Below are 56495 nucleotides of genomic sequence, written 5' to 3' on the forward strand. Positions count from 1 at the left end.
CCGCCGTCCGGGCCCTTGACCATGGTCGGATAGGGACCCTCGGCCTTCTCGTTGCTGTTCGAGAGCAGGGTGTTGGAGTGCCCGCCCACGATCACGTCGACGCCCGCCACTTCGGCCGCGACCTTCTTGTCGACCCCGTAGCCGGAATGGCTGAGCACCACGATCTTGTTCACGCCCTCGGCGGTCAGCTTTTCGACCTGCTTCTTGACGGCCGCGACCGGATCCGAAAAGGCGATGTTCTTGCCGGGCGAGGACAGCTCGTCGGTGTCCTGCGGGGTCAGGCCAATCAGACCGATTTTCTCCCCGCCCTTCTCGATGACGGTCGAGGGCATCAGCTTGCCGGCCAGCGACGGCTCGTTCGAGACGTCGGCGTTCGACATCAGCACCGGGAATTTCACGGCGTCCATGAAGCCGGCGAGCACCTCGGGGCCGTCGTCGAATTCGTGGTTGCCGACCGTCATGGCGTCATAGCCCATGGCGGTCATCATCTCGGCCGCGGCCTTGCCCTTGTAGTAGGTGTAGAAGAGCGTGCCCTGGAACTGGTCGCCGCCGTCGACCAGCAGGTTGACCGGGGCTTCGGCGCGCGCCGCCTCCACCGCGGTGATCAGCCGGGCCGAACCGCCGAAGCACTTGCCCTCGGCATTGTCGGCGGGCGAGCAGCCGCTGTCATATTTGGAAATCGGCTCGAGCCGGGAATGCACGTCGTTGGTGTGCAGGATCGAGATCGAGAAATCGGCGAGCGCGGCGGCCGGTGCCAGGAGCGCAAGCGCGGCGGCGCCGGCGAGGAAGGTGCGAGGGGTCATGGGACGCTCCATGTCGGTTATGTGACGGCCAGCCTGCGCGGGTTCGGCCCCGGAACGCAAGCGCGACGCGGCGCCCGCGCGGGCGGACAGCATGGCCGTGGCGCGCGACGATTTCGCGACAGGGTTTCGCCACGGCGTTTGGGCGGTTTTTCGGCAGGGCGGAGCGGCGCGCAGCCCCGGGGACGGGAGCCGCGCGACGACCGGATCGCGCGCCGCGGCGGGGCGCCCGCGCGGCGAGGGACCCGGGGGCGCAGGGCCCGGCCGGGGGCGGGCGCAGCCGCGCTCCGCCCTGAAACGCGGAAGGCCGCGCCCCGGGGAGGGCGCGGCCTTCGAATCACGTCGATCCGGCCCGAAGGCGCGGGATCAGTTCTTGGCGTAGAACTCGACCACGAGGTTGGGTTCCATCTGCACCGGATACGGCACGTCGCTCAGGCCGGGCGCGCGCACGAACACGCAGGTCATCTTGGAGTGGTCGACGTCGAGATAGTCGGGCACGTCGCGCTCGGACGAATCGACCGCGACCATGACCAGTTCCATCTGGCGCGACTTCTCCTTGACGACGATCAGATCGCCTTCCTTGACGGAATAGGAGGGGATGTTGACGCGCTTGCCGTTCACCGTGACGTGGCCGTGGTTCACGAACTGGCGGGCGGCGAAGATGGTCGGCACGAACTTCGCGCGGTAGACCACCGCGTCCAGCCGACGCTCCAGCAGACCGATGAGGGTCTCGCCGGTGTCGCCCTTGCGGCGCTCGGCCTCGTCGAAGATGCGGCGGAACTGCTTCTCGGTGATGTCGCCGTAGTAGCCCTTGAGCTTCTGCTTGGCGCGCAGCTGCGTGCCGAAGTCCGACAGCTTGCCCTTGCGGCGCTGGCCGTGCTGGCCGGGGCCGTATTCGCGGCGGTTCACCGGGGACTTCGGACGGCCCCAGATGTTCTCGCCCATGCGGCGGTCGAGCTTGTATTTCGCGGAGGTGCGCTTGGTCATCGCCCCGTCTCCTTCATAAGATCTCGCACGAAGGCGCCCTCCTTTCCCCGCCGGGGTCCCGCGCCGCGAGGGCTCGGGTCCGTTGGGGCGACAGGGGCGCTTCCCGAAGGACGCGCGCCCATGGGCGCCGGATTCCCGCGACGCCACCGCCGCCGGACCCGCGCCTTCTACGCGACGGGGGGCGGCTGTCAAGCGCGGGGAGGGCGCCGCGCGGCCGGGGAGGGCGCGGGCCTTGGCAGGGCGCGGGCTGACCTGGATCAAGGCGGCGCACGGCGCGCCGGCGCACGAAGCCCCTGCAACCGGTGCAGGAGCTGCGACGACCATGGCCATCCACAACATCCTTCTCTCCTATAACGGTCTTCCCGGCTGCGACGAGGCGCTGGCGCTGGCCGCGCTGCTGGCGCGCGGCATGGACGCCCATCTGACCGGGCTGCTGAGCTACGGGCCCAGCCGCTCGGTCGCCGCCCTGGGGCCCTGGGTGACCGCCACCCTGCTCGACGCGGCGCTGGCGGCGGAGACCGCGCAGCGCGCCGAGGTCGCCCGCCGCTTCGCAGAGGCGAGCCGGCAGCTCGCCGCCGACCGCCCCGCCAAGGTGCATTTCCTGGAGCTGGGCGGCGATGCCGACGGGTCGCTGATGCGGGCGGCGCGGGTCTACGACCTGGTGGTGATGGCGGCGGGCGAGACCTCGACCGCCGAGACCGCGCATTTCGCGGTCAACCCGGACGTGGTCGCCCTGCGCTCGGGCAAGCCGGTGCTGATCGCGCCCAGGGGCGGGGCGGTGACGCAGCTGCCCCGCAAGGCGCTGATCGCCTGGGACGGCGGACGCGCCGCAGCGCGGGCGCTGTCGGAGGCGATGCCGCTGCTGAAGGCCCAGGGCCAGGCGCTGGTCTGCGCCATCGGCGACGCGCCGCGCGCGGTCCGCCATGAGGGGCAGGACGTGGTCGCCCATCTGGCCCGACACGGGATCCAGACCGAATGGCGGCGGATGGCGAGGGACGCGCGTTCGATCGGGCGGACGCTGCTCGACGTGGCCGAGGCCAATGACGCGGGGCTGCTGGTGATGGGCGCCTACGAGCATTCGAAGTTCTCGGAGGATCTGGTCGGCGGCGTCACCCGCACGGTGCTCGACGAAAGCCGGATCCCGGTGCTGATGGCGCACTGACCGCGCGGCGCCGCCGGGCGGAGAGGACGGGAGCCCGGCCATGGCCGGCGCCGAGACCGCCGCCCGCATCCATGCGGAGGCCGCGCGCCTGGTCTCCGCAGCCTCCCGGCGCCCTCGGGGAGACGGTCCGGCAGGCGCCCCCGCCCCAGCGCGCGGCGGGGGCGGTACGGGGCGGCTGGCGCGACCTTCGCGCCGCGCTCCCGTCCGTCAGGCAGCGCCGACCGCGCCCGCCTCAGCCCGGCGAATCCAGCGTGTATTTCTCGCGCAGCTTCTCCAGCCCCTCGGCGATGCCGTATTCATTCTGAAGGCGCGCGAGCTCCGCGTCCCGCCTGCGGAACTCCTCGATCAGTTCCTCGGCCATATCGCCGTCGCCGAGCTTGCTCAGGCCGCGCCGCGCCAGCTCCACCGCCGATTCGAAGGTCTCGCGCACCACCTCGTGCGCCCCGGCCTCGCGCAGCTCCCATTCCGAGAACCGGTCGTAGGTGTCGGCCATGATCGCCGCATCGGGAAAGGCCACGCGGATCTTCTCGACCGCCGCCTTGGCCCCGTCGCGGTCGTCGATGCACAGGAAGATGATGTCGGCCTTCCCCGCGCCGGCGGTGCGCAGCACGTCCACCCGGCGGGCGTCGCCGTAATAGACCTTGCTGCCGAAGGTCGAACCCATCTTGATCAGGCGCGGCGAGTTGTCGATCAGCGTCACGTCATGGCCGCGCATCCGCATGATCCGCGCCACCACCTGCCCCACGCGCCCGAAGCCCGCCACCAGGATGCGGGCGGCGGGGGCCTTGGACACGTCCTCGATCCCCTCGCCGCTCACCTCCTCCGCCGGGCGCATCCGCTCGGCGAGCTTCACCGCGAACGGGGTCAGCACCATCGAGGCGGTGACCACGGCCGACAGCAGCGACGCCTCCTGCCGACTGAGCAGCGACGAGCCGGCGGCGGCGGTGAACATCACGAAGGCGAACTCGCCCCCCTGCCCCAGCGTCGCCGCGATGCGGAGCGCGTCGAAATCGGGCGAGCCCATCAGCCGCGACAGCCCGTAAAGCGCCGCCCCCTTCAGCAGGAACACCGCGGCCGCCCCGCCGATCACCAGCCACCACCATTGCGCGACCAGCGGCCAGTCGACGGTCATGCCGAAGCCCATGAAGAAGAGGCCGAGCAGCAGGCCGCGGAACGGCTCGATATCCGTCTCCAGCTGGTGGCGGTATTCGGTGTCGGCCATCAGCACCCCGGCGATGAAGGCGCCCATGGCCATCGAGAGGCCGACCGCGTGCATCAGCAGCGACGCGGCGATCACCGCCAGCAGGGCGGCGGCGGTGAACACCTCGTCCGCCCGGGTCCGGGCGATCAGGGCCAGCAGCGGCGGCATGCCGTAGCGCATGACCAGCACCAGGGCCGCGATCGCGCCCAGCGCCAGCGCGACCGAGCGCCATTCCAGCGTCTCGCCGCCGGCGAAGGGCGCGAGGATGGCGACCAGCGCCAGCAGCGGCACCAGGGCGAGGTCCTGGAACAGCAGGATCGAGAACGCCCGGTCGCCATAGGGCCGGGTCAGGTCGCCTTTCTCGCGCAGCAGCTGCACCGCGAAGGCGGTGGAGCTGAGCGCCAGCGCCGAGCCGACCACCAGGCCCGCCCGCCAGTCGAGCCCCGCGAGGCGCAGCAACGGAAAGAACGCCGCCGTGGTCAGCGCCACCTGGGCGAGACCGAGGCCGAAGATCTCCGCCCGCAGGCGCCACAGCCGGGCGGGCCGCAGCTCCAGCCCGATGACGAACAGCAGCAGCACCACGCCGAATTCCGCGAAGCCGACCACGGTCTCGGCGTCGCCCACCAGCGCCAGGCCGAAGGGACCGATGGCCGCGCCTGCCGCAAGATAGCCGATGACCGAGCCGAGCCCCATCCGCTTGAACAGCGGCACCGCCACCACCGCGGCGCCGAGGAACACGGCCGCCGTTTCCAGAAATCCCGTCCCGAACCCCGCCGCCATGCGCCGCCGCTTCCTTGATGAACCGATCTCGATGATATGAAATGACAGCTTACGATGAGGTTTCGTTGCGCGACACAGGGCAAAGCGCGCCGGACGCGAAGCGCGGCCCCGCCGTTCCGCCCAGGAGACAGGCATGACCTTCCCCCCCGCGCCATCCCCCGCCCTCGCATCGTCCGCCTCGGCGGGCGGCGCCCGGATCCGGAGCGATCGGGTCGCCGTGGCGCTGGCCTTCGCGCTTTGCGCCGCGACGCTGACCTTCTGGGGCCTGCGCGGCTGGTCGCTCGATCTCGCGCCGCTCTATGTCGCGGGACGGCTCGCGGCCGAGGGGCGGGTCGATCTGGCCTATGTGTTCCAGCCCGGCCAGGGCCCGGAGCTGTCGCATCCCGACTGGCTGCGCTTGACGGCGGAGATAGGCTACGATCACGCGATCTTCGCCTTCGTGTTCCCCCCGATCTGGGCGCATCTGCTGGCCTGGCCGGCGACGGCGCTGAGCTGGCCGGCGTTTTCGGCCGGCGTCGCGGGGATCTCGGGCCTGGCCATGGCCGGCGTCGCCGTGGTCGGCGCGCGGCTGTGGGCGCCTGCCGCCGCGCGGACCCGCGTCACCCTGACCAGCCTCGTGCTGATGACGCTGGCCTGGCCGGCGGTCAGCTCCACCTGGTTCAACCAGCTGCAGCCGCTGGTGACGCTGGGCGCCCTGCTGGCGCTGGAGGCGGCGGAGCGCGACCGCCCGGCGCGCGCCGGGGTCCTGCTGGCGCTGGCCGCGGCGCTGAAGCTGACGCCGGCCCTCTTCGGGCTCTACTGGCTGCTGACCGGCCGCTGGCGCGCGGCGGGCTGGGCGCTCGCGGCGGGGGCGGCGTTCTTCGCGCTCAACCTCGCGGTGGCGGGGGAGGCGGAGACGCGGGCCTTCTTCGACCAGCTGGCGCGGATCGGCGCCGGCGTTTCCACCGGCGGCATGAACCAGAGCCTGCTGGTCTTCGCCGCGCGGGTCTTGGGCGCGGATCTGCCGGCCTTCGAGTTCGCCGCCCCCCTGCCCCTCGGCGCCCGGGCGCTGGCCTGGGGGCTGGCGCTGGCCACGCTGGCGCTGGCCGCGGTCCGGCTGCTGCCCTGCGACGCCGAGACCCGGCGCGCCCGGCTGATGCCCGTGGTGCTGGCCGTGACCCTGCCGGCCGCGCCGCTCGCCTGGGCGCATTACTTCACCTTCTGGTCCCCTGGGCCGTGGCCCTGCGCGAGCGGCTGCGCTTCGGCGCGCTGGCGGCGAGCGCCTCGATGGCGCTGATGCTCTTCGCCTCGCTGGTCTTCTGGAAGGCGCGGATGTTCAGCGACGACATCGCGCTGCTGACCCTGCCGGCGGTGGCGATCCTGATCGCGGCCTCGATCCTGCTGCCGGAACGGCCCGGCGTGGCAACGGGGACGGCGACGGGAGCGGGCTCGGGCCCCCGCGCCGAAGAGGACTGACCCGTGGCCCTTCCGACCTGCCCGGCGACCCTTCGCGTCCGGCTCGCCTCGCCCGCCCTGCGCTGGCGCATCGCCGCCGGGGCCGCCGCGCTCTTCGCCCTCGGGGCGCTGACCTGGCTGGGGCTGCGGGGGCGCGGGCTCGACCTTGCGCCGCTCTACATCGCCGGGCGGCTGGCCTGGGCGGGAGAGCAGGCGCATCTCTATGTCTTCCAGCCGCTGATCTCGCCCGAGGTCCGGGACCCGGCCTGGTCCGCGGCGGCCGGGTCGGGCGGCTACCTGGACTGGCGGCTCGCCTTCGTGTTTCCCCCGATCTGGGCCGAGATCTTCGCCTGGCCCGCAGCCCATGCCGATTGGCGCCTGTTCAAGGCGGCCTTCGCGCTGGCCAATGCCGGGGCGCTGGTCGCGGGCGCCGCGCTCGCCGCCCGGCTCTGGGCGCCGCGGGGCCAGGCGGCGCGGGTCGCGGCGCTGAGCCTCGTCGTCCTGCCCTTCGCCTGGCCCGCCGTGGCCTCCGCCTTCTTCAACCAGGTGCAGCCCTGGGCGACGCTGGCCCTGCTCGCCGCCCTGCACGAGGCCGAGCGCGATCGCCCCGCCCGCGCCGGCCTCCTGCTGGCGCTGGCCGCGTCGCTGAAGCTGTCGCCGGCGGCGATGGGGGTGTTCTGGCTGATGACCGGGCGCTGGAAGGCCGCCGGCTGGGCGCTGGCGGCGGGGGCGGGGCTGTTCGCGCTAAACCTCTGGGCGGTGGGGACGGAGGAGACGCGGGCCTTCCTCGATCAGCTCGCCCGCATCGGCGGCCTGCTGCAGGCGGGCGGGATGAACCAGAGCCTGCTGATCCCGGCCGCGGCGCTGTTCGGCACGCACCTGCCCGACGCCATCGGCGCGGCGCCGATCCCGCCGGGCGCGCCGCCGCTCGCCTGGGGGGGCGTGCTGGCCGCGCTGACGCTCGCGACGATTCGCCTCGCGCCCCGCGGCGAGGCGGCCCGGCGCGCCCGGCTGATGCCTGCGACCCTGGTGCTGGTCACCGCCGCGTCCCCGCTGGCCTGGACGCATTATTTCCCGTTCCTCGTGCCCATGGCCGTCGCGCTGGGCCTGCGCCTGCGCGGGGGATGGGCGGTCGCGGGCGTCTCCATCGCCGCCCTGATCGCCGCCACCGTCCTGTTCCGCCGCTTCCCGGACCTGCACGACGCGGCGCCGCTGATCACGCTCGGCGTCGCCATGGGCCTCGCCGCCTGCGCCGTTCTCCTGCCCGAACGGCGCCCCCGGACCGAGCCCGCCTTGCGTCCCCCGCGCGCTGGGCTATAACCCGCGCGGTCCCACCCGACCCTTCCGTAGACGCCGAACGCCGCCCGCACCCGCGGGGCGAGGAGGAGCGCACATGCCCAGACGCAACGACATCTCCTCGATCCTGATCATCGGCGCCGGGCCCATCGTCATCGGTCAGGCCTGCGAATTCGACTATTCCGGCGCTCAGGCCTGCAAGGCCCTGCGCGAGGAAGGCTACCGCGTCATCCTGGTCAACTCCAACCCGGCCACGATCATGACCGACCCGGAGATGGCCGACGCGACCTATATCGAGCCGATCACGGTCGAGGCGATCACCAAGATCATCGAGGCCGAGCGTCCCGACGCGCTGCTGCCCACCATGGGCGGCCAGACCGCGCTGAACGCAGCCCTCGCGCTCGACGACGCGGGCGTGCTGGCGAAATACAATGTCGAGCTGATCGGGGCCAAGCGCGCCGCCATCGAGATGGCCGAGGACCGCAAGCTGTTCCGCGAGGCCATGGACCGCATCGGCCTCGAGAACCCGATCGCCACCATCGCCTCGACGATGCAGGAATGCATGGACGCGCTGCCCAATATCGGCCTGCCCGCCATCATCCGCCCCGCCTTCACCATGGGCGGCACCGGGGGCGGCGTCGCCTACAACCGCGAGGATTACGAGCGGATCTGCAAGTCGGGGCTCGACGCGTCCCCTGTCTCCCAGATCCTGATCGACGAGTCCCTGCTGGGATGGAAGGAGTTCGAGATGGAGGTGGTTCGCGACACCGCGGACAACTGCATCATCATCTGCTCCATCGAGAACATCGACCCGATGGGCGTGCATACCGGCGATTCGATCACCGTCGCCCCGGCGCTGACCCTGACCGACAAGGAATACCAGCGGATGCGCAACGCGTCCCTGGCGGTGCTGCGCGAGATCGGGGTGGAGACCGGCGGATCCAACGTCCAGTTCGCCATGCATCCCGAGACCGGGCGCATGGTGGTGATCGAGATGAACCCGCGGGTGTCGCGGTCGTCCGCGCTCGCCTCCAAGGCCACCGGCTTTCCGATCGCCAAGATCGCGGCGAAGCTGGCGGTGGGCTACACGCTGGATGAACTCGACAACGACATCACCAAGGTGACCCCGGCGAGCTTCGAGCCCTCCATCGACTACGTCGTGACGAAAATCCCCCGCTTCGCCTTCGAGAAATTCCCCGGGGCCAAGGACGACCTGACCACCGCGATGAAGTCGGTGGGCGAGGTCATGGCCATCGGGCGGTCCTTTGCGGAATCGATGCAGAAGGCGCTGGCCTCGATGGAGACCGGGCTGACCGGCTTCGACGAGATCGAGATCCCCGGCGCCGACGAGGCCGGGACCGACCGCAAGCGCGCGGTGATCGCCGCCCTGTCGCGGGCGACGCCGGACCGGATCCGCTTCGTCGCCCAGGCGATGCGAGAGGGGCTGACCAACGCCGAGATCCAGCGCGCCACCGCCTTCGACCCCTGGTTCCTCGACCGCATCGCCGAGATCGTGGACGCCGAGGCCAGGCTGATCGCCGACGGCCTGCCCGCCGACGCCCGGACCATGCGCGCCGCCAAGATGATGGGCTTTTCGGACGCGCGGCTGGCGAAGCTGTGCAACACCACCGAGGACAAGCTGCGCAAGCTCCGCCATGACCTCGGCGTGCGGCCGGTGTTCAAGCGCATCGACACCTGCGCGGCCGAGTTCGAGGCCCAGACCCCCTACATGTATTCGACCTACGAAGCCGACGCGATGGGCTGGGTCGAATGCGAAGCCCGGCCCTCGGACCGCAAGAAGATCGTGATCCTCGGCGGCGGTCCGAACCGGATCGGCCAGGGCATCGAGTTCGATTACTGCTGCTGCCACGCCTGCTACGCGCTGACCGAGGCCGGCTACGAGACCATCATGGTCAACTGCAACCCGGAGACGGTGTCGACCGACTACGACACCTCGGATCGCCTCTACTTCGAGCCGCTGACCGAGGAGACCGTGCTGGAGATCCTGCGCAAGGAGCAGGAGAACGGCACGCTGCATGGCGTGATCGTGCAGTTCGGCGGACAGACGCCCCTGAAGCTCGCCCGGGCGCTGGAAGCCGCCGACATCCCGATTCTCGGCACCACGCCCGACGCCATCGACCTCGCCGAAGACCGCGAGCGGTTCCAGGGCGTGCTCAACAAGCTCGGCCTCAAGCAGCCGCATAACGGCATCGCCACCACCGGCGAGCAGGCGCTGCGCATCGCCAACGAGGTCGGCTATCCGGTGGTCATCCGCCCCAGCTATGTGCTGGGCGGCCGGGCGATGGAGATCGTGCGCGACGACGAGGGCCTCAACCGCTACATCCGCGACGCGGTGGTGGTGTCGGGCAAGTCGCCGGTGCTGATCGACAGCTATCTCACCGGCGCGGTCGAGGTCGACGTCGACGCGCTCTGCGACGGCGAAAAGGTCCATGTCGCGGGTGTGATGGAGCATATCGAGGAGGCGGGCGTGCATTCGGGCGACTCGGCCTGCTCGCTCCCCCCCTACTCGCTCAGCCCCGAAATGGTCGACGAGCTGAAGCTGCAGACCGAAAAGCTGGCGCTCGGCCTCGACGTGGTCGGCCTGATGAACGTTCAGTTCGCGATCAAGGACGGCGACATCTACGTGCTGGAGGTCAATCCCCGCGCCTCGCGCACCGTGCCCTTCGTGGCCAAGGCCGTGGGCTCGCCCATCGCCGCCATCGCCGCCCGGGTCATGGCGGGCGAGAAGCTCGGCGCCTTCGCGCTGAAATCCCCCGACATCCCGCGCTTCGCGGTGAAGGAGGCGGTGCTGCCCTTCGCCCGCTTCCCCGGGGTGGACACGCTGCTCGGGCCGGAGATGCGGTCCACCGGCGAGGTCATGGGTCTCGACGTTTCCTTCGACCGGGCCTTCCTCAAGGCCCAGATCGGCGCCGGCGTGAACCTGCCGGATTCGGGCCGGGTGTTCCTGTCGGTGAAGGACGCCGACAAGGACGCGATCCTGGTCGCGGCGCGCATGGTCGCCGAGCTCGGCTTCTCGATCCTCGCCACCGAAGGCACCGCGGCGCATCTGCGCGCCAATGGGGTCGAGGTCGAGACGGTGAAGAAGGTCTACGAAGGCCGGCCCAACATCGTCGACCGGATGAAGGACGGCGAGGTCGGGCTGGTGTTCAACACCACCGAAGGCGCGCAGTCGGTGTCGGATTCCAAGGAGCTGCGCTCGGTCGCGCTCTATTCCGGGATCCCCTATTACACGACCGCCGCCGGAGCCAAGGCCGCGGCCCGCGCCATCCGGGCGCGACGGTCGGGCGCGCTCGACGTGGCCCCCCTGCAGCGCTACCTTCCCTGAGCGATCCGGCCCTGAGCGATCCGGCAACGGGGGCCGTAGCGCCCCCGTCGCCCCGCGCCGCCCCCGTCAGGCCTGGTTCCGTCTGACCTCCCCGGCGCCCCCGTCTCAGCGAATCCGGAGCGCCGTTGCGTGACCTCTACCGCCGTTGATCCGTCCCCGTCGCAGGCCCCCGCCCTGCACATGGTCAAGCTGTGCGTGGGCGCCGCGGCGGTGGAGGAGCTGGAGGCCTGGCAGCGCGCCCGCGCCGCCGAACGCCTCGCCACCGGCCGTGATCCGCGCCCGCGCCATGTCACCCGGATGTGGCCGAAGCGGGAGGCGGAGCTGGTCGACGGCGGCTCGCTCTACTGGGTGTTCAAGGGCCAGGTGCTCGCCCGCCAGCGCATCGAGGCGCTGGAGCGGGTGGAGGGGGAGGACGGCGTTTCCCGCTGCGCCATCGTGCTGAACCCCAGGATCGTGCGGACCGAGGCCGCGCCCCGCCGCCCGTTCCAGGGCTGGCGCTACCTCGCCCCCGACATGGCGCCGGCGGATCTGGGCATCGGCGGCTCGCCCGCCGACGAGCTGCCGGCGGAGCTTCGCCGGGCGCTCGCCGATCTCGGCGTGCGCTGAGGACAGGGGGCGAGCGAGATGCTGGAAGTCAGCCCGATCATGGACGCGGCCCTGTCGCCGCTGCGCGAGGCGCATGTGACGGACCTGCTGACCCGCATGGCCCGCGCCATCACCTCCGGCGCCGACGTGACGCCCGAGCCCTGGCGCCGCGGCCCGGACGGCAAGGCGGCGCGGGCGGGGGAGCTGGATCTGCCGTCGCGCCACGATTTCGAATCCGAGACCGCGGGGCGCATCGCCCATCCGGTGGTCATCACCCGCCTGCCGGCGATGGTGGCGGAGCGGTTTTCGCCGATCATCGCCTCGTCTGGCCCCGCCGGCGACGGGGCCGACTGGCCGGGCGGCGAGGGGCCGGCCCCGCTGGTCATCGGCCCGTTCCGCTGGGACTGCGCCGATCTGGTGCTGGCCCCGGCCGAGCGCGGGCTGAACCTCGCGCCCCTGCGCCGCTGGTTCCTGGAATACGCGCAGCCGGGGATGGGGGCGGAGACGCCGCATCTGCTCGGCGTGCTGCACGCGATGTCGGACCCGCGGCCCTGGCCCGCGTCGAGCGGGCCGGTCGGGCCCACCGGCTCGGTGGCGCTGCGCATCGATTTCGGATCGGCGCCGGTGGCGGCGGTGGCGGCGCTGGCCGACACGGTGTCGGAACTCGGCGCCTCCCTCGCGCAGCTGCGCGACGGGGCCGACTGAACGGGGGCGGGGCTGGCGGCTCAGGCCGCCGCGTCGCCGCCCACCGCCACGTTGTCGACCAGCCGCGCCTCGCCCAGCCGGATCGCGACGAACACCCTCGCCGGGCGCGCGCGATCCCAGGTCTCGATCTCTTCCAGCGTCGCCGCGTCGCGAAGGTCGAGATACTCGACCTCCGCCCCGGCATCGGCCAGATGGTCCGCGGCGGCGTCCAGCGCCGGGTCCGGATCGCCGCCCGCCTCGATGGCGGCGGCGGCGCGGGTGATCTCCCGCCACAGGCGCAGGGCGCAGGCGCGGTCGGCGCCTTCAAGCCCTTCCGCATCGCCGCCCATCGCGACGCCGTCCATGTCCCGCTCCGTCGGCGCGGCGCGCACGGCGGTGGGCTGGGCGAGGTCGGACGAGACCTGGCGCATGATCGCCAGCCGCTGCCATTCCTGTTCGGAATAGAAGGCGAAATCCGCCTGGGCCTGGCTGAACAGCCGCACAGCGGCCAGCGCGTAGGCCGACAGCACGCCCGGCTGATCCTCCCCGCACATCACCTCGCCCATCGCCCCGATATCCAGCCGGGTCAGCGCGTCGGCCGGGCGCAGCGCCGCCTGCGAGGGCAGATAGAGCGCATCGGCCCCGGCCTCGTCGGCGCGGTCGCACAGCAGGTCGATCGCATCGGCCTCGGTGATCGCGGTCAGTTCGCCGTCCCAGCACGCGGCCGTGACCAGCACCCGGTCCGCCCCGGCGCGGGCGGCGCGGATCACCGCGGCATGGCCTTCATGCAGGCTCGCACCCACCGGCACCAGCGCCACCGTCTCGCCGAACGCGCGCCAGGAGCGGATGCGGGACCGAAGCTGGGAGGTGGAGCGCAACAACGGCAAATTGTGCATCTTGTTGTTATCCTGACCAAAACGGAACACGAAAGCCCCGGAGCGCCGGGGCGCCGGATCTCCGCGGAACGGCGCGGGCCGATGCCCGGCGCGCGTCCGGCGCCCGGCCGCGCGGCTTTGGACGGCGGGTGATGAGCGCGGACGCTATTGCCTGCCCGGAGGCGATGCAAGCGGCCCCAATCCCAGCGTCGCGCCCAGCGCGTCGAGCCGCGCGGCCCGCGCCGGTCCGAGGCCCGCGCGCCTCGACAGGCACAGATGGGCCTGGGAGCGCAGGATCACCCCGTCGTCCAGCGGCCGCAGGCGGTTGTCGGTCAGCGTCGCGCCCGAACTTGTGATGTCGGCGATGGCCTCGGCCGCGCCCTGGCGCACCGCGCCCTCGGTCGCGCCCTGGCTGTCGACCAGCAGGCAATCCGCCACCCCGTTGGCGCGCAGGAAGCGGCGCACCAGCAGATGGTACTTGGTGGCGATGCGCAGCGGCCGGCCGAGCTCGGCCCGCAGCCGCCCGGCGACCGCGTCGAGATCGGCGATGGACTCCACATCCGCCCAGGCGTCGGGGATCGCGATCACCAGATCGGCGAAGCCGAACCCCATGGGCGCGAGCAGGCGCACCGCGGCGTCGGCGTCGGGGATCTTCTCGCGCACCATGTCCTCGCCGGTGACGCCGAGATGGATGCGGCCCGCCGCCAGTTCGCGCGGGATCTCTCCGGCGGACAGAAGCGCGAGGTCCACCCCCTCCACCCCCGTCACCCGGCCGGCATATTCCCGCTCCGCCCCGGTGCCTTCCACGGTGACGCCCCGCTCGGCGAACCATTCGTGGCAGGCGTCGCGCAGCCGGCCCTTGGACGGCAGGCCGAGGATGATGCGGTCAGGCGCAAGTCCGGGCATGGTCAAACCCCTCCGCCGGCGGCAAGCAGCGCTTCGGGACGCACGATGCCGCCCACGGCGGGCAGCGCGCCGACGAAGCCTAGGCGCGAGGTCAGCGCATCGTAGCGCCCGCCCCCGCCCAGCGGCGGCAGGCCCGGGCGGTCGGGCGCGGTGAATTCGAAGGTGAAGCCGTCGTAATACTCCAGCCCGCGCCCGAAGGAGGCGTCGAAGGGCAGCGCGCCCGCGTCCGGTCCCAGCGCGTCCAGCCGGCGCGCCATGCGGTCGAGGGCCGGGCGAAGGGCCGCGTTCTCGTCCAGCGCGCGCAGGGCGGTCAGCGCCTCGGCCGAGGGGCCGCTCACCGCCAGCACCGCCTCCAGCCAGTCGATCTGGCTGCGCGGCAGGGTCAGGCGGGAGTCCTGGGCGAGCTCGCGGGCCCGGGCGACCACATCCTCGAACGGCCGCGCGCCATGCAGGGGGCCGAGCGCGCGGAGATGGGCGCGCAGCGCCTCGTCGCCCTGGCTCGCCGCGGCGATCAGCGCGGCGCGGGCGGGGGACGGCTCGGGCCGCTCGCCATAGGATTCCAGCACGGCGCGGAACTTGGCGGGGCGCCACAGGTGCCGGCGAAGGGCGGATTTCCAGCGCTCGGGCGCGGCGAGCCCCGCCACCGCGGCGAAGGCGATGGCGAGGTCGCCGGTGCGCACGGTCGCGGTGTCAGCCAGATCGCCCAGCGCCTCGCGGATCAGGGCGAAGACCTCGGCGTCGGCGGCGACGGGGTCGGCCTCGCCTAGGATCTCGACGCCGGCCTGGAGGTATTCCGTGGGGCGGGTCGAGCCCGGTTCCTGCCGGCGGTAGACCGGGCCGCAATAGCGGTAGCGGGCGGGTGCGGCGCCGCCCTGCATGTGCAGGCGCAGGACCGGGACGGTGAAGTCGGCGCGCAGCATCAGCTCGCCTTCCACCGGGTCGGTGGTGACGAAGGCGCGGGCGCGGATGTCTTCGCCATAGAGCCCCAGCAGCGGGCCGGAGGGTTGCAGGACCGCGGGTTCCACCGCCTCCGCCCCCGCATCGGCGAAACCGGCGTCGATGCGCGCGAGCTCCGCCCCCAGCCGGGCGAGCCCGTCGCCCATGCGGCCGCCCGTCATGTAGGCGCGGTCGGCGGACATGGCCTTACGCTCCTTCTCTCGCGGCCCGCGCGATCATGGCGCGGACCTCGGGCACGAGATCGGCGCGCGGGACCTCCATCTGGGCGGGCTGGGCCTTCCAGTCCTCGTTGGTCTCGATATCCGCCGCCAGACGGGCGCCGAGCGCCAGGTCCTTGAGCTGCACGACGCCGCGGCCCTGTTCGTCCCCGCCCTCGATCACCGCAACCGGGGCCGCGCGCTTGTCGGCGTATTTCAGTTGCTTGGCCATGGCGCCGCCGCCGAGAAACACCTCGGCGCGGATGCCCGCAGCGCGCAGTTCGGCGGCCATGGCCTGATAATCGCCCATCCGGTCGCGATCCATGGCGGTGATCACCACCGGGCCCGCGGCCTCGGCCGCCATGCGCCCCTTGGCATGGAGCGCCGCCATCAGCCGGTCGACCCCGATGGAGACGCCGGTGGCCGGCACCGCCTGCCCGGTGAAGCGTTTGACGAGGTCGTCGTAGCGCCCGCCGCCGGCGACCGAACCGAACTGCCGGGGGCGGCCCTTCTCGTCGAGGATCTCAAACGTCAGCTCGGCCTCGTAGACCGCGCCGGTGTAGTAGCCGAGGCCCCGGACCACGGAGGGGTCGATCACGATGCGGTCGGGGCCGAGGCCCTGACGGTCGAGCAATTCGGCGATCTGCTCCAGCTCGGAGACGCCCTCGGCGCCTTGCGCGGAGCCGCCGACCAGTTCGCGCAGGCGGGCGCAGGTCTCGGCCCCCGTCGCGCGGCGGGCGGCGACGAAGCCCATCACGATCTCGGCCTGTTCGGCCCCGAGCCCGGCGCCCTTGGTCACGTCGCCAGAGTCGTCCTTGCGGCCCTCGCCCAGCAGGGCGCGCACGCCGTGCTCGCCGAGCCGGTCGAGCTTGTCGATGGCGCGCAGAACGATCCCGCGGGCTTCGGCATGCGCCTCGGGGTCGGCGGGGTCGAGCACGCCGGCCGCCTCCATCACCCCGTTCAGAACCTTCCGATTGTTGAGCCGGATCAGGTAATCGCCCGGCGCGATCCCGGCGTTTTCGAGCGCGGCGGCGAGCATCCCGCAGATCTCGGCATCCGCCGCCGGGCTCGCCGAACCCACCGTATCCGCGTCGCACTGGTAGAACTGGCGGAAGCGCCCCGGCCCCGGCTTTTCGTTGCGCCAGACCGGACCGACCGCATAGCGGCGATAGGGATTGGGCAGGTCGTTGCGGTGCTGGGCGTAGACGCGGGCGAGCGGCGCGGTGAGATCGTAGCGCAGCGCCAGCCAGCTCTCATCCTCGTCCTGCCAGGCGAACACGCCCTCGTTCGGACGGTCGACATCGGGCAGGAACTTGCCCAGCGCCTCGACGGTCTCGACCGCGGAGCTCTCCAGCGGGTCGAAGCCGTAGGCGTGGTAGACCTGCGTGATCTTCGCGAGCATCGCCGCGCGCTCGGTCACCTCGGCGCCGAAATAGTCGCGGAAGCCTCGCGGCGTCTCGGCCCGCGGACGGCGCGGTTTCTTGTCCTTGGCCATGGGCCTCGCGCCCCTCGCTGTCGGTGGACCTGAAACGCCCGCGTCCGGGCGCGTCCGCGTCCTAGCCGAAGGGGCGAAGGGGGGCAAGGCGGGGCGGCGGCGCGGGCGTCTCCGCGATATCGTCACGAGGCCGCCCGGAAATGGTCACGGACGGCTCCCAACTCTTGGTCACAGCCGATGAGCGGCGGCGCCCCCGGCGCCCCGCCCGTCACCCAGGCGGCGTCCGATCCCTGGCCGGGGAGGCAGGGCCCGCGCATGACCGGCGCCGCGCGCAAAAGCGCGCGACCGGCTGGAAGACAGGAGAACGACGATGAATTGGGACCAGATCCAAGGCAAGTGGAAGCAGTTCACCGGCTCGGCGCAGTCCGAGTGGGGCAAGCTGACCGACGACGACGTGGCCGTGGTCGACGGCAACCGCGACAAGCTCGAAGGAAAGTTGCAGGAGCGCTATGGCCTCGCCAAGGAAGAGGCGGAGCGCCAGGTGGACGACTGGCTTTCGCGCCACTGAGCCGCCCCCTCCGGCCTTGCCGGACACGCTTTGAAGGGCCCGCGTCGGGAACGGCGCGGGCCCTTTTTCATGGTCGGCGGACGATCAATCCTCGAAATGCCCCGCGGCGGCGAAACCGCCGCCCTGATAGCGGTTCACCGGATCGTCCGGCGCAGGCGGCGCCATCGCGGCGTCGAGCTTGGCGCGGAACCGCTCGGCATTGTCCTGCGGGACCCAGCCGAGATAGCCGGCCCCGGAATTGTCCCACCATGCTTCCGCATTGGCCGAGGCCCCGTAGATCACCGGGCAGCCGAGGCGGGGGGCGCGGAACACCGCCTCCGCCAGACGCACGAAATCATCGGGGGAAAGCCAGGTGGCGAGCATCCGGTGGTCCCGCGGCTCGGGGAAACATGACCCGATGCGGACCCGCGCGCTCTCGATCCCGAATTTCTCGAAATAGAGCAGGGCCACCGCCTCCCCGAACACTTTCGAGACGCCGTAGAGGCTGTCGGGGCGGAAGGCGCTTTCGGCGTCCAACATTTTTTCGCGCGGATGAAACCCGATGGCGTGGTTGGAGGACGCGAAGAAGATCCGCTTGCAGCCGGTCTGCCGCGCCGCCTCGTAGATATTGTAGAGGCCGGTCAGATTGCCGTTGCGGATGGCGTCGAAGGTGTTCTCGGTCGACACGCCGCCCAGGTGAAGAATGCCGTCGCAGCCGTCCACCACGGCCCGCACCGCGTCGAAATCGCCGAGATCGCAGCGCATGACCTCCTCGGCCTCGCCGGCTTGCGCCATCTCGGCCAGGTCGGACAGGCGGATGGTCTCGGCCAGATGGCCCAGCCGGGCGCGGGCGACTCGGCCCAGCCCCCCGGCCGCGCCGGTGATCAGCAGGCGCTTCAGTTTCATGCGGTCACTCCAGCAGCAGGTCGGGCAGGGTCAGCGAAATCGCCGGCACATAGGTCACCAGCATCAATGCCACGAACATCGCAAGGTAGAACGGCCAGATGGTCCGCACCGCCTGGTCGATGCGGATGCCCCCGATCACGCAGCCCACGAACAGGCACGCCCCCACCGGCGGGGTGCAGAGGCCGAGGCCGAGGTTCATCATCATCAGAATGCCGAACTGGATCGGGTCCATGCCGATGGAGGTCGCCACCGGCAGGAAGATCGGCGTGCAGATCAGGATCAGCGCCGCCATGTCCATGATCATGCCCAGCGCCAGCAGGATCAGGTTGAGCATCAGGAGGATCACGATCGGATCGGACGAGATCCCCAGCAGCAGGTCGGTCAGCCCCTCCGGCACCCGGTAAAGCGCCAGCAGCCAGGCGAAGGCCGAGGCGCAGCCGACCAGGATCATCACCAGGGCCGTGGTCCTGACCGAGGACCGCACCGCGGCGGTGAAATTCGCCCAGGTGAGCTCCCGGTAGACCAGCCCGGTGATGACCAGCGCGTAGATCGCGCCGAAGGCCCCGGACTCCGTCACCGTCAGCACGCCCGACAGCACGCCGCCCACGATGATCACCGCCGTCATCAGGCCGGGGATCGAGTCGATCAGGCTGAGGCCGAGCGCCCGCCAGCCGGGAAACGGCTCGGCCCCGTAGCCGCGACGCACCGCGACCACATAGGCGGCGACCATCAGGCAGAGGCACATCAGGATGCCCGGCGCGACCCCCGCGATGAACAGCCGGGAGACGGAGATCCCGCCCCCCGCCGCCACCGCGTAGAGGATCATGTTGTGGCTGGGCGGGATCACGATGCCGGCGATCGAGGAAGTGACGGTGACGTTGACCGCGTAATCGGCGTCGTAGCCCTTCTGCTTCATCACCGGCATCAGGATCGAGCCCAGCGCCGAGGTGTCCGCCACCGCCGACCCCGAAATCCCGCCGAACAGCATCGAGGACGCGACGTTCACCACCCCCAGCCCGCCGCGCACCGAACCAACGGCCGCCGCGGCCAATCCCACCAGCCGCCGCGCGATGCCCCCATGCAGCATCAGCTCCCCGGAAAAGATGAAGAACGGGATCGCCAGCAGCGAGAAGGTCGAGACCCCCGACAGGATCCGCTGGAAGGCCACGAACAGCGGCAGCCCCTCATAGGCGAAGCAGGCGACCGCGGCGAGGCCGAGCGCGAAGGCGACCGGCGCCCCCGCGATGAGCCCGAGCGCGAAGAGGCCGAACAGCAGGGTCAGTCCCATGTGCGGCCCCGAAGGGGGGCCCGCTGGGCGAGGCGCGCCAGCGCGAAGAGGGTGGCGAGCACGCCGAAGCCGACCAGGGGGGCGGCGCGCCAGGCCTCAGGCAGGCCGAGCATCGGGATCTCGCGGCTCAGGTTGGTCATCACCAGCTTCCAGCCCTGCCAGGTCATGATCCCCGCGAACAGGATCACGATCAGGTCCGACAGCACCCGCAGCACGGCGCGGGGGACGGGGGGCAGCGCCTCGCGCACGAAGTCGATGCTCAGGTGGCTGTCCTCGCGCACGCCGACCGCGGCGCCGATGAAGGTGATCCAAGCGATCAGCAGAATGGCCAGCTGCTCCACCCAGGTCGGCGTGTCGTTGAGCACGTAGCGCCCGAACACCAGCCAGCCCATCAGCCCGACCAGCGCCACCATCTGCACGCCGGCGAGGATCATGCAGGCGCGCGCGATCAGGCCGAGCCCGCGGTCGAGCCGCGGGAAGCGCGGCGCGGCCTGGTCGGGAAAGGGACCGTTCAGGTTGGCGGCTGCGCTTCCCGCGTCGTGCGCGGGATCCGGAAACCCCGCGCCCGCCCTGCCCCGGCGATCGCCCCCGGGACCCGTCCGGCTCACGCCCGGCCCCCGAGGGTCGGGCGAGGCGCTGCGGGGCGCCCGCCCCAAAACCTCATTTCACCGCCTTGATGTCGTCGATCCAGGACTTGAGGTCGGGATTGGCCTCGATGAACTTGGCGTAGACCGGGTCCATGGCCTGCTGGAAGGCGGCCTTGTCCTCGACCTCGTTGATCTCGACGCCCGAGGCGCGGACTTTTTCGAGGCTCGCCTTCTCCCGCTCCGCCCACAGCTCGCGCTGCAGCCTGGCGCTGTCCATCGCCGCCTGCTTCACCGCGACCTTGTCCGCGTCCGACAGCGCGTCCCAGGCGGCGGTGGAGACGCAGAGGCATTCGGGGATGATCAGATGCTCGGTGATCGAGTAGAAGCGCGCGACCTCGTAATGGTTGGTCGACTCGAAGGAGGGATAGTTGTTCTCCGCCCCGTCGATCACCCCGGTCTTCAGCGACTGGTAGACCTCGCCGAAGGCCATCGGGGTGGCGTTGCCGCCCAGCGCGCCGATCATGTCGACATAGAGCTGGTTGTTCATCACCCGGACCTTGAGGCCCTTCACATCCGCCGGCGTCTTCACCGCGCGCTTGGTGTTGTAGAGGCTGCGCGACCCGGAATCGTACCAGGCGAGCGCCACCAGGCCCTTTTCCGACAGCGCGTCCGAAAACCGCTGCCCGATCTCGCCGTCCATGACGTGGTGCATCTGCTCCACCGACGAGAACACGAAGGGCAGCGACAGGACGTTGGTCGCCGGCACGATGGGGCCCATCGGACCCATGTTGAAATTGCCGAAGTCGAGCGCGCCGTTGCGGGCCTGCTCGATCGCGTCGGGCTGATCGCCGAGCACGCCGTTATGGTAGACCGTTGGAGCGACCCGACCGTCGGTCTTCTCCGCCGCCTCCTTGGCGAAGGCGTCGAGCGCGATGCCGTTGGGATAGGTGGGCGGGTGGATGTTCCAGCCGCGCCAGTCCTTGGCGGCGAGCGGCGTCGCGGCCATGGAGGCCAGCGCCGCGACGGCCGCGGCCCCCAGTCCGAACGCGCGGCGTCCGAACGAATGGCTGCGTTTCCTGTTTCGGGTCATGTCGATCCTCCCCGGGCCGCGGCGGCGCGCTCTCCCTCGGCCGCCTGCTGCATTTGATCCGTAGCGTCACCCTGCATATCATATGATGACCTGTCAACGGAGATATGACACGTACGCGCTTGCAAATCCGGCGACGATTGCCGACCTTGCGGCGGCAGGGCCCGGCGGCGGTCGATGGCGCGGGGCGCGCCGTTCCGCCCGGCCCGGCGACAGGAGACGCCCATGCTCGCGCGCCCCGTTCCCACTCGCCTCGCCGCCCCCGCCGACGCGGTGCGGGCCGGGTCCGCGCGCCGCGCCCCGGCCCGCAAAAGCCTGACCTCCCGCGTGATCGAGGACCTGCGCGCCGAGATCCTGGGCGGCGGGCTCGCCCCCGGCGACAAGCTGCCGACCGAGTCCGCGCTGATCGACCGGTTCGGCGTATCGCGCACCGTGATCCGCGAGGCGGTGGCGGAGCTGCGCGCCGACCGGCTGGTGGAATCCCGCCATGGCGTCGGCGTGTTCGTCCTCGCCCGACCCGAGCCCGCCGCCCAGACCATCCCCCTGCCCACATTCTCGAAAATTTCCGATATGATCGAGGAGCTTGAGTTGCGCGCCGCGGTGGAGATCGAGGCCGCCGGCCTCGCCGCCCAGCGCGCCTCTCCGGCGCAGGAGGCGGAGATAGAGGACCTGCATCGCCGCTTCGCCGCCCTCTCCCGCCAAGGCGCGCCCAGCGCCGAGGCCGACTTCGCCTTCCACATGGCCATCGCCCAGGCCACCAACAATCCGCGCTTCGAATCCTTCCTCGCCCAGCTCGGCCGCCGCACCATCCCGCGGGAGAAGCTGCGCGACGCTTCGGGCGAAGCGCCGCCCCAAGCCGACTTCGCCCGGCTGGAGGCGGAGCATCGCGAGGTGGCCGAGGCCATCGCCCGCCACGACGCCGCCGCCGCCCGCGCCGCGATGCGCGCCCATCTGGTCGGCTCGGCTGAACGCTACCGGGCGCTCGCCCGCCTGGTCGCGGCGGCGGAGCGGCGGGAGGAATGACGCTCGCCCGCCGCGGCCGACGCCGGAACGCTTGACGACCTTCATCATGTCATCATATGACTTCTTCGTTCCCGCATCGACACCCGGAGCGTCGGCATGACCCCCGAAGACCTCAAGACCCGGATCGGCTCAGGCCTCCTGTCTTTCCCGGTGACCCATTTCGACGCCGACCTGCGCCTCGACCTCGACGCCTATGCGGCCCACGTGGAATGGCTGTCGGGCTTCCCGGCCGCCGCCCTCTTCGCCGCGGGCGGCACCGGCGAGTTCTTCTCGTTGACCTGCGCGGAGATCGGCCGGGTGGTGCGCGCCGCGAAATCCGCCTCAGGGCCCACCCCGATCGTCTCCGGCTGCGGCTACGGCACCGAGATGGCGAAGGAAATCGCGCGGGAGGCCGAAGCCGCCGGCGCCGACGGGTTGCTGCTGCTGCCCCATTACCTGATGAAGGTCCCGCAGGAGGGCCTCTTCCAGCACATCAAGGCGGTGTGCGGGTCCACCGGGCTCGGCGTCATCGTCTACAATCGCGACAACGCCGTGTGCACCACCGAGACCCTGCAGCGCCTCGCCGACGCCTGCCCCAACCTGATCGGCTTCAAGGACGGCACCGGCCAGATCGGCCTGGTGCGCGAGATCACCGCGACGCTGGGCGACCGGCTCTGCTACGTGGGCGGCATGCCCACGCACGAGCTGTTCGCCGAGGCCTATGACGGCGCCGGCGTCTCCACCTATTCCTCGGCGGTCTTCAACTTCGTTCCCGCCATGGCGATCGGTTTTTACGAGGCGCTGCGGGCCGGCGACAAGGCCACGATGGCGCGGCTGCTGGAGGATTTCTTCTTCCCCTTCGCCAGGCTGCGCGACCGCCAGCCGGGCTACGCCGTGTCGCTGATCAAGGCCGGCGTCGCCGCCATCGGCCACGGCTCCGGCATCGCCCGCCCGCCTCTGACCACGCCGACGGACGGGGAGACGGCGATGCTCAAGGCGCTGATCGAAAAGGTCTCCTGAGCCATGCGCATCGCGGAGATCCGGCCCCATGTCCTGCGCCACGACCTCGACCAGCATTTCCAGAGCGCGTTTTCCACCTTCACCACCCGCTGGGCCTGTCTGGTCGAGGTGATCTGCGATGACGGCACGGTGGGCTGGGGCGAGTGCCTCGGGCCCCCGGCCCCCAACGCGGCCCTGGTGCGTGCCATGGCGCCGCTGGCGGTGGGGCGGGATCCCGCGGAGATCGAGCCGATCTGGACCGATATCTATTCCCAGTTCCGCGACCAGGGGCAGCGCGGCGCCACGATGACCGCGCAGTCGGGAATCGACATCGCGCTGTGGGACATCGCGGGCAAGCGGCTCGGCGTCCCGGTCCACCGCTTGCTCGGCGGCGCCTATCGCAACGCGGTCCCCGCCTACGCAACGGGCGGATTTCGGCCAGTGGGTCGCGACCGGGACGCGGCGCTGGCCGAAGAGCTGGCCGGATACCGCGACGCCGGCTTCGCCGCCTGCAAGATCAAGATCGGCTACGGGGTCGACATGGACGAGGTCTCGATCCGCCTCGCCCGCGACGTGTTGGGGCCCGGCGTCGCCCTGATGATCGACGCCAACCACGGCTACGACGCCATCGAGGCGATCGAACTCGGCCGCCGCTGCGCCGACCTGCGATTGGGGTGGTTCGAGGAGCCGGTGGTTCCGGAACTGCTCGACGCCTATGCCGAGATCCGGGCCCGCCAACCGATCCCGGTCGCGGGGGGCGAGACCTGGCACGGCCGCGCCGGCTTCGCCGAGGCGATTGCGAAACGCGCCGTCGACATCCTGCAGCCGGACGTCTGCGGCTGCGGCGGCATCACCGAAATGCGGAAAATCGCCTGGATGGCGGAGACGGCGGGCATCCGCGTCGTCCCCCATGTCTGGGGCACCGGCGTGGCGCTGGCCGCCTCCCTGCACATGCTGGCGACCCTGCCCCCAACCCCGCCGCGGCACGCCGAACGCGCGCCGCTGCTGGAATTCGACCAGACGTGGAATCCCTATCGGGCGGAGATCCTGACCGACCCGGTGAGCCATGCCGACGGCATCGTCGCCATCCCGCAAGGCCCGGGCCTGGGAATCGAGATCAACCGGGCGGCGCTCGCCCGCTACACGATGGAGGGCTGAGCGGATGGAACGCATCCTGACCGGCCACCCGCCGAAGCTGCGCCTGCCCCCCGGCGCGACCGACACCCAGATGCATTGCTACGTCCCCGGATTTCCGGGCGCGCCCGGCGCGCTGCCGGTTCCGGCGGGGGATGCCAGCCCCGGCGCCTATCGGCAGGTGATGGGCTGGCTGGGGCTCGAGCGGGTGGTCGTGGTGCAGGGCAACGCCCATGCCGCGGACAATTCGAACCTGCTCGCCGCGCTGGCCGATTTCGGCGATATCGCCCGCGGGGTCTGCGTGGTCCGCCCCGGAACGCCGGCGGCGGAGCTCGCCCGCCTGCATGACGGCGGGGTGCGCGGCGCGCGGATCATGCACCTGCCCGGCGGCGCGGTGGGGCTCGACGCGCTGGCGGCGGTGGACGCCATCGCCTGCGACATGGGCTGGTCCCTGAACGTCCAGTTCGACGGCGGCGAGATTGTTGAACGGCTCACGGCGCTCGAGGGCATCCGGTCGCGCTGGGTGCTCGACCATCACGGCAAATTCTTCGCGGGCGCGGCGCCCGGAGACGCGAAGATCGCGGCGGTCAAACGCCTGATCGATCGCGGGAATTCATGGTTCAAGATGGCCGGCGGCTACGAGTCCTCGCGCGCCGGCCCCCCCGGTTTCGCCGACATCGCCGCCGTGGCGCGCGAGATCATCGCCCATGCGCCCGAGCGGGTGATCTGGGGCACCAACTGGCCGCATAACCTGGTGAAGACGGCTTCGGACTATCCCTCCGACGCCGACCTCCTGGACACCGTGCTGGGCTGGGCGCCGGATGCGGCGGCCCGCCGGTTGATCCTCGTGGACAATCCCGCCGCGCTCCACGGCTTCTGAGGGCTCCCCGGCTCCGGGGGCGGCCTCCTCCGCCCCGGACTGAACTGCCGCGCCGTCCCGACCCGGACGGCGCGGTTTTTTTCGTCCCGGGGGCGCCGCCTTCAGTCCTGCGCGACAAGCGCCGGGGCGACCACCGACGCCAGCGACCGCGCCGCCCCTTCGGCCAGATGGTTGGAGTCGGAATAGAGCGGCAGCCCCGCCTCATCCAGCACCCGGCACCTTCCGTCCGAACAGAAGGCGTCGGCCAGCGGCAGGAAGCGCACTCCGTCCTGCGTGAGCAGCGGCGCGAAGGCGGCGAGCGCGTTGGCCTGGCGGGCGTCGTATTCGGCGCGCGACGCGCCCAGCGACAGCGCGCGGCCGAGCTTGAGGGCCAGCGCCCGCGCCTCCGGCACGTTCACCTCCGCCTCCGGCGCCTGGCCGACCACCACCACCTCCAGCCCGCGGGCGCGCAGCTCCGTCACGGTGCGCTCCGCGGCCCGGGCGAAGGCGGCGCGGTTCTCGTCCACGCCCAGCGTCGTGCTCTGGGAATCGCGCATGAAGACCATCGGCCCCGGCTCGTCCAGGAAGCGGGTGCCGTCGGCGTAGATCGCCCAGCGTCCGACCAGGATCACCTCGCGGATGCCGGGATGGGCGTCGAAATAGTCCAGCGCCAGCGTCGAGCCCCTGCCGCAATCGTCGAAAGGCGCGCGCGACTGCGACAGGTCGAGCAGCGGCGGGCAGCCGCGCAGCTTCAGCAGCACGCCGGCGCGGCCGGCGGCCTTGCCGGCGGCGTCGAAGGCGGGGGACAGCGCCTCGGCATGGGAATCGCCCCAGACCGCGAAATCGGGCGCGCCCGCGGCCCCCAGCGGGCAGACGTCGCCGCGCCCCTTGGCGGTGGCGACCAGGGGCCCGCAATTCTCGAACCTGGCGCGCCCCTCCACCTGCTCCAGCGCCGCCAGCGCCTCGGGCGAGAACCGCGACGGCGCGCCGCCGGTCGCCAGCATCGCCGCCGCCACCGCGACCCCGCCGGCCATCAGCGCGCCGCCGAAGCGCAGGGCGCCGGCGCGAGTCGCGATCAGGCCGGGCTTGCGGAACGGCCGCTCCACGAAACGCCAGGAGGCCCAGGCCAGCAGCGCCGACAGCGCCACGGCGGCGAGGATCTCGGCCCCGGTCGGCGGGCGCACGGTCCAGTAGCGCAGGAACACCAGCACCGGCCAGTGCCAGAGGTAGAGCGAGTAGGAGATCAGCCCCACCGCCACCATCGGGCGCAGGGAGAGCAAGGCGGTCACCGGCCCGCCGCCGGTCATGCCGGCGAGGATCAGCGCCGCGGCGCCGAGCACCGGCGCGGCGGCGGCGACGCCCGGGAAGTCGACCGTGTCGTCGATGGCGAACACCGCCCAGCCGATCAGCGCGAGCCCCACCACGCCCAGCACGGAGGACGCCCCGCGCGGCAGCTTCGGCGTGGGGGTGAGCGCCAGCAGCGCGCCGACGCCGAGCTCCCATGCCCGGAACGGGGCCAGGTAGAACGCCCCGCTGGGCCGCAGCTGGGTGGCGACGACGGAGGCCGCGAAGGAGGCGAGGATCGCGAGGATCATCAGCGGCACGACCATCCGCCTCCGGCGCACGATCAGCCAGGCCAGCAGCGGCGGGAAGAAGATGTAGAACTGCTCCTCCACCGCCAGCGACCAGGTGTGGAGCAGGGGGCGCGTCTCGGCCGCTCCGGCGAAATAGCCGGTGTCGAGCATCTGCTGGACGTTCGACAGGAAGAAGATGGCGGAAGCGAGGCTTTGGCCGAACAGCTTCAGCTCCGCCGGCGGCAGCAGCATCCAGGCCGCGGCGGCGGTGGCGGCGAGCATGACGAAGAGCGCCGGGAAGATGCGGCGGATGCGGCGCTCGTAGAAGGTGAGCAGCGAATAGGTGCCGGCCTGGGCCTCGCGCGCGATGATCGAGGTGATCAGGAAGCCGGAGATCACGAAGAACACGTCGACGCCGACGAAGCCGCCGGGCAGCCAGCCGATCCCGGCATGGAACGCGACCACCGTGCCGACCGCAATGGTCCGAAGGCCGTCCACATCGGGACGATAACCGGATAGGGCGCTCATGGCGGTCTCGCTTTGGTGGGTGGCGAATGCGCCGGGTCGCGCATGATCGCAATCAAACTGCGGCGGCGCCAGTTCTGCTGTGTCGCAGCGAAAGCGCCGACGAACCGCGCCAAGGGCGCGCCGAGCGTGACGGCTCGAGAAGGGGGGGGAGTGGTACGCCCTACGGGACTCGAACCCGTGTTACCGCCGTGAAAGGGCGGCGTCCTAACCACTAGACGAAGGGCGCAGCGCCGGCGTGTCTAATGGCAGTGGCGGGCGATGGCAACCCTTCCGACGCGGTCCGGAGAGGGTTTTCGCAGACCGGGATGGACGGAAGGGCTGCGGCGGGATCAGCGGGCCTCGGCGGCGTCCTCGATCCGCAGGCGGACCTTGCGGCGCCCGCCCCAGTCGTCGATCTCGAGCCGCCCCGCCACATGCAAAGGCGCGCCGGCGGACGCGGTGAGCAGCGGCCAGAGCGGGCTGTCGGCGACGCGGAAGGCCGCGGCCTCGACCTTGCCGCCGGCGCCGGTCAGGGTCAGGCGCAGGTGGATGTCGCCCATCGGCTTCACATGCCCCACCCGCACGCCGGCCAGCGCGAATCGGGGCGCGGGGGCGGACTGGCCCCAGGGGCCGGCGGCGTCGAGCTGCTCGCACAGATCCACCGTCGCCCCCCCGGGCGCCACCGCGCCGTCGATGCGCAGATCCTCCGGGCCGCCCTCGCCGGCGCCCTGGCGGCCGAGGCGCTCGGCGAGGCGGGCCATCGCGGCCTCCACCCCGTCGCGGGCCACCGTGAGGCCCGCGGCCATCTTGTGCCCGCCGCCCTTGAGGATCAGCCCCTCGCGCGCCAGCGCCGCCACGTCCGCGCCGAGGTCGACGCCCACCACCGAGCGGGCGGAGCCCGAGCCGGTCTCGCCGTTCAGGGCGATCACCACGGCGGGGCGGCCGAAGCGCTCCTTCAGGCGGGCGGCGACGATGCCGACCACGCCGGGATGCCAGCCCTCGCCCGCGGCCCAGACCAGCGGGCCGTCGACGCCGCGCGATTCGGCCTGGGCGGCGGCGGCGGCGAGGACGTCGGCCTCCACCTGGCGGCGCTCGCCATTGAGCGTATCGAGGCGGGCGGCCAGCGCCGCGGCCTCCTCGGGGTCGTCGCAGGCGAGCAGGCGGACGCCGAGATCGGCCGTCCCCACCCGCCCGCCGGCGTTGATCCGCGGGCCGAAGACGAAGCCGAGATGGTAGGCGGACGGGGCCGAGGTCAGTTTCGCCACATCGCCCAGCGCGACCAGCCCGGGGCGGCCCCGGCGGGCCATGACCGCGAGCCCCTGGCGGACCAGCGCCCGGTTGAGCCCGGTCAGCGGGGCCACGTCGGCGATGGTGGCCAAGGCCACGAGGTCGAGCAGGCCCATCAGGTCGGGGCCTGTCCGGCCCCGCTCGCGCAGCAGGCGGTTGGCGGCGACCAGCAGCAGAAAGGCGACCCCGGCGGCGCAGAGCGCGCCCTGGGCGCCGGATTCGTCCTGGCGGTTGGGGTTCACCACGGCCATCGCGTCGGGGAGCGTGTCGCCGCCCATGTGGTGGTCGATCACCATGACGTCGGCGCCCTCGGCCCGCGCGGCGGCGATGGGAGCATGGGCGAGGGTGCCGCAGTCGAGACAGATCACCAGGTCGTTGGCGGCGCCGAGGCGGGTCATCGCGGGGATGTTGGGGCCGTAGCCCTCGGCGATGCGGTCGGGGATGTGGACGTCGGGCGTCGCGCCCAGCGCGCGCAGCCAGCGCAGCACGATGGCGGTGGAGGCGGCGCCGTCCACGTCGTAATCGCCGAAAAGCGCCACCCGCTGCCCCTTCTCCACCGCCTCGACCAGACGCGCGGCGGCGGCGTCCATGTCGCGCAAGGTGGAGGGGTCCGGCATCAGGTCGCGCAGAGTGGGGGCCAGATAGGCGGCGGCCTCGTCCATGCCGACCCCGCGGGCGGCGAGCACGCGGCCCACCACCTCCGGCGCGCCGAGGCGCTGGGCGATGGCGAGGCCGAGGCGCTCGATCTCCGGCGCGGGGCCGACCCAGCGGCGACCCAGCACGGAATGCTCGACATTGAGGAAGGCGGGCGAGGTGGCAGGCATGGCGCCGGGCATAGCGGGCGGCGGGGCCGAAGGGAATCCCCTCCGCGCGCCCCGCAGGAGCGGAGGAAGCCGCGCGACGGCCGCTCCGCGGGCGATGCCGCGGCGCCCGCGCGGCGGGGGACCGGCAGGGAATGCGGCCGCGGAGCCCGGCTCGCCCGGCTCGCCCTCCTCCCTGACCGGACGCCTCGCCCGACACGCGCACCGGCGCCACCCTCCCCGTCCCCACCGGGCGCCCCGGCTCCAGCGCCGCGCGGGCGCCCCGCCGCGACCCGGCGCCCCGGCCGTCGCGCGGCTCCCTCGCCCGCCCCACTGGCGCCCGGCGGCGTTTTGCGCGAGATTCCCGCAACGACAGCCGCCCCGAGCGGCGAGGACGAGGAGACCTCCGACGTGACCACCCAGGCAGCCCCCGCATCAGGGGCCGCGTCTTCGGGCGTGATGAAACCCGTGCTCTCGGCCCAGGACGCGCTCGCCGACGTGCCCGACGGCGCCACCATCCTCATCGGCGGCTTCGGCGGGGCCGGCAACCCGGTCGAGCTGATCCACGCCCTCATCGACCAGGGCGCGCGCGAGCTCACCGTGGTCAACAACAACGCCGGCAACGGCGACGTGGGTCTCGCCGCCCTGATCCGCGAGCGGCGGGTGGCGAAGATCATCTGCTCCTTCCCTCGCGCCGCCTCCGCCCATGCCTTCACCGACGAATACCAGGCCGGGCGCATCGAGCTGGAGACCGTCCCCCAGGGCACGCTGGCCGAGCGCATCCGCGCCGGCGGCGCCGGCGTCCCCGCCTTCTACACCCGCACGTCGGTCGGCACGCCGCTGGCCGAGGGCAAGGAGATCCGGTCGTTCAATGGCCGCGACTACGTGATGGAGCACGCCATTCTCGGCGACTACGCGCTCGTCAAATGCCTGCGCGCCGACACGATGGGCAACCTCACCTATTCCAAATCCGCCCGGAACTTCGCGCCGATCATGTGCATGGCCGCCGCCTGCGCGGTGGTTCAGGCGATCGAGCTGGTGCAGCCCGGCGAAATCGACCCCGAAATCGTCGTCACCCCCGGCATCTTCACCGGCCGCATCGTCCACACCCCCGACGCGGTGCAGGAACAGGTGCTGTTCGAACAGGGAGCGCGCTACCCATGACCGCGACCGACGCCACCCCCGCGCCCGCCGCCAAGCCGAAGAAGATCGGCCTGACCCGCGCCCAGATGGCCTGGCGCGCGGCGCAGGACATCCCCGACGGCGCCTATGTGAACCTCGGCATCGGCATGCCCGAGCTCGCCGCCTTCTACGTCCCCGAAGGCCGCCACGTGACCTATCACACGGAAAACGGCGTGCTGGGCTTCGGCGAAGGCCCGCCCCCGGGCGAGGAGGACTGGGATCTGGTCAACGCCGGCAAGAAGGCCATCGGCCTGCTGCCCGGCGCCTCGATCTTCCACCATGCCGACAGCTTCGCGATGATCCGCGGCGGGCATATCGACCTCGCCATCCTCGGCGCCTTCCAGATCGCCCCCAACGGCGACCTCGCCAACTGGCGCGCGGGGAACGAGGGCATTCCGGCCGTCGGCGGGGCCATGGACCTCGTTTCCGGCGCGAAGGAGGTCTGGTGCATCACCGACCACACCACGCGGGACGGCGAGGCCAAGCTGATGGACGCCTGCACCTATCCCCTCACCGGGATCGGCTGCGTGACCCGGGTCTACACCGACCTTGCGGTGATCCATGTGACCGGCGGGCGCTTCCTGCTGAAGGCGATCGCCGAGGGGATCTCGGTCGAGGAACTGCAGGCGAAGACCGCGTCGCCGCTGGTGGTCGAGGGCGAGGTCGAGGTGATGGCGCCGCCCGCGCTTTGACGGGGACGCTTTGACGGGGGCGCCCTGCACCTGCGTTCGCGGGGGCGCGCGGCGGATCGCGCCGGCGCCCCTGCGGCATCTTGCCGAATCCGCCGCAATCCGTATGATGCTCCTGAAGCGAGCCTCTCGGTTGGGAAGGCGCGCTTTTTGCGCTTAGGTTACAAAGGACGAGAAAACCATAGCCCGCAGACCGCATCAGGCGCCGCCCACCCGCGACACCGGCCCCCGAGTGAACGACAAGATCCGCGTTCCGGAAATCCGCCTCATCGACCATGAGGGGGAGAACCGTGGCGTGCTCGACCCGCGCGACGCCATTCGCATGGCTGAGGAAGTGGGTCTGGACCTCGTCGAGATTTCGCCGAACGCCGTGCCGCCGGTGTGCAAGATCATGGACTTCGGCAAGTTCAAATATGAACAGCAGAAGAAGGCCAACGAGGCGAAGAAGAAACAGCGCGTCATCGAGATCAAGGAGGTCAAGTTCCGTCCGAACATCGACATCCATGATTACGAAGTGAAGATGCGCAACGTGACTCGCTTCCTTGAGGATGGCGACAAGGTCAAGGTGACCCTCCGCTTCCGTGGCCGCGAAATGGCGCATCAGGAACTCGGCCGCGAAGTGCTCGAGCGCATCGCCGGCGACACCACCGATCTGGGCAAGGTCGAATCCATGCCCAAGATGGAAGGCCGGCAGATGATCATGGTCATCGGACCGAAGCTCTGACCCCAGGCGGTCCTCATGGCGCATGACCCCGCCGAAAGCCGCCCGCGCTACGCCGAACCGGTCCCCGGACCGGATGGCGGCGCGGGCGACGCCCGGCTGACCGCGCCCGCGGCCAGCCGGAATTCCGCCGACATCGCCCGGACCCTCGCCCGCCTGCTGGGCGACGAGCGCGGCGCGATGATGGAGATCGGGTCCGGAACTGGACAGCATGCGCTCGCCTGCGCGCGCGCCCTGCCCCGGCTCACCTGGATCCCCACCGACCCCGACCCGCTGCACGTCGCCTCGATCGAGGCCTGGCGCGCGGCGGAGGGGCCGGCGAATCTCGCCCCCCCGATCCAGCTCGACGCCAGCGGCGACTGGTCCGCCGCTGCGCTGCTGACCCATGGGCCGCTGCGCGCGGTGTTCTGCGCCAACGTCATCCATATCGCGCCCTGGTCGGTGGCCGAAGGATTGATCTCGGGCGCCGCCAGGGCGCTCGGCCCCGGCGGACGGCTGGTGCTTTACGGGCCCTTCTACGAGGGTGGCGAGGCCGTGCAATCCAACCGCGACTTCGACGCGATGCTGCGCGGCCGCGACCCCGAATGGGGCGTGCGCAACCGCGAGGACGTCGAGGCGCTGGCCGCCGCCCACGGCTTCGGCAAGCCCGAGCGGATCGAGATGCCGGCCAACAATCTGGTGCTGGCCTTCCCGCGCTGATCGCCCCGAAACCTCCCGTCGAAATCCCGCGTCGAACATCTTGGCGCCGCGCCCCGGCCGGCGTAGCCTTCTCCCCATGACCGAACGCTCCTGGCACGACATGGGCGGCCTCCCGGCCGGCCCGGTGAACCCCGAAGAACACGACTATGCGCTGTGGGAACGGCGCGTGGACGCGCTGATGACGCTCGCCACCTCCAAGGGCCATTTCACCGTCGACGGCCTGCGCCGCGTGCTGGAGGACATGGGGCCCGAATTCTTCGAGACCCATTCCTACTACGAGCGCTGGATCGAATCGGTGAACCGCAACCTCATCGAATCCGGCCTCTATTCCACGGCCGAGCTCGCCGCCAAGCTGGAGGAGGTCCGCGCCCGCGGCGAAACCTATGGGGAGTGCTCGCTCTCCGCGCCTGAGGACGGGGCCCATGCCTGAGCGGATGCGCGTCCGCGCCTGGGGCACCAAGGGCCTTCACGCCCGTGCGCCCTGGTATCTGCGCGGCAAGACCGGGATCGTGGAACGCCGGCTCGGCGCCTACAAGAACCCCGAGCAGCTCGCCTACGGCCTGCCGGCGGAGAAAGTGCCGCTTTACCGGATCCGCTTCACCATGGCCGAGATCTGGGGCGAGGACGCCGAGCGCCCGGACGACACCATCGACGCCGAGATCTACGAGCATTGGCTCGAACCCGTTCCGGAAGGCGACGACCATGCCGCATGACCACCATGATCACGACCACGACGGGCACGGGCATGACCACGCCCCCGGCTCGCTCAGCCCCTCCGGCCACCCCTACCGCGCCGACCAGGACGCGCCCCTGACCCGCGCCCAGGCGCTGGAGATCGCGGTGCGCGAGCTGATGATCGAAAAAGGCCTGACCACGCCCGACGAGATCGCCAACGCCATCGCCCGGATGCAGGCCCGTTCCCCCGCCAAGGGCGCCGCGGTGATCGCCCGCGCCTGGACCGACCCCGACTTCAAGGCGCGCCTGCTGGCCGACGGCTCCGCCGCCTCGCGCGAGATGGGGGCGGATATCGAGGCCATGCATCTGGTCGCGGTGGAGAACGACGCGCAGACCCACAACGTCGTGGTCTGCACGCTCTGCTCCTGCTACCCGCGCATGCTGCTCGGGCCGCCGCCGGACTGGTACAAGCAGCGCGCCTATCGCTCCCGCGTGGTGATCGAGCCGCGCCGGGTGCTCGGCGAATTCGGGCTGGAGCTGCCCGAGGACGTCACCGTGCGCGTGCATGATTCCACCGCCGACATGCGCTACCTCGTGCTCCCCGCCCGTCCCGCCGGGACCGAGGGCTGGTCCGAAGACGCGCTCGCCACCCTCGTCACCCGCGACTGCATGATCGGCGTCGCCGTGCCCCAGCTGCCCGACAAGGCCCCGGCCGCCGCCGCCGAATGACGGTTTCGGCCGCGCCGGCGGACGGCTTCCGCAGCCGCGAGCTGCTGGGCATCGGGCTTTATCTGGCGTCGATCTTCTGCTTCTGCGCGATGGACGTGGTGGGCAAGCTGCTGCTGGAACGCCATGAGACGATGATGGTGGTCTGGGCCCGCTACGCCTCGCAGGGGTTCTGGGCGGTGGTGATCATGGCGCCCTGGCTGCGCACGCGGCTGCGCACTTCGCAGCCGGGCATGCAGGTGCTGCGCGCGCTGATGCCCTTCGGGGCCACGCTGAGCTTCTTCTACGCCATCCAGCATATGCAGCTGGCCGAGGCCGTGGCGGTGTTCGAGATCTGCCCGCTGCTGATCACCGTGCTGGCCTATTTCGTGCTGGGCGAAAAGGTCGGCCCGCGCCGCTGGACCGGGGTGGGGATCGGGCTGATCGGGGCGCTGATCATCGTCCGGCCGGGGACGGAGGTGTTCACCCCGGTGTCGCTGGCCCCGGTGGCCGCCGCCTTCTGCTTCGCCGCCTATGCGATCCTGACCCGCAAGATGGGGTCGCAGGAAAGCCACTGGACCTCGTTCCTCTACACCGCGCTGATCGGGGCGGCGCTGGCGAGCTGCGTCGTGCCGTTCTTCTGGACCACCCCCGACCTCGCCGACGCGGCGGTGATGAGCGTCTTCGGCGTGCTGGGCGGCGCGGGGCATCTGCTGATGACGCTGGCGCTGCGCCATACCCCGGCCTCGGTCGCGGCGCCGTTCAACTATACCGGGCTGATCTGGGCCGCGATGTGGGGTTTCGTGGTGTTCGGCGAGTTCCCCGACGCCTGGACCTGGGCCGGCGCCGCGGTGATCGTCGGCGCAGGCCTCTACGTCTGGTGGCGCGAACGCCAGCACGCGCGCGGGGCGACGTGATGGCCGGGCCGGCGCGCAGGCGCGGCTGGCTGCGCCGGGCGCAGGACAGGGTCGAGGTCGGCATCCTGAGGGTGCTGATGGCGGCGACGGCGCTGTTGGGGACGCGGGCCGCCCGGTTCGTCGCCGGCGCGGGCGGGTTCCTGCTGCCGCGGCTGGGATTCATGCGCAAGCGGATCGAGCGCAATCTGGATCTGGTGCGCCCCGACATGGACCGCGCCGCGCGGCGGCGGCTGGCGGCCGGGGTGGGGGCGCATTTCGCGCGCGCCATTCTGGAATACGCGACGCTGGACCGGATCGCGGCCGACCCGTCGCGGGTGCGGGTGGAGAACGCGGAGTCGCTTCTGGCCGCCCGGGCGGCGGGGCGGGGCGCGATCATCGTCTCCGCACATTTCGGGCAGTGGGAGGCGGTGCGCCTCGCCGCCCGCGCGGTCACGGGGCGCGACTGCGCCATGGTCTACCGCGCCTACAACAACCCGGTGTTCGACGCCTGGATCCGTCAGCTGCTGGCCCATGGCGGCGAACCGGTGCTCGCCAAGGGGCTGCATGGCACGCGCGACCTGCTGCGCCATGTGAAGGACGGCGGCATGGTGATGATCCTGGTCGACCAGCGCCAGACCGGCTCGCCCCTGCTGCCCTTCCTGGGGCGGGAGGCGGAGACGGCGGTGGTCGCGGCAGAGCTCGCCCAGCGCTTCGGCGCGGCGCTGATCCCGGCGCGGGCGCGGCGGGCGGCGGACGGGACGAGCTTCGACGTGCGGTTCGAGCCGGAAGTGGCGTCGAGCGACCCCGAGATGATGATGACCGAGGTCAACGCCCGCATCGGCGAGTGGGTCGAGGCCGACCCCGCGCAGTGGCTGTGGCTGCATGGCCGCTGGAAGCTGCGGGCGCGCGGCGACCAGGTGCGCGCCGCCCGGGCCGGGGTCGCTGCCCGGCGCGAAGCCCGCGACGCGACTCCGGGCGGGCCCCCGGACGCGTGACCGGGGCGAGGCGGGCCGCGGGGCCTCAGTATTCCAGCCGCGCCGCCGCGATCACCGGCCCGATGCCGTTCTCCTGCAGGATCACCGCCACCCCGGCGCCGGAGGCCTCGTCGCCCGGCGCGTCGGAGGGGACGGGCGCGGTGAACACCTCTTCGCCGCGCCCGTCCCACTTGCCGAGCTTCATCCAGCTGCGCGCCACATTGGCGTAGGCGATCTCGCGGCCGGCGTTCTCGCCACGGTCGATCACCAGCGGCGCCGGGCTGTGAAACGGCACGAACCACAGCACCCCGGCCGGAGCGGAGCCGATCAGCGGCGTGACCCGCACCTCGAGCGCATCCTCCCGCCGGGTCAGGGTGATGGCGGCGGCGCGGGGCTTGGCGGCCATGGCGCGGATCGCGGCGATGGCCTGCTCGCGATGGCTGCCGACCAGCTTCGCCTCGCCCTGCACCACCATCTGCGGGGTGTAGATCGAGCGGGCGCCGGCCGCCTCGCCATAGGCCACCTGGCGGCGGGTGAAGGCCGGCATGGCGTAGACGTCCTGCCAGCCGAGATAATCCCAGTAATCCACATGCAGCGACAGCGCGAGGATGTCGGGCCGGGCGGCGAGCTCAGCCAGCAGATCGTCGGCCGGCGGGCAGGAGGAGCAGCCCTGCGAGGTGAACAGCTCGACCACCGTCAGCGGCGCCGGCGGCTCGGCCGAGACCGGGCCGGCGGCGAGGGCCCCGAGCGCCAGCGCCAGCGCGGCGGCTGCCCGCGACGGCAGGCGGCGCAGGCGCGGCTTCGGGCTGGGCGCGAGGCCTGTGACGCGGTCGAGCGGGCTGGAAAACATTCTGCGCCTCCGTTGGATCGCCGAACCCTAGCCGCGGGGCCGACGCCCTGCGAGTCAAGCCTGCGAGAGAGCGCGCTAGCCGGGCGCCAGCGACGGCGACGTTGCCCGCAGGCCGCGCCCGGATGTCATGTGTTCGGCGGCGCGGCAAGGGCGGGAGCCGCGCGACGGCCCGCGCGCCGGTTGCGCCGAGGCGCCCGCGCGGCGGGGCGCGCGCGGTTCCGGTGTCCCGGGGGCGGGTTGGCGAGGCGGGACCATGTCCCCGCGCCGGGTCGTCGCCCGCGCACGGGGACCGGCGATGGGATCAGTGCAGCAGGACTTCGTGGTTGCGGTAGCTCACGACACGGGGACCGATGATCTGCGCGTGGCAGAGACGGACGGAGTGGAGCGGCCCCTCCAGCTCACGGGTCCAGAAATCCAGGAAATCCCGGAGCTTGGGGAATTCCGGAGCCAGATCGTAGTCCTGCCATAGATAGGTCTGCAGGACCGAGCGGGCGTCGGGCAGGCGATAGGTGATTTCGGCGGTGGCGAGCGACCAGCCTTCGAGCTGGCGGCGGAATGCGGAATCGACCTTGGTCATGGGCGGGCTCCTAAATGGCGTCTCCTTCATCAGGGTTGCGCGCGATCGGCGGCGTGCGTCTCGGCACGGTCCCGTCGCCGGCGGTGGCGTCAGTCTGGCGCGAATGCGTGGAAATTCCATTGATATCGGCGTCGGATACGCAAGAACTCCACCAGTTGCGCGGTTTTTGTCGCGGGCGGAGGCGCAGTCGCCTCGATTCCAGGCAGGACGCGAGGGGGCGCGCGCGGGCGACGGCGTCGCGTGGGACGAGCGCCGGGTCGACCTCGGCCAGGCCTTGCGACGACGCGCGCCCGGCGGAGGCGGAAAGGGCCGGGCCGACGCCCCTGCCCGAAACCGCCTCCCGAAACGGGAAAGGGCCGCCCCGGGGGGCGGCCCTTCCATCATCCGTCGTCGCGGTCCGTCAGAGAAGTCCGGCCAGATCGCGCAGCACGTAGTGCAGCACGCCGCCATGCTCGACATATTCGATCTCGATCTCGGTATCGATCCGGCACTTCAACTCGATCGTCTCGACCGAACCGTCGGCACGGGTGATCTCGGCCTTCACCATCGACAGCGGCTTCAGGTCGCCCGACAGCCCCGAGATGCTCACCGTCTCCTCGCCGGTCAGGCCCAGCGACTTGCGGGTCTGGCCGCCGGTGAACTCGAACGGGATCACGCCCATGCCGACGAGGTTGGAGCGGTGGATGCGCTCGAAGTTCTCGGCGATCACCGCCTTGACCCCCAGGAGCGCCGTGCCCTTGGCCGCCCAGTCGCGCGACGACCCCGCGCCATACTGCTCGCCGCCGAAGATCACCAGCGGCGTGCCGGCCGCCTGATAGGCCATGGCGGCGTCGAAGATCGAGGTCTCCGCCCCGTCCGGCCCCTTGGTGTAGCCGCCCTCGACCCCGTCCAGCATCTCGTTCTTGATGCGGATGTTGGCGAAGGTGCCGCGCATCATCACCTCGTGGTTGCCGCGGCGCGAGCCGTAGGAGTTGAACTCCCGCACCGGCACCTGACGCTCCACCAGGTATTTGCCCGCCGGCGTGGTGTCCTTGAACGACCCGGCCGGAGAGATGTGGTCGGTGGTCACCATGTCGCCCAGAACCGCAAGAACCTTGGCGTCGGTGATGTCGGAGATGGTCCCCGGCGTCTTCGACATGCCCTGGAAATAGGGCGGGTTCTGCACGTAGGTCGACTGCGGCGGCCAGTCATAGGTCTTGGAGTCGGTGGTCTCCACCGCCTGCCATTTCTCGTCGCCCTTGAAGACGTCGGCGTATTTCGAGAGGAACGCCTCGCGGGTCACGGTCTTTTCGACCAGCGCCGCGATCTCGGCGGTCGAGGGCCAGATGTCCCGAAGGTAGACGTCCTGCCCGTCCTTGCCCTGGCCCAGCGGCGCGTTGACCAGATCGGCGTTCATGTCGCCGACCAGCGCGTAGGCCACCACCAGCGGCGGCGAGGCGAGGTAGTTGGCGCGCACGTCCGGCGAAATCCGGCCTTCGAAGTTGCGGTTGCCCGACAGCACCGAGGTGGCGATCAGGTCCGCTTCGTTGATGGTCTTCGAGATCTCGGGCGCCAGCGGGCCCGAATTGCCGATGCAGGTGGTGCAGCCGTAGCCCACGAGGTTGAAGCCGATGGCGTCCAGATCCTCCTGCAGGCCCGCGGCCTCCAGATATTCCGACACCACCTGCGACCCGGGGGCCAGCGAGGTCTTCACCCAGGGCTTGCGGTTCAGGCCGAGCTCACGCGCCTTGCGGGCCACCAGACCCGCCCCAATCATCACATAGGGGTTCGAGGTGTTGGTGCAGGACGTGATCGAGGCGATGACGATGGACCCGTCATGCAGCTGGTAATGCGAGCCGTCCTCGGCCTTCACCCAGCCGCGCTTGTGGTGGCCTTCGTCGCCGGGGATCTGCGCCGGCTCGGGCTGCCCGCCCTCGCCTTCCCAGCGGATTTCGGAGGAGGTGGAGGCGTCGGCGCCGGAGCGGATGCCCTTCACGTATTCGCCGAAGGCCACGCCCGCGCCGTCGAGCGCCACATAGTCCTGCGGCCGCTTGGGGCCGGAGATCGCCGGAACGATCTCGCCCATGTCGAGATGCAGGGTGTCGGTGTAGATCGGGTCGTAGTCCGGGCCGCGCCAGAAGCCGTTGGTCTTGGCGTAGGCTTCGACCAGCGCGATCCGGGCCTCGTCGCGGCCGGAGGTGCGCAGGTAGCGCAGGGTCTCGTCGTCGACCGGGAAGAAGCCGCAGGTGGCGCCGTATTCGGGGGCCATGTTGGCGATGGTCGCGCGGTCGGCCAGCGGCAGGCGGTCGAGGCCGTCGCCGTAGAACTCCACGAACTTGTTGACCACGCCCTTCTCGCGCAGCATCTGCACGACCTTCAGCACCAGGTCGGTGGCGGTGGTGCCTTCCATCATCGCGCCGGTCAGCTTGAAGCCGACGACCTCGGGGATCAGCATCGACACCGGCTGGCCGAGCATCGCGGCCTCGGCCTCGATCCCGCCCACGCCCCAGCCGAGCACGGCGAGGCCGTTGACCATGGTGGTGTGGGAATCGGTGCCGACCAGCGTGTCGGGATAGGCGACCTGCATCCCCTTCTGGTCCTTGTCGGTCCAGACGGTCTGCGCGAGGTATTCGAGATTGACCTGGTGGCAGATGCCGGTGCCCGGCGGCACCACGCGGAAGTTGTTGAACGCCTTCTGACCCCATTTCAGGAAGGTGTAGCGCTCGATGTTCCGCTCATATTCCCGGTCGACGTTCATCTGGAACGCGCGCGGGTTGCCGAATTCGTCGATCATCACCGAATGGTCGATGACCAGATCCACCGGGTTCAGCGGGTTGATCAGGTCCGGGTCGCCGCCCAGCGCCACGATGCCGTCGCGCATCGCGGCGAGGTCGACCACGGCCGGAACGCCGGTGAAGTCCTGCATCAGCACGCGGGCCGGGCGATAGGCGATTTCGCGCGGGTTCTTGCCGCCCTGGATCGCCCATTCGGCGAAGGCCTTGATGTCATCGGTCGATACGGTCTTGCCGTCCTCGAACCGAAGCATGTTCTCGAGCACCACCTTCAGCGCGGCGGGGAGCCTGGAGAAATCGCCGAGCCCCGCTTCGGTGGCCGCGGGGATCGAGTAGTAGGCGACGGTCTGACCGTCGATGGTCAGCTCGCGGCGGGCGCCCGCGGTGTCCTGTCCGACAATGATCGGCACGCTCGTTCTCCTTATCGACGGGGCCCGCGGATGCGGCGTCGGAAGGCGGAGCGGCAGGGCCCTGCGCCTCGACGGCTTCACGCGGGCCGGTCCTGGCAACCGGCTTGGTAGGCTCCTGATACGGGCTTTCGCGGCGGATTGCAATCTGTGTATGCGACTGTATGCCGTCGAATGCAATGTAATCGTCCCATCCCGGCACGGGGCTTTCCCGGCCGCCACGCCACGGGGCGTCATGCCGCAGGGGTGGGCGGTCGCGCGCGCCCGGCGCCGCGCCGGCTTCCCCCGCGGCCGAGAACCCCCTAAAGCTCGGGCCATGGAGCTCGTCGCACAGGACCTCGCCTGCCGCCGCGCCGGCCGGACCATCTTCCGCGGGCTCGGCTTCGCGGTTCGCGCCGGCGCGGCCGCGGCCCTGCGCGGGCCCAACGGCTCGGGCAAGAGCTCGCTGCTCCGCGTGCTGGCCGGGTTGTCGCCGCCCGCCGGCGGCTCGGTGCGGCTCGGCGATCTGGATCTTGCGCGCGACGGCGAGGCGTGGCGCGAAAGCGTGGCGCTCGCCGGCCATCTCGACGCGGTGAAGCCGGCGCTGAGCGTTCGCGAAAACCTCACCACCTGGGCGGATTTTCATGGCGCGCCGCGCGCCCGCGCCGATGCGGCGCTGGAACGTTTCGGGCTTTCGGGGCGGGCCGACGACCCCGCGCATTGGTGCTCCGCCGGGCAGAAACGGCGGCTGGGGCTGGCGCGGCTGCTGATCGTCGACCGCCCGGTCTGGCTGCTGGACGAACCCACCGTGTCGCTCGACGCGGCCTCCGTCGCGGTCTTCGCGCAGGTGGTGGCGGAGCATTGCGCGGCGGGCGGCCTCGCGCTCGCCGCCACCCATGTCGATCTGGGGTTCGGAGACGGGGCGGAAGTGGTGATGCCCGCCCCCGGCACCGTTTCGGACGCCCCGGCCGCCGCGCCGGCCGCCGACCCGTTCCTCGGCGAACACTGGCGATGAGGGCGGCGCTCGCCCTCCTGCGCCGGGATCTCGGCCTGACCTTCCGGGCGGGGGGCGGCGGGCTGCTCGGCATCGCCTTCTTCCTGCTCGCCGCCCTGCTGATCCCGCTGGGCGTGGGGCCGGAGGGCGGGGCGCTGGCCCGCATCGCCGCCGGCGTGGTCTGGGTCTGCGCCCTGCTCGCCTGCCTCCTGACGCTCGACCGGCTCTTCCAGGCCGATCTCGAAGATGGCGCGCTCGACCAGATCGCGCTCGGGCCCCTGCCGCTGGAGGCCGCGGTGCTGGCCAAGGCCGCCGCGCATTGGCTGACCACCGGCCTGCCGCTGACGGTGGCGGCGCCGGTGATCGGGGTGATGCTGTCCCTGCCCGCGCAGGCGCAGTCCACGCTGGTCGCGAGCCTGCTGATCGGCGCCCCGGCGCTGAGCCTGATCGGCGCGGTCGGTGCAGCGCTGACCGCGGGCCTGCGCCGCGGCGGGCTGCTGCTGTCGGTGCTGGTGCTGCCGCTCTACGTGCCCACGCTGATCTTCGGCGCCCAGGCCGTGGACCGCGCGGCGACGGGGCTCGCGCCCGGAACGGCGCTGATCTTCCTCGGCGCGGTCACGCTGCTCTCGGCCGGCATCGCCCCCTTCGCCGCCGCCGCGGCGCTGCGGGTCAACCTGCGGTAGGCGTCCTTCCGGTCCTGTCGCCGCGTTAAACCCGCGGAAAGCGCCTCCGGGCCATACCTTCCCGCGCAGCGAGGGAGGATCGAATGGCCGAAGCCTGGACCAAGGGCGAATACCGGATCACCAACGGAATATACGAGACCGCGCTGGCGCATCGCCGCGAAGGCCGGCGCATGCCCCGGCAGGACATCGTCGCCCGGTGCAAGCGCGACACCGGACGCAGGGCGGACGGGCCGATGCTGACCCATCTCGGCATGCTGACCGCGGCCCGCAAGGCGCTCGGCCTCGCCACCCTGCCGGACTTCGCGCCGCTGGCTTATTATCCGCGGAAACTGGTCAGCTATCTGAAGGCGCGCGAGGCGCCCCCCCCACCCGGCGAACAGGCGGGCGCGGACCTCGCTCAGCCCCGCGCGACCTGGCGGGCGGGCGAGGCGGCGTAAGTCTCGTCCAGCGCGTAGCCGGCGGAGCGCACGGTGCGGATCGGGTCGCGATCCCCGCGCCGGTTGATCGCCTTGCGCAGCCGGCCGACATGCACGTCCACGGTCCGGATCTCCACATAGACGTCGCGGCCCCAGACCAGGTCCAGGAGCTGCTCGCGCGAGAACACGCGCCCCGGGCGCTGCATCAGCACGTCGAGCAGCTTGAACTCGGTCGGCCCCAGATGCAGGTCCCGGTCGCCGCGCCGCACCCGATGCGCCTGGCGGTCGAGGCTGATGTCCCCGAACGTCGCCACGTCGCCGGCCAGCGTCGGCCGGGTCCGGCGCAGCACGGCGCGGATCCGGGCCAGCAGCTCGGTCATCGAGAACGGCTTGGTCAGGTAATCGTCGGCCCCGGTCTCCAGGCCCCGGATGCGGTCGTCCTCCTCCCCCCGCGCGGTGAGCATGATCACCGGCGTGTCCTTCACCTCCGAGCGCGCCCGGATCTGCCGGCAGATCTCGATCCCCGAGACATGCGGCAGCATCCAGTCGAGCAGGATCAGGTCGGGCTTCTCGTCCTCGATGGAATAAAGCGCCTCGTCGCCGTCGGTGACGAGGCTGACCTTGTAGCCTTCGCGGGTCAGATTGTACTCGAGCAGCGCGCAGAGCGACTCCTCGTCTTCGATCACCATAACGCGTGCGGTCATGACGGCTTTCTCTCAGGCGCCGCGCTCCGGCCCCGCCGCGAGGATGCGCGACGGGCCGGGGCGGGGTCAGTGCTCTTGATCGGGGGCGGCGTCGCCGCTCTGGTCGGGTTTCGCCTCGACCTGCGGATGCGTCCCGCCGCCGTCGCCATAGCCGCGGGGGCCGCGGGGGCGTTCCTCGGTCAGCGGCTCGCCCACCGCCACGTAATAGGTCATCTCGGCCAGATGGGTGGCATGGTCGCCGATCCGCTCGAGGTTCTTGGCGATGAACAGCCCGTGCGAGCCGAGCGTGATGGTCCGGGGATCCTCCATCATGTAGGTGATCAGCTCGCGGAACACGGCGTTGTAGAGCGCGTCGATCTCCACGTCCCGGCGCCAAACGGCGATGGCCGCCTCCACATCCTGCGAGGCGAAGGCGTCGAGCGATTCCGACAGCTGGCGCTGCGCCTCGCGGCCCATGCGGGCGATGGAGGCTGTGATCGGCAGCGGCTTGTCGCGGCTGAGATCCATGCCCCGCCGCGCGATCGACTTGGAAAGGTCGCCCACCCGCTCCAGCGTCGACGAGATCTTCATCGACGCCACCAGCAGCCGCAGGTCGGCCGCGACCGGGGCGCGCAGCGCGATGACCCGGATCACCAGTTCTTCCGCTTCCTGCTCCAGCCGGTCGAGCCGGCGATCGCGGCCGATGACCTGCTCGCAGAGCGCCACGTCGCGCCGCTCGACGCCCTCGATGGCGTCGGCCAGCATCTGTTCGGCCAGCCCGCCCATTTCGGCGAGCTTGGCGCGCACGCCCATCAGCTCTTCGTCGAAAGCCGAAACGATGTGCGGCCCGTTATCCATGTTACCCATATTGTGGGGTCTCCTCGAAGGGACGCGGATCAGCCGAAGCGACCGGTGATGTAGTCCTGGGTGCGCTGGTCGGTCGGGTTGGTGAAGATCTTGGGCGTGTCGTCGTATTCGACCATGATTCCCATGTGGAAGAACGCCGTCTTCTGGCTGACCCGCGCCGCCTGCTGCATGGAGTGGGTGACGATCACCACCGAGTAGCTCGCCCGCAGTTCATCTATCAGTTCTTCGACCTGCGCCGTGGCGATGGGGTCGAGGGCCGAGCACGGCTCGTCCATCAGCAGCACCTCGGGCGCCGTGGCGATGGCGCGCGCGATGCACAGGCGCTGCTGCTGACCGCCGGAAAGGCCGGTGCCGGGCGCGTCGAGCCGGTCCTTGACCTCGTTCCAGATCGCCGCCTTGCGCAGCGCCTGCTCGACCACGTCGTCGAGGTCCTTCTTGTTGCCGACCAGCCCGTGGATGCGCGGCCCGTAGGCGACGTTGTCGTAGATCGACTTGGGGAACGGGTTCGGCTTCTGGAACACCATGCCGACCCGGGCGCGCAGCTGCACCGGATCCACGTCGCGCGCGTAGATGTCGGAGCCGTCGAGCAGCAGCTGCCCGGTCACCTTGCAGATCGAGATGGTGTCGTTCATCCGGTTCAGGCAGCGCAGGAAGGTCGACTTCCCGCAGCCCGACGGGCCGATGAAGGCGGTGACGGTCTTGTCGAGGATGTTGACCGACACGTCCTTGATCGCGTGCGCCTTGTCATAGTGCACGTTGACGTTCTGGGTGGTGATCTTCACGTCGGCCTTGTCGAGGCCCGCTTCGCCGATGCGCATGTTGGTCATCTCGACACTCCCGTTGCTGAATTCGTCCCTGGCCATGTTGTCCATACCGCTCACCACCGCCGCTCGAACCGTTTGCGCAGGAAGACCGCGACCGCGTTCATGATCACCAGGAAGATGAGCAGCACGCAGATGGCGGCCGAGGTCCGCGCCTCGAAGGCGCGCTCGGGGAAGTCGGACCAGCGATACACCTGCACCGGCAGGACGGTCGCCGAGTCGAGCACCCCGGTCGGCACGTCGACGATGAAGGCCACCATGCCGATCATGATCAGCGGCGCCGTCTCGCCCAGGGCCTGGGCCATGCCGATGATGGTCCCGGTGAGGATGCCCGGCATCGCCAGCGGGAACACGTGATGGGTGGCGGTCTGCAGCCGCGAGGCCCCCAGCCCGAGCGCCGCCTCGCGGATCGAGGGCGGCACCGCCCGGATCGCCGCGCGCGACGCGATGATGATGGTCGGCAAGGTCATCAGCGCCAGCACCGCGCCGCCCGCGAGAGGGGCCGAACGCGGGATGAAGCCGCCGATCTCGACGCCCATCACCTCGATCCCCGCCACGAAGATCGCAAGCCCCAGCAGACCGAACACGATGGAGGGCACCGCGGCGAGGTTGTTGATGTTGACCTCGATGAAGTCGGTGAACCGGGTCTTGGGCGCGAATTCCTCGAGATAGATCGCGGCCATCACTCCGATCGGGAAGGCGATGCAGAAGGTGACCAGCATCGTCCAGAACGACCCCACGGCCGCCCCCCAGATCCCCGCCAGCTCCGCGTCGCGGCTGTCGCCCGTCGTGAAGAACCGCCAGTTGAAGCTGGTCGAGATATCGCCCCGGTCGCGCAGCGTCTCGATCACCGCCACCTGGCGGTCGGAGACCTTGCGCACCTGCTCTGGCTGATCGAGCACCCACATCTCCCACGCGCCGGGCTGGGCGGCGTCGGCGGAATTCAGCGGGATCAGGGCTTCGCCGGTGATCGCGTCGGAGGACACGCGGGTCGCCTTCACCACGCCGCCGTTGATCTTGATCATCAGCGAGGGCATCGACGTGTCCAGCGCCTCCGCCCCGCCCGGGCGGGCGGCGCGGGTCTCCAGCGCGTCGGCGCGGGCGTTGAGCGCGTCGCGCTCGGCGGCGTAGGCCTGCGCCTCCGCCAGGATCCGCTCGCGCACCGTCTCGTCCGTGGCTTCCACCGCCTCCTCGGCGCGGACCGACCGGCCGACTTCCTGGCGCGCCGACTGGCGGCGCAGGGCACGTGCCTGATCGAGCAGCGCCTCTTTCACGAAGCCGAGCTGGGCGGTGAAGTCATTGGCCGTGGACAGCAGCTGGATTTCGCCTTCGGTCCCGGTCGGCGAAAGCTCCCCGACATGGACGACCTTGCGCAGATCGCCGGATGCCCCCTTGAGATAGAGGTCGACGTCGTCGGAAGCGAGCAGCTGAACCTGCGCCGTCTCGCCCACCATCGACGGGTCGGCCAGCACCGCGTCGGCCAGCTCGTAGGCGGCGCCGCCGGACACGATCCCGTAGAGGTCGCGCCGCTCGTTCCGCCCGGCCATGGCGGGGAACGCCTCCTTCAGCGCATCCTTCACCACGCCGTCGAAATTGGCCTTGCGGTGATCCTCGGGCGTGGCGCCGAGCGTCTCGACGGTCAACGGCACCTCGATGGAAACATAGGTCTCGGTCAGCGCGAGCCCGGCCTTCAGCACCACCGAGCCCAGCAGGGCGACGAGGGCGGCGGCGGCGAAGGTCAGCGCGCCGATGCCGTAGGCTTTGAGCCGGAGCTCGGCCCGCCGGCGCACCCGCAGCTTGGACGCCGCCGCGGGACTGCCGTGATGGGCGCTCAGATCGGTCATGGACACCATGGTCAGCGGTCCCTCAGTCGTACATTTCGCGGTAGCGACGCACGATGCGCAGCGCCACGATGTTCAGCGCCAGCGTCACCACGAACAGGGTGAAGCCGAGGGTGAAGGCGGGGCCGGCGGCGGTGTCGGCCTCGGTGTCGCCGGTGATCAGGGCCACGATCTGCACGGTGACCGTGGTCACCGCCTCCAGCGGGTTGAGGGTCAGGTTCGCGCCCTGCCCCGCCGCCATCACCACGATCATGGTCTCGCCCACCGCGCGGGAGACGCCGAGCAGCACGGCCGAGACGATGCCGGGCAGCGCCGCGGGCAGCACCACCTGGCGCATGGTCTCGGCCTTGGTGGCGCCCATCGCATAGGAGCCGTCGCGCAGGTTCTGCGGCACCGCGTTGATCACGTCGTCCGACAGCGACGAGATGAAGGGGATGATCATGATCCCCATCACCACGCCCGCCGCCAAAGCCGATTCGGAGGCGACGTCGAGCCCCATCGCCTCGCCGGTGCGGCGGATGAAGGGGGCGACGGTGATCGCGGCGAAGAAGCCGTAGACCACGGTGGGGATGCCGGCGAGCAGCTCCAGCATCGGCTTCGCCCAGGCCCGGACATGGGGATTGGCGAAGTCCGACAGGTAGATCGCGGCGAAGAGGCCGACCGGCGTCGCCACCAGCATGGCGATCAGCGTGATCAGGAAGGTGCCGCCGAAGAGCGGCAGCGCGCCGACCTTTTCGGAGTCCATCCGGCCCTCGAACACCCCCGACAGCGGCGACCAGGTGGTGCCGAACAGGTAGTCGAACACCTGCCAGTCGATCCGGTCGAAGAAGATCAGCGTCTCGCCCACCAGGCTCAGCACGATGCCGATGGTGGTCAGGATGGCGAGGAAGGCGGCGGTCCACAGCACGCCCATGATGACCCGCTCGGCGCGGTTGCGCGACCGCCAGTCGCGGCTGATCTGGCGCCAGGTCCGCCAGAAGGCGAAGGCGCAGGCGGCGATGGTCAGCCCCATGCAGATGGCGAGGCGCGTGGCGCTCCAGCCGGCGGCGGCCTCGGCCAGCCGCTCGCGCAGCGGGTCGACCGACGACACGATGCCGCCCCGCGCCAGCGACATGGCGTCGGAGAGGATCAGCTGACGCTCGATCGGGCGCATGTCGGGGGTGGCGTCGGTCACCAGGCTCATCAGCGAGGCGTCCATCACCTGCCGGGTGGCGATGGTCGCGACCAGCAGCGTGGCGAGGCCCGCGATCAGCACCCACAGGGCGCTGTAGAGGCCATGGTAGCTCGGGCGGCTATGCAGGCCGGCGTAGTCGCCGGCTGCGATCCGAACCGCTTTCGCCGCGCCCATGTAATAGGCGAGGGCGGCGGCGGCGAAGACGGCGAGCGCCGTGAAGAGCAGCATCCGTTGGCTCCGGGTGGCTGGGTCCGGGAACTGGGACCGGGTGTCCAGGGTCGCCGGCGCGCGAAAGCCGCGCCCGGCCTGGCCGCCGGCGGGGGTCGCCGCGGCCGGAATTTCGGATGGAAAGGCCGGGGGCGGATGCCGCCCCCGGCCCGATGATCACGCTTCCTGCCCGGCGACGCCGGAACGGGCGCGCCGGATCACTTCAGATCGGCGAGGGTCAGGTTCTTGAGGTTCATGACCGCGGCGGACTGGGCATGGAACTTGTCGGCCGGCAGCGGGATCAGGCCCTTGTCGGCCAGGTAGCCCTCGTCGCCCGCGGCGGCGTCCGAGATGAACTCCGCGACATATTCCATCATGCCCGGGATCACGCCGACATGCGCCTTCTTCACGTAGAAGAACAGCGAGCGGGACACGGGGTAGGAGCCGTCGGCGATGGCGTCGAAGGACGGGGCGACGCCGTCGACCTTGGCGCCCTTCAGCTTGTCGGCGTTCTGATCGAGGAACGAGTAGCCGAACACGCCCAGCGCGCTCGGGTTGGCCTCGAGCTTGGAGACGATCAGGTTGTCGTTCTCGCCGGATTCGACATAGGGGCCGTCCTGACGGATCTCCTTGCCGGCCTTGCCGCAGTCGTCACGCCCGGCCGACTTGCAGCCGTGCTCCATCACCAGCTCCTCGAAGGCGTCGCGGGTGCCCGAGGTCGGCGGCGGCCCGAGGACCTCGATCTTGATCGCCGGCAGCGACGGATCGATCTCGTTCCACATGGTCGGCTTGGGGCCTTCGGCGGCGAGCGCCTGCCACAGCTGGTCGCGGGTCACGCTGAACACCGGGGCGTTCTTGGCGTTGGCCACGACGATGCCGTCGAAGCCGACCACGACCTCGGTGATCTCGGCCACGCCGTTGGCCTGGCAGGTCTCGAACTCGGAGGCCTTCATGCGGCGCGACGAGTTGGTGATGTCGGGATTGTCGACGCCGACGCCGGCGCAGAACAGCTTGAGGCCGCCGCCCGAGCCGGTGGACTCGATCACCGGGGTCTTGAAATCGGTGCTGCGGCCGAACTGCTCGGCGACCGCGGTCGCGAACGGGAACACGGTCGAGCTGCCGACGATGCGGATCTGGTCGCGGCTCTGGGCCGAGGCGGCGCCGGCGGCCAGGATGCCGGCGGCGGCCAGCGCGATGAGGTTGGTGGCTTTCACGGGTCTCTCCGTTTTGCGTCAGGGTCCTGCCGGGCGCTGCGAGGCCGCGGAAGGTCTGCCGAGGTGGTAGCACCCCGCGCCGCGCGTTTAATCTCAAACCGGCTAAGGTTTTATGACAGTCCAACACGCTGATAACAGAAAGGAATTCCGGACGCTGTTCGAACTTCGCGAAAAACGGCGTCACAAACGCTCAGCCGCGGCGGGGCGCCGCGGCTGAGCCGTCAAGTTCATGCAATGCTAGACAAATTCGCGACAAGTAGATCCCATTCGGGCTTCACCCGGGCCTGGTTCGCCGCCTTGATGTGCCCGAATCCCTTGATCTCCAGCGGCAGGGAAAGCGCCTCGCGGCAGGTGTATTCGGTGGCGGGTTTCAGCTTGGCCGCGACCAGATCGACCAGCGCGAAGGTCTCGCCGACCAGCGCATGTTCGGACTTCCGCTCCTCGGTCCGCCCGAAGACGTCGAGCGGGGTGCCGCGCAGCCCCTTCATGCCCGAGAGCACGCCGAAGGCCTTCTGCACCCAGGGCCCGAACGCCTTCTTCTTGGGGCGTCCGGTCAGCGGATCGGTCTTCGCCAGGAACGGCGGCGCCAGCCAGGTGGAGACCTTGGCGTCCGGCGCGTAGTCCCGGCCGAGCTGGGCGAGCCAGTCCGGATGGCGATGCAGGCGAGCGACCTCGTATTCGTCCTTGATCGCCATCGACTTGTGCAGCGCCCGCGCGGCGAGCCGCGACAGGTCCCGGCGGCCAGGCCAGGCCGCCTCCTCCGCCGCCTCCACCTTGGCGAGCGCCGTGCGGAACTTCCGGGCGTAGCGGGCGGACTGATAGTCGGTCAGGTAGGCCTCGAAGCGCGCGACCAACGCGTCGTAGTCCTCGGTCAGCCAGGAGGGCAGCTTCTTCTCGCCCGCCGCCGTCTCGGCCCGCGCCGGATCATGCGCGATCCAGCGCCCCCAGCGGAAGGCGGCGAGGTTCATCTCCACCGCCGCGCCGTTGAGCTTGATCGCCCGCTCGATCGCCTCGGGCGTCACCGGCAGCGCGCCGGCCTGGGAGGCGACGCCGACCAGCATCAGGTTCGCGCCCATGCCGTCGCCGACCAGCGCGGTCGCCAGATGCTTCACGTCCTGCACCACCACCCGGCTTTCGCCCAGATGCTGGGTCAGCCGGGCGGCGAGCTGGCCCGCGTCGGGCCGCGCGTTGGGGTCCCTGGCGAACATCGGCAGCGGCTCGACCTCCGCATTGGCGACGGCGCGGCCTTCCGCCGGATCCAGCAGGGCCAGCGCGTCGTCGCCCGCCCCCACCAGCATGTCGCAGGCGAGCAGCAGCTTGCCCTTGCCCCGGCCGACCCGCGCCGGGCGGTCGTCGATGGGCAGCGGGCCGATCTGAAGATGCGATTGCACCGCGCCGTTCTTTTGCGACAGCCCGGTCTGGTCGAGCGCCAGCGAATGCAGCCCCTCCAGCCGCGCCGCCATGCCGAGCACCGCGGCCACCGTCACCACCCCGGTGCCGCCGATCCCGGTGATCAGCGCGCCCCAGTCGGCGGCGGCGGCGATCGCGGGTTCGGGCAAGGCCTCTTCCGGCGGGTGCACGCGGATGCCCTTCTTGCCGACCAGCGGATCGGCCTCGACCCCCTCCACCGTCACGAAGGAGGGGCAGAACCCCTCCACACAAGAGTAATCCTTGTTGCAGGCGGTCTGGTCGATGCGCCGCTTCACCCCGAAGGGGGTGTCGAGCGGCTTCACCGCCACGCAGTTCGACTGGATCCCGCAATCCCCGCAGCCCTCGCAGACCAGCGGGTTGATGACGACGCGCTTGGGCGGATCGGCGAACTTGCCCCGCTTGCGCCGGCGACGTTTCTCGGCGGCGCAGGTCTGGACGTAGAGGAGAACGGTGGTCCCTTCCTCCTCCCGCAGCTGGGTCTGGACCAGCAGATGCTCGGCCCGGTCGTGGAACGAGACGTTGGCGCTCGGCCAGTCCCCCGTCTCCTTCGTCGCCTCCACGTCGTCGGAGACCACGACCACCCGCTTCGCGCCGACCGAAAGCACCTGCTTGGCCATGTCGGAGGGCAGCGGCTGCCCCTCCATCATCTGGCCGCCGGTCATCGCCACGGCGTCGTTGTAAAGGAGCTTGTAGGTGATGTTCACGCCGGACGCGACGGCGGCGCGCACCGCCAGCAGGCCGGAATGGGTGAAGGTGCCGTCGCCGATGTTCTGGAACATGTGCTTGCGGCCGGAGAAATTCGCCCGGCCGACCCAGTGCATGCCCTCGGCGCCCATCTGGGTGAAGATCTGCGTCTTGGCCGAGTCGTGCATCACCGCCATGGCGTGGCAGCCGATGCCCCCGCCCGCCATCGAGCCGTCGGGCAGCTTGGTGGAGCGGTTATGCGGGCACCCGGCGCAGAAATAGGGGGTGCGCGGCGCGGTCGGCGCATTCCCGGTCAAGCGCGGGGGCGCGGGGGGCTTGGTGTCGATCAGGCCCATGCCGCAGGCCTCGCGGGAGATGACCTCGGCCACCGTGTCGGGCAGCAGCTCGCCCCAGTCCTGGGTGAGCGTCGCGCCTTGGGCGTCCAGCTTGCCGGTGATCAGCGGGCGGGGGCCGGGGAGGTTGATGAGCAGGCGGGCCAGCGCCTCCTCCACGATCCCGCGCTTCTCCTCGATCACCAGGATCTGGTCGTAGCCCTGCACGAAGTCCAGCAGGCTTTTCGGCTCCACCGGCCAGACCATGCGCATGCGGAACAGGCCGATCCCCGCGGCCGCGGCCCGGTCGGGGTCGAGGTCCAGCATCTTCAGCCCGGCCATCGCGTCGACATAGCCCTTGCCGACCGCGACGATGCCCAGCCGCTTCGCGCCCGAGGGCTGGAACACCGGCGCGTTCAGCCGGTTGGCGTAGGCGTAGTCCATGCAGGCCTGCAGCCGCACGCCGAGCCGACGCTCCTGCGCCACATAGGGCAGCAGGGTCCCGGTGTTGTGCAGCGGCAGCTCGAAGCCCGGCAGAGGCGGGTATTGAATATTCTGGGGCCGCAGCCGGTCGAGCGCCACGGTGGCGGTCGAATCCGCGGTGTCGGTGACGATCTTGAGCGACACCGCCGCCCCGGTATGGCGCGACATGGCGATGCCATGCATGCCCAGCGGCACGTATTCATGCACCGAGGACGGATAGAGCACCGGCACGTTCACATGCATCATTGCGGTTTCGGACTGATGCGCGGTGGTCGAGGATTTGGAGACCGGGTCGTCCCCCAGCAGGAACATCAGCCCGCCCCGGGCCGTGGCCCCGGCGAGCGCCGCGTGCTTGATCGCGTCCAGCGACCGGTCCACCCCCGGCCCCTTGCCGTACCAGAGCGCGAAGACCCCCTCGACCTCGGGATCGTCCGAGGCGCCCAGCGTCTGGGTCCCGGCGATGGCGGTGGCGGCGAGATCCTCGTTCAGGCCGGGATTGAAGACCACGCGGCGCTCGTCCAGCTCGGCCTTGGCGCGCATCAGCTCCATGTCGAAGCCGCCGATAGGGGAGCCGCGATAGCCCGAGACATAGCCCCCGGTTGTCCACCCAGCGTCCTTGTCGGCGTTGGCCTGTTCGATGACCAGCCGAACCAGCGCCTGCATCCCGTTCATGAGGGCGGCGCCACGGCTCACGCGATATTTGTCGGTGAGCGCGACCTGTGCGTCCAGAGGAGCCATGGGTCTCCCTCCCGTATCTGGTTTGGGTCCGCAATCCTGACTTGAGGATAGGCGCAACCCATACGGTTGCAAACGGAAAAGCCGCAGACCCGCAGGGTGAGCCTCGCGCCACGGCAGTTGCGGAACGGGCGTCGGCGGCTGGGGCGGGACCGATAATTGCCCGGAAGCGCGCCGGTCGCCCTCAATCCCCGACGCCGCCGGGTTCTGCGCGGAACATTCGTGAAATCAGGCGGGCGGATCGGTGGGCGGATCGGGTCGGTCGCTTTTCCTGGCGTCGCGCGCCGTCCGGGCCGCCCCGCGCGCCAAGGCCCCCGGTTGGCGGGGACAGGAGGCGGGCGCGACTCAGGCCGAGGGGTCGAGGCGGGCCTGCGCGCCTCCGGTCTCGGCCGCCATCCGAACCCGGGTCCGGTCGTCGGCCATCGCCCTCAACAGGCGCAGCAGCGGCGTCGTCCCGGTCCGCTCCCGACCGTAGTCGAGATTGAAGCCGAGGTCGAAGCCCGGCGGGTTGTCGCCGACCGCGTGCTGGAGCAGCGTCTCGATCTTGTCGAGCCCCTTGGCCGTGCGGGCCTCGGCGCTTTCGCCGGCCGAATAGTCCTCCCACAAGCCGAGGATCATCTCCCGCAGATCCGCCGGCAGCGGCGCGCAGAGCGTGGCCAGATCCGCCCGCTCCCGAGCCTCGCGCCCGTCGTCGGCGCGCTGGTCCACCGCCGGCACGTCGCCGGAAATCGCTTCGCCCAGGTCATGAACCAGGCAGATGCCCAGCAGCCGCAGCGGGTCGCATTCCGGCGTCTCCCGGGCCAGCAGCAGCACCATCAGGCAGAGCCGCCAGCTGTGCTCCGCCGTGCTCTCGCGTCTGCCGAGCCGCGTCGCGCCGCTGCGCAGGGTGTCCTTCAGCGCCTCCGCCCGGTCCAGAAAATCCAGGATGGCGGCGAGACGGGCGGGGTCGGAAGCGGTCATGGTCGAACTCGGGTCTGCGGCGCACCGGGCGCGGAAGGGCCGTTCCAGCAGGACCGCGCCCGCCGATCAAGCCCCCCGAAACGCGACGCGCCCGCCCAGGGTCCCCGGGCGGGCGCGAAAACGTCGTCGAACGGCACTCAGGCGCGGGCGTAGACGTCCTCGTAGCGGATGATGTCGTCTTCGCCGAGATAGGGGCCCGACTGCACTTCGATCAGATACATCGGCACCTTGCCCGGGTTCTCCATCCGGTGCACGGCGCCGAGCGGGATGTAGACGGACTGGTTCTCGGTCAGCAGCTTCACCTCGTCGCCGACCGTCACCTTCGCGGTGCCCTCGACCACCACCCAATGCTCGGACCGGTGCACATGGGACTGGAGCGAGAGCTGCCCGCCCGGATGCACCATGATCCGCTTCACCTGGAACCGACGCCCGAGGCTCAGCGTCTCATACCAGCCCCAGGGGCGGTGGAAGCGCGGAAAATCCTCGGCCTGGCCGGCCTTGTCGAGCTTGAGGGCGGCGACCGCCTCCTTCACCCGCTGGCTCTGGCGGATGTCGGCGACCAGCACCGCGTCCGCCATCGCCACGGCCACGATGTTCTCCAGCCCGATGCCCACCAGCCGCGTGCCGTCGGAATCGGTGCGCAGGAAGGTGTTCCGGCAGTCGATGGCGGTGGCGTGGCCGTGGGTCGCGACGCCGTCGGCATCCGGACCCGTCTCCCGCCACACGGTTTCCCACGACCCCAGATCGTTCCAGCCGCCGTCGAACGGCACCACGGTCAGGTTCGCCGCCCGCTCCATCACCGCGTAGTCGATGGAGATGTCCTCGCAGGCGAGGTAATCCGCCTCGCCCAGACGGAAGAAGCACAGATCCGGCGCGCCCCCCGCGACCGAGGCCTTCACCGGCGCCAGCAGCCCCGGCGCATGATCCTCGAACGCCTTGAGGATGGTGGAGACCTTGAACATGAAGATGCCGGCGTTCCACAGGAAGCGGCCGGTCGACAGCATCTCGGCCGCCGCCGCGGCGTCCGGCTTTTCGACGAAGCGCTTCAGCGGCTGGGCGCCGGCGTCGGGCGCGGTCTCCAGCTCCAGATAGCCGTAGCCTGTCTCGGGCCGGTCGGGCGTGATGCCGAAGGTCACCAGCTGACCGGCCTCCGCGGCCCCCGCCGCGGCCTCGACCGCCAGCCGGAACGCAGCGTCATCGCGGATCACGTGGTCCGACGGCGCGACCAGCATCAGCGCGTCGGGCTCGTCGGCCAGCGCCACCGCGGCGGCGAGGATCGCGGGCGCGGTGTTGCGCGCCGCCGGCTCGATCAGGATCTTCGACGCGTTGCCCCCCGCCTCGCCCAGCTGCTGGGTGGCGATGAAGCGGAAATCGGAATTGGTCAGCAGCACCGGATCCGCATAGCCCTCCCCCGAGAGCCGCTTGAGGGTGAGCTGGAACAGCGACGCCTCGCCCATCAGGGCCGAGAACTGCTTGGGATAGCTCTTGCGCGACAGCGGCCACAGGCGGGTGCCCGAGCCTCCGCACAGGATCACGGGGTAGATCTTACGGGTCATTCGCTCGCGACGCCTCCGAAAACGGGTTCCACACACATTCCCCACGGCCGCCGGAGGGGCGGCCCGGGATCGTGATAACCGCTCCCGCAGCGTGGGCAAAGCGCGAGCGCGATGGTGGGGCGGTTGGGCGCGGGTCAGAAGCGAGGTGGGCGGGAAAGGTTGATCCAGTCAAGGATCGCCGCGAGCAGATGACCCGCTTTGCGCCAAAGGGTTCCGTCCGCCGTGGCGGCCCAGAGATCGTTGCCGGCGCCCTGAAGAAACCCGGCGCTCACGGCCGCCAACCCTGCGTAGACCGCATGACGCAGCCTGATCGCGGAGAGCGCGACCGCAACTACGTCTGGCTTCGCCTTCGTGACTTCAACAATGATCTCCTCGACGGCTTCGGTAGCCGGCAGTCTGATTTCCGCGGCAAGCCTCTGGCCTGGCGGCGGCTGATTATGGCCCATTCCGCCGTGCGCAATCTGTGGGTCGTTCTCGTCAAGCTGGTTCAAAAAGGCGGCGGCAGCCTCACGCATCCTTGCAATAGCAGGCTCGATCTCTTCGGCTCTCGCACCTATTGCGATCCCATCACGCGCGCGTCTATTCAACTCTTGGGTGCTAGGAATAATTGGCAGTTGAAAGTGCACTCGCTCGGCGATCAGCCGCGCGATCTCGGCGTTGAGGACCTTCGGGACCTGGTTCCAGACCTCGTCGGGGATCAGAAGCCGCCCGCGTTCCAGCTCCCAATCTACCGACTCACCCCGAACTCGATCAAAGTACCAAGAACTCCAAAGTTCACCGGAGACGCCCGCTCTGTCGACCCTACGCTTAATTTCATCGGCAGCATTCGAAATTCCGTTGGGGAAATGACCGCCCCATAGCGGCATATGAAACGTGTGACTGAGTGCGGACGTGGGGTCGCTCAGCGCGCGCAGATCTTCAGCAAATGCGGTTGACGTGCTTTTGGAAGCTTTTTCTACAGCGTCATGTTCGTCGGCAACCAACCTGCCTGCCGCGTACCTTGCTATTCGAACCGAGTAGTCATGACACTCGACAGGGTTCGCAGCGACAGCTGCATAAGCTATTTC

At 70.9% G+C, this 56495-nt stretch carries 50 protein-coding genes and 1 tRNA gene (1 of these 51 running past the window's edge); 24 read left to right on the top strand and 27 right to left on the bottom strand.

What is annotated here, in order from left to right:
* Both ACTB72_RS00005 and rpsD read right to left on the bottom strand, forming a co-directional pair.
* Positions 1 to 803 (bottom strand): metallophosphoesterase (locus tag ACTB72_RS00005; RefSeq protein WP_463034914.1); only part of this gene is annotated, 803 nt, incomplete at its 3' end.
* Positions 804 to 1166: 363 nt separating this feature from the next.
* Positions 1167 to 1787 (bottom strand): 30S ribosomal protein S4, encoded by a 621-nt coding sequence (gene rpsD, locus ACTB72_RS00010; RefSeq protein WP_463034915.1) that lies wholly within the window; start codon positions 1785 to 1787, stop codon positions 1167 to 1169.
* 322 nt (positions 1788 to 2109) lie between these two features.
* Here rpsD and ACTB72_RS00015 point away from each other — a divergent pair, with 322 nt between their 5' ends.
* Positions 2110 to 2949, top strand: a complete 840-nt coding sequence (locus ACTB72_RS00015; RefSeq protein ID WP_463034916.1) for a universal stress protein — start codon at positions 2110 to 2112, stop codon at positions 2947 to 2949.
* Between the two features lie 232 nt (positions 2950 to 3181).
* On the opposite strand, the gene ACTB72_RS00020 is transcribed toward ACTB72_RS00015, so the two are convergent.
* Positions 3182 to 4930: a monovalent cation:proton antiporter-2 (CPA2) family protein gene (locus ACTB72_RS00020; protein ID WP_463034917.1), complete on the bottom strand. Its 1749-nt coding sequence runs from the start codon at positions 4928 to 4930 to the stop codon at positions 3182 to 3184.
* 133 nt (positions 4931 to 5063) lie between these two features.
* Here ACTB72_RS00020 and ACTB72_RS00025 point away from each other — a divergent pair, with 133 nt between their 5' ends.
* From ACTB72_RS00025 to ACTB72_RS00050, 6 genes are all read left to right on the top strand, one after another.
* Positions 5064 to 6206, top strand: a complete 1143-nt coding sequence (locus ACTB72_RS00025; protein WP_463034918.1) for a glycosyltransferase 87 family protein — start codon at positions 5064 to 5066, stop codon at positions 6204 to 6206.
* Positions 6197 to 6385, top strand: coding sequence for a hypothetical protein (locus tag ACTB72_RS00030; protein WP_463034919.1), 189 nt, complete (start codon positions 6197 to 6199; stop codon positions 6383 to 6385). The genes ACTB72_RS00025 and ACTB72_RS00030 overlap by 10 nt, the downstream gene beginning before the upstream one ends.
* A gap of 3 nt (positions 6386 to 6388) precedes the next feature.
* A complete protein-coding gene (locus ACTB72_RS00035; protein WP_463034920.1) occupies positions 6389 to 7684 on the top strand; it encodes a glycosyltransferase 87 family protein in 1296 nt (431 codons plus the stop codon).
* 73 nt (positions 7685 to 7757) lie between these two features.
* A complete protein-coding gene (gene carB / locus ACTB72_RS00040; RefSeq protein ID WP_463034921.1) occupies positions 7758 to 11006 on the top strand; it encodes a carbamoyl-phosphate synthase large subunit in 3249 nt (1082 codons plus the stop codon).
* Between the two features lie 180 nt (positions 11007 to 11186).
* Complete coding sequence (locus ACTB72_RS00045; RefSeq protein WP_463035007.1) at positions 11187 to 11612, top strand: DUF1489 family protein; 426 nt, start codon at positions 11187 to 11189, stop codon at positions 11610 to 11612.
* A gap of 18 nt (positions 11613 to 11630) precedes the next feature.
* Positions 11631 to 12296: a hypothetical protein gene (locus tag ACTB72_RS00050; protein WP_463034922.1), complete on the top strand. Its 666-nt coding sequence runs from the start codon at positions 11631 to 11633 to the stop codon at positions 12294 to 12296.
* A 20-nt stretch (positions 12297 to 12316) separates the two neighbouring features.
* Here the strand turns inward: ACTB72_RS00050 and ACTB72_RS00055 are convergent, their stop codons facing one another.
* The 4 genes from ACTB72_RS00055 to hisS form a co-directional block, all read right to left on the bottom strand.
* The gene (locus ACTB72_RS00055) at positions 12317 to 13171 is read right to left on the bottom strand and encodes a pantoate--beta-alanine ligase (protein ID WP_463034923.1); all 855 of its coding nucleotides are present in this window, start codon (positions 13169 to 13171) and stop codon (positions 12317 to 12319) included.
* Between the two features lie 144 nt (positions 13172 to 13315).
* On the bottom strand, positions 13316 to 14056 hold the full coding sequence (hisG, locus tag ACTB72_RS00060; RefSeq protein ID WP_463034924.1) for an ATP phosphoribosyltransferase: 741 nt from the start codon (positions 14054 to 14056) through the stop codon (positions 13316 to 13318).
* Positions 14057 to 14058: 2 nt separating this feature from the next.
* Positions 14059 to 15195 (bottom strand): ATP phosphoribosyltransferase regulatory subunit, encoded by a 1137-nt coding sequence (locus ACTB72_RS00065; protein ID WP_463034925.1) that lies wholly within the window; start codon positions 15193 to 15195, stop codon positions 14059 to 14061.
* A 4-nt stretch (positions 15196 to 15199) separates the two neighbouring features.
* Positions 15200 to 16705 (bottom strand): histidine--tRNA ligase, encoded by a 1506-nt coding sequence (gene hisS / locus ACTB72_RS00070; protein ID WP_463034926.1) that lies wholly within the window; start codon positions 16703 to 16705, stop codon positions 15200 to 15202.
* A gap of 310 nt (positions 16706 to 17015) precedes the next feature.
* Here hisS and ACTB72_RS00075 point away from each other — a divergent pair, with 310 nt between their 5' ends.
* Complete coding sequence (locus ACTB72_RS00075) at positions 17016 to 17213, top strand: CsbD family protein (protein ID WP_463034927.1); 198 nt, start codon at positions 17016 to 17018, stop codon at positions 17211 to 17213.
* Positions 17214 to 17297: 84 nt separating this feature from the next.
* Here ACTB72_RS00075 and ACTB72_RS00080 read toward each other — a convergent pair whose 3' ends face one another.
* The 4 genes from ACTB72_RS00080 to ACTB72_RS00095 are packed head-to-tail and all read right to left on the bottom strand — an operon-like array spanning position 17298 to position 21063.
* Complete coding sequence (locus ACTB72_RS00080) at positions 17298 to 18098, bottom strand: NAD-dependent epimerase/dehydratase family protein (RefSeq protein ID WP_463034928.1); 801 nt, start codon at positions 18096 to 18098, stop codon at positions 17298 to 17300.
* Between the two features lie 4 nt (positions 18099 to 18102).
* Positions 18103 to 19386, bottom strand: a complete 1284-nt coding sequence (locus ACTB72_RS00085) for a TRAP transporter large permease (protein WP_463034929.1) — start codon at positions 19384 to 19386, stop codon at positions 18103 to 18105.
* Positions 19377 to 19994 (bottom strand): TRAP transporter small permease, encoded by a 618-nt coding sequence (locus tag ACTB72_RS00090; protein WP_463034930.1) that lies wholly within the window; start codon positions 19992 to 19994, stop codon positions 19377 to 19379. Before ACTB72_RS00090 ends, ACTB72_RS00085 begins: the two co-directional genes overlap by 10 nt.
* A gap of 52 nt (positions 19995 to 20046) precedes the next feature.
* Positions 20047 to 21063 (bottom strand): TRAP transporter substrate-binding protein, encoded by a 1017-nt coding sequence (locus ACTB72_RS00095; protein ID WP_463034931.1) that lies wholly within the window; start codon positions 21061 to 21063, stop codon positions 20047 to 20049.
* Positions 21064 to 21285: 222 nt separating this feature from the next.
* Between ACTB72_RS00095 and ACTB72_RS00100 the strand changes: the two genes are divergently transcribed.
* The 4 genes from ACTB72_RS00100 to ACTB72_RS00115 all read left to right on the top strand — a co-directional run bounded on the left by ACTB72_RS00100 (position 21286) and on the right by ACTB72_RS00115 (position 25075).
* Positions 21286 to 22083, top strand: coding sequence for a FadR/GntR family transcriptional regulator (locus ACTB72_RS00100; protein WP_463034932.1), 798 nt, complete (start codon positions 21286 to 21288; stop codon positions 22081 to 22083).
* A 96-nt stretch (positions 22084 to 22179) separates the two neighbouring features.
* Positions 22180 to 23082 (top strand): 5-dehydro-4-deoxyglucarate dehydratase, encoded by a 903-nt coding sequence (gene kdgD, locus ACTB72_RS00105; RefSeq protein WP_463034933.1) that lies wholly within the window; start codon positions 22180 to 22182, stop codon positions 23080 to 23082.
* Positions 23083 to 23085: 3 nt separating this feature from the next.
* Positions 23086 to 24219, top strand: coding sequence for a mandelate racemase/muconate lactonizing enzyme family protein (locus tag ACTB72_RS00110; protein WP_463034934.1), 1134 nt, complete (start codon positions 23086 to 23088; stop codon positions 24217 to 24219).
* Positions 24220 to 24223: 4 nt separating this feature from the next.
* Positions 24224 to 25075 carry an amidohydrolase family protein gene (locus ACTB72_RS00115; protein WP_463034935.1) on the top strand — a complete coding sequence of 284 codons (852 nt, stop codon included), beginning with the start codon at positions 24224 to 24226 and terminating at the stop codon, positions 25073 to 25075.
* A gap of 101 nt (positions 25076 to 25176) precedes the next feature.
* Here the strand turns inward: ACTB72_RS00115 and ACTB72_RS00120 are convergent, their stop codons facing one another.
* The 3 genes from ACTB72_RS00120 to recJ form a co-directional block, all read right to left on the bottom strand.
* Positions 25177 to 27156, bottom strand: a complete 1980-nt coding sequence (locus ACTB72_RS00120) for an acyltransferase family protein (RefSeq protein ID WP_463034936.1) — start codon at positions 27154 to 27156, stop codon at positions 25177 to 25179.
* Positions 27157 to 27307: 151 nt separating this feature from the next.
* A tRNA-Glu gene (locus ACTB72_RS00125) sits at positions 27308 to 27382 on the bottom strand.
* A gap of 103 nt (positions 27383 to 27485) precedes the next feature.
* Positions 27486 to 29246 carry a single-stranded-DNA-specific exonuclease RecJ gene (gene recJ, locus ACTB72_RS00130; RefSeq protein ID WP_463034937.1) on the bottom strand — a complete coding sequence of 587 codons (1761 nt, stop codon included), beginning with the start codon at positions 29244 to 29246 and terminating at the stop codon, positions 27486 to 27488.
* A 387-nt stretch (positions 29247 to 29633) separates the two neighbouring features.
* Between recJ and ACTB72_RS00135 the strand changes: the two genes are divergently transcribed.
* From ACTB72_RS00135 to ACTB72_RS00175, 9 genes are all read left to right on the top strand, one after another.
* Positions 29634 to 30386, top strand: a complete 753-nt coding sequence (locus ACTB72_RS00135) for a 3-oxoacid CoA-transferase subunit A (RefSeq protein ID WP_463034938.1) — start codon at positions 29634 to 29636, stop codon at positions 30384 to 30386.
* On the top strand, positions 30383 to 31096 hold the full coding sequence (locus ACTB72_RS00140) for a 3-oxoacid CoA-transferase subunit B (RefSeq protein WP_463034939.1): 714 nt from the start codon (positions 30383 to 30385) through the stop codon (positions 31094 to 31096). Before ACTB72_RS00135 ends, ACTB72_RS00140 begins: the two co-directional genes overlap by 4 nt.
* Positions 31097 to 31325: 229 nt before the next feature.
* Complete coding sequence (infC, locus tag ACTB72_RS00145; protein ID WP_463034940.1) at positions 31326 to 31817, top strand: translation initiation factor IF-3; 492 nt, start codon at positions 31326 to 31328, stop codon at positions 31815 to 31817.
* Between the two features lie 15 nt (positions 31818 to 31832).
* Positions 31833 to 32513 (top strand): DUF938 domain-containing protein, encoded by a 681-nt coding sequence (locus ACTB72_RS00150; protein WP_463034941.1) that lies wholly within the window; start codon positions 31833 to 31835, stop codon positions 32511 to 32513.
* A gap of 76 nt (positions 32514 to 32589) precedes the next feature.
* Positions 32590 to 32943 (top strand): ScnB-like protein, encoded by a 354-nt coding sequence (locus ACTB72_RS00155; protein WP_463034942.1) that lies wholly within the window; start codon positions 32590 to 32592, stop codon positions 32941 to 32943.
* Positions 32936 to 33226: an SH3-like domain-containing protein gene (locus ACTB72_RS00160; protein WP_463034943.1), complete on the top strand. Its 291-nt coding sequence runs from the start codon at positions 32936 to 32938 to the stop codon at positions 33224 to 33226. The genes ACTB72_RS00155 and ACTB72_RS00160 overlap by 8 nt, the downstream gene beginning before the upstream one ends.
* Complete coding sequence (gene nthA, locus ACTB72_RS00165) at positions 33216 to 33917, top strand: nitrile hydratase subunit alpha (RefSeq protein WP_463034944.1); 702 nt, start codon at positions 33216 to 33218, stop codon at positions 33915 to 33917. The genes ACTB72_RS00160 and nthA overlap by 11 nt, the downstream gene beginning before the upstream one ends.
* Positions 33914 to 34810, top strand: coding sequence for a DMT family transporter (locus ACTB72_RS00170; protein ID WP_463034945.1), 897 nt, complete (start codon positions 33914 to 33916; stop codon positions 34808 to 34810). Before nthA ends, ACTB72_RS00170 begins: the two co-directional genes overlap by 4 nt.
* Positions 34810 to 35784, top strand: a complete 975-nt coding sequence (locus tag ACTB72_RS00175; RefSeq protein WP_463034946.1) for a lysophospholipid acyltransferase family protein — start codon at positions 34810 to 34812, stop codon at positions 35782 to 35784. The genes ACTB72_RS00170 and ACTB72_RS00175 overlap by 1 nt, the downstream gene beginning before the upstream one ends.
* Before the next feature lie 25 nt (positions 35785 to 35809).
* Here ACTB72_RS00175 and ACTB72_RS00180 read toward each other — a convergent pair whose 3' ends face one another.
* The 3 genes from ACTB72_RS00180 to acnA form a co-directional block, all read right to left on the bottom strand.
* Entirely contained in the window at positions 35810 to 36613 is an 804-nt protein-coding gene (locus tag ACTB72_RS00180) for a DUF1223 domain-containing protein (protein WP_463034947.1), read from the bottom strand.
* Between the two features lie 301 nt (positions 36614 to 36914).
* Positions 36915 to 37190 (bottom strand): usg protein, encoded by a 276-nt coding sequence (locus ACTB72_RS00185; protein ID WP_463034948.1) that lies wholly within the window; start codon positions 37188 to 37190, stop codon positions 36915 to 36917.
* A gap of 400 nt (positions 37191 to 37590) precedes the next feature.
* Complete coding sequence (gene acnA / locus ACTB72_RS00190; protein WP_463034949.1) at positions 37591 to 40371, bottom strand: aconitate hydratase AcnA; 2781 nt, start codon at positions 40369 to 40371, stop codon at positions 37591 to 37593.
* A 313-nt stretch (positions 40372 to 40684) separates the two neighbouring features.
* Here acnA and ccmA point away from each other — a divergent pair, with 313 nt between their 5' ends.
* The 3 genes from ccmA to ACTB72_RS00205 all read left to right on the top strand — a co-directional run bounded on the left by ccmA (position 40685) and on the right by ACTB72_RS00205 (position 42461).
* Positions 40685 to 41362, top strand: a complete 678-nt coding sequence (gene ccmA / locus ACTB72_RS00195; RefSeq protein WP_463034950.1) for a heme ABC exporter ATP-binding protein CcmA — start codon at positions 40685 to 40687, stop codon at positions 41360 to 41362.
* Positions 41359 to 42024, top strand: coding sequence for a heme exporter protein CcmB (ccmB, locus tag ACTB72_RS00200; protein WP_463034951.1), 666 nt, complete (start codon positions 41359 to 41361; stop codon positions 42022 to 42024). The genes ccmA and ccmB overlap by 4 nt, the downstream gene beginning before the upstream one ends.
* Positions 42025 to 42107: 83 nt before the next feature.
* On the top strand, positions 42108 to 42461 hold the full coding sequence (locus ACTB72_RS00205; protein ID WP_463034952.1) for a hypothetical protein: 354 nt from the start codon (positions 42108 to 42110) through the stop codon (positions 42459 to 42461).
* On the opposite strand, the gene phoB is transcribed toward ACTB72_RS00205, so the two are convergent.
* The 10 genes from phoB to ACTB72_RS00255 all read right to left on the bottom strand — a co-directional run.
* On the bottom strand, positions 42422 to 43144 hold the full coding sequence (gene phoB, locus ACTB72_RS00210; protein ID WP_463034953.1) for a phosphate regulon transcriptional regulator PhoB: 723 nt from the start codon (positions 43142 to 43144) through the stop codon (positions 42422 to 42424). The genes ACTB72_RS00205 and phoB overlap by 40 nt on opposite strands.
* Before the next feature lie 66 nt (positions 43145 to 43210).
* Positions 43211 to 43990 carry a phosphate signaling complex protein PhoU gene (gene phoU / locus ACTB72_RS00215; protein ID WP_463034954.1) on the bottom strand — a complete coding sequence of 260 codons (780 nt, stop codon included), beginning with the start codon at positions 43988 to 43990 and terminating at the stop codon, positions 43211 to 43213.
* A 29-nt stretch (positions 43991 to 44019) separates the two neighbouring features.
* The gene (gene pstB / locus ACTB72_RS00220) at positions 44020 to 44817 is read right to left on the bottom strand and encodes a phosphate ABC transporter ATP-binding protein PstB (RefSeq protein ID WP_463034955.1); all 798 of its coding nucleotides are present in this window, start codon (positions 44815 to 44817) and stop codon (positions 44020 to 44022) included.
* Between the two features lie 50 nt (positions 44818 to 44867).
* Complete coding sequence (gene pstA, locus ACTB72_RS00225) at positions 44868 to 46664, bottom strand: phosphate ABC transporter permease PstA (RefSeq protein WP_463034956.1); 1797 nt, start codon at positions 46662 to 46664, stop codon at positions 44868 to 44870.
* Positions 46665 to 46677: 13 nt separating this feature from the next.
* The gene (gene pstC / locus ACTB72_RS00230) at positions 46678 to 48054 is read right to left on the bottom strand and encodes a phosphate ABC transporter permease subunit PstC (protein ID WP_463034957.1); all 1377 of its coding nucleotides are present in this window, start codon (positions 48052 to 48054) and stop codon (positions 46678 to 46680) included.
* Between the two features lie 197 nt (positions 48055 to 48251).
* Positions 48252 to 49247, bottom strand: coding sequence for a PstS family phosphate ABC transporter substrate-binding protein (locus ACTB72_RS00235; protein WP_463034958.1), 996 nt, complete (start codon positions 49245 to 49247; stop codon positions 48252 to 48254).
* A gap of 227 nt (positions 49248 to 49474) precedes the next feature.
* Positions 49475 to 52915, bottom strand: coding sequence for an indolepyruvate ferredoxin oxidoreductase family protein (locus tag ACTB72_RS00240; protein ID WP_463034959.1), 3441 nt, complete (start codon positions 52913 to 52915; stop codon positions 49475 to 49477).
* Between the two features lie 342 nt (positions 52916 to 53257).
* A complete protein-coding gene (locus ACTB72_RS00245) occupies positions 53258 to 53872 on the bottom strand; it encodes an HD domain-containing protein (RefSeq protein ID WP_463034960.1) in 615 nt (204 codons plus the stop codon).
* Between the two features lie 137 nt (positions 53873 to 54009).
* A complete protein-coding gene (locus ACTB72_RS00250) occupies positions 54010 to 55428 on the bottom strand; it encodes a mannose-1-phosphate guanylyltransferase/mannose-6-phosphate isomerase (RefSeq protein ID WP_463034961.1) in 1419 nt (472 codons plus the stop codon).
* A gap of 134 nt (positions 55429 to 55562) precedes the next feature.
* Positions 55563 to 56495, bottom strand: the 3' portion of a protein-coding gene (locus ACTB72_RS00255) for a hypothetical protein (protein WP_463034962.1). It continues 306 nt past the right edge of the window; 933 of the gene's 1239 nt are visible here — the last part of the coding sequence; the start codon falls outside the window, past its right edge; the stop codon is at positions 55563 to 55565.

It is taken from the genome of Albimonas sp., from assembly GCF_055129145.1.

Coding starts and splice junctions, on each gene's coding strand:
- rpsD (WP_463034915.1), bottom strand. CDS start 1,787: ATGACCAAGCGCACCTCCGCGAAATACAAGCTCGACCGCCGCATGGGC.
- ACTB72_RS00245 (WP_463034960.1), bottom strand. CDS start 53,872: ATGACCGCTTCCGACCCCGCCCGTCTCGCCGCCATCCTGGATTTTCTG.
- ACTB72_RS00115 (WP_463034935.1), top strand. CDS start 24,224: ATGGAACGCATCCTGACCGGCCACCCGCCGAAGCTGCGCCTGCCCCCC.
- ACTB72_RS00120 (WP_463034936.1), bottom strand. CDS start 27,156: ATGAGCGCCCTATCCGGTTATCGTCCCGATGTGGACGGCCTTCGGACC.
- ACTB72_RS00095 (WP_463034931.1), bottom strand. CDS start 21,063: ATGACCCGAAACAGGAAACGCAGCCATTCGTTCGGACGCCGCGCGTTC.
- ACTB72_RS00185 (WP_463034948.1), bottom strand. CDS start 37,190: ATGACCAAGGTCGATTCCGCATTCCGCCGCCAGCTCGAAGGCTGGTCG.
- ACTB72_RS00155 (WP_463034942.1), top strand. CDS start 32,590: ATGACCGAACGCTCCTGGCACGACATGGGCGGCCTCCCGGCCGGCCCG.
- ACTB72_RS00180 (WP_463034947.1), bottom strand. CDS start 36,613: ATGTTTTCCAGCCCGCTCGACCGCGTCACAGGCCTCGCGCCCAGCCCG.
- phoB (WP_463034953.1), bottom strand. CDS start 43,144: ATGACCGCACGCGTTATGGTGATCGAAGACGAGGAGTCGCTCTGCGCG.
- ACTB72_RS00160 (WP_463034943.1), top strand. CDS start 32,936: ATGCCTGAGCGGATGCGCGTCCGCGCCTGGGGCACCAAGGGCCTTCAC.
- ccmA (WP_463034950.1), top strand. CDS start 40,685: ATGGAGCTCGTCGCACAGGACCTCGCCTGCCGCCGCGCCGGCCGGACC.
- ACTB72_RS00240 (WP_463034959.1), bottom strand. CDS start 52,915: ATGGCTCCTCTGGACGCACAGGTCGCGCTCACCGACAAATATCGCGTG.
- ACTB72_RS00170 (WP_463034945.1), top strand. CDS start 33,914: ATGACGGTTTCGGCCGCGCCGGCGGACGGCTTCCGCAGCCGCGAGCTG.
- ACTB72_RS00020 (WP_463034917.1), bottom strand. CDS start 4,930: ATGGCGGCGGGGTTCGGGACGGGATTTCTGGAAACGGCGGCCGTGTTC.
- kdgD (WP_463034933.1), top strand. CDS start 22,180: ATGACCCCCGAAGACCTCAAGACCCGGATCGGCTCAGGCCTCCTGTCT.
- recJ (WP_463034937.1), bottom strand. CDS start 29,246: ATGCCTGCCACCTCGCCCGCCTTCCTCAATGTCGAGCATTCCGTGCTG.
- ACTB72_RS00050 (WP_463034922.1), top strand. CDS start 11,631: ATGCTGGAAGTCAGCCCGATCATGGACGCGGCCCTGTCGCCGCTGCGC.
- phoU (WP_463034954.1), bottom strand. CDS start 43,990: ATGGGTAACATGGATAACGGGCCGCACATCGTTTCGGCTTTCGACGAA.
- ccmB (WP_463034951.1), top strand. CDS start 41,359: ATGAGGGCGGCGCTCGCCCTCCTGCGCCGGGATCTCGGCCTGACCTTC.
- pstB (WP_463034955.1), bottom strand. CDS start 44,817: ATGACCAACATGCGCATCGGCGAAGCGGGCCTCGACAAGGCCGACGTG.
- pstC (WP_463034957.1), bottom strand. CDS start 48,054: ATGCTGCTCTTCACGGCGCTCGCCGTCTTCGCCGCCGCCGCCCTCGCC.
- ACTB72_RS00100 (WP_463034932.1), top strand. CDS start 21,286: ATGCTCGCGCGCCCCGTTCCCACTCGCCTCGCCGCCCCCGCCGACGCG.
- ACTB72_RS00140 (WP_463034939.1), top strand. CDS start 30,383: ATGACCGCGACCGACGCCACCCCCGCGCCCGCCGCCAAGCCGAAGAAG.
- hisG (WP_463034924.1), bottom strand. CDS start 14,056: ATGCCCGGACTTGCGCCTGACCGCATCATCCTCGGCCTGCCGTCCAAG.
- nthA (WP_463034944.1), top strand. CDS start 33,216: ATGCCGCATGACCACCATGATCACGACCACGACGGGCACGGGCATGAC.
- ACTB72_RS00045 (WP_463035007.1), top strand. CDS start 11,187: ATGGTCAAGCTGTGCGTGGGCGCCGCGGCGGTGGAGGAGCTGGAGGCC.
- ACTB72_RS00015 (WP_463034916.1), top strand. CDS start 2,110: ATGGCCATCCACAACATCCTTCTCTCCTATAACGGTCTTCCCGGCTGC.
- hisS (WP_463034926.1), bottom strand. CDS start 16,705: ATGGCCAAGGACAAGAAACCGCGCCGTCCGCGGGCCGAGACGCCGCGA.
- pstA (WP_463034956.1), bottom strand. CDS start 46,664: ATGGTGTCCATGACCGATCTGAGCGCCCATCACGGCAGTCCCGCGGCG.
- ACTB72_RS00055 (WP_463034923.1), bottom strand. CDS start 13,171: ATGCACAATTTGCCGTTGTTGCGCTCCACCTCCCAGCTTCGGTCCCGC.
- ACTB72_RS00175 (WP_463034946.1), top strand. CDS start 34,810: ATGGCCGGGCCGGCGCGCAGGCGCGGCTGGCTGCGCCGGGCGCAGGAC.
- ACTB72_RS00110 (WP_463034934.1), top strand. CDS start 23,086: ATGCGCATCGCGGAGATCCGGCCCCATGTCCTGCGCCACGACCTCGAC.
- ACTB72_RS00250 (WP_463034961.1), bottom strand. CDS start 55,428: ATGACCCGTAAGATCTACCCCGTGATCCTGTGCGGAGGCTCGGGCACC.
- ACTB72_RS00030 (WP_463034919.1), top strand. CDS start 6,197: ATGGCGCTGATGCTCTTCGCCTCGCTGGTCTTCTGGAAGGCGCGGATG.
- ACTB72_RS00065 (WP_463034925.1), bottom strand. CDS start 15,195: ATGTCCGCCGACCGCGCCTACATGACGGGCGGCCGCATGGGCGACGGG.
- ACTB72_RS00150 (WP_463034941.1), top strand. CDS start 31,833: ATGGCGCATGACCCCGCCGAAAGCCGCCCGCGCTACGCCGAACCGGTC.
- ACTB72_RS00085 (WP_463034929.1), bottom strand. CDS start 19,386: ATGGGACTGACCCTGCTGTTCGGCCTCTTCGCGCTCGGGCTCATCGCG.
- ACTB72_RS00025 (WP_463034918.1), top strand. CDS start 5,064: ATGACCTTCCCCCCCGCGCCATCCCCCGCCCTCGCATCGTCCGCCTCG.
- carB (WP_463034921.1), top strand. CDS start 7,758: ATGCCCAGACGCAACGACATCTCCTCGATCCTGATCATCGGCGCCGGG.
- ACTB72_RS00080 (WP_463034928.1), bottom strand. CDS start 18,098: ATGAAACTGAAGCGCCTGCTGATCACCGGCGCGGCCGGGGGGCTGGGC.
- ACTB72_RS00075 (WP_463034927.1), top strand. CDS start 17,016: ATGAATTGGGACCAGATCCAAGGCAAGTGGAAGCAGTTCACCGGCTCG.
- ACTB72_RS00205 (WP_463034952.1), top strand. CDS start 42,108: ATGGCCGAAGCCTGGACCAAGGGCGAATACCGGATCACCAACGGAATA.